The following is a 50,929-nucleotide window of genomic DNA, read 5'->3' on the forward strand; positions in this document are numbered from 1 at the left end:
CAAACAATCCAACCTCTGCTATAGCTACTCCTGAGTACTTTGATCGGGCTATTGCTTTCGCAAAGGAGCATGATCTGTTGCTGATTCATGACAATGCTTACAGTGAGATAGGATTTGATGGGTACAAGCCTATCAGCATTTTGGAGCGTCCGGGCGCGAAAGAGGTCGCCATAGAGTTCTTTAGTTGCTCTAAATCGTACAACATGACTGGCTGGAGAATCGCATTCGCTGCCGGCAACCCCTCGGCAATAAAGGCTCTAGGCACTGTCAAGAGCAATATAGACTCTGGCGCCTTCACCGCTGTACAAGATGCCGCGATCGAGGCCATGCTTGGACCACAAGATATCACGGATGAGCTTTCGGATGTCTACCAGAGACGCAGGGATATGGTCATGGATGCTCTCGCCGACGCAGGCCTTTCAGCCAGGATCCCGAAGGGTACAATTTACGTATGGGTAAAGGTTCCAAGTGGACACGACTCCGCTTCATTCGCGACCAAGGTTCTCGAAGAGGCTAACGTCATTGTTGCCCCGGGCAACGCCTATGGACCCAGCGGAGAGGGTTACGTCAGAATCTCACTAGCGACCCCAGATGACCGACTCGCCGAGGCACTGGACCGCATAAAAGCCACCCTGTGATGAGGAGCTGAATGGGCGGACGGATCAGACCTCCTGAGTGGGAGAGGGAAGATCGGCGCCAACGCGCCGTCTTAGTGGGCGTTGACTCTGGAGACCGCGAGTGGCCCGTTGAAGAGTCCCTCGGAGAGCTAACACGGCTCGCCGAAACCTTTCACTGTGATGTTGTTGCTCAGACCTTCCAGCGCGTCGACAGAATTCGTGTTCACACCCTTCTCGGCCCAGGCAAGATTGAAGAAGTTGTCCAACTCGCCAAGTCGTTTTCGGCAGATCTGGTGATAATCGATGGCGAACTCACACCGCGTCAAGATGCGGCCCTGGCCGACTCGTTCGGTGACGTTCGCGTGATGGACCGCACTGGCTTGATTCTGCAGATATTCGCCGAACATGCAGCGAGCAAGGAAGGTAAGTTGCAGGTAGAGCTCGCACAGCTCGAGTACCTTCTTCCGCGCCTTAGGGGAATGTGGGGACACCTTGTCAAAGAGCGTCTCGGAGGGGGAAAGGGTGCCATTTTCGGGGCAGGCGAATCCCAGCTGGAGACCGATCGACGTCTAGTCCGGAAGCGGATATCTGTTGTTAGATCACAGCTCAAGCGCGTGGCCTCTTCGCGAGCAACTCAACGAAGCCAGCGAAGGGCCAGTGGAGTTTTTCGTATAGCCTTGGTTGGCTACACTAATGCCGGCAAGTCAACGTTGATGAATGCTTTGACCGGGTCAGACGTCATCGCCTACGACATGCTGTTTGCAACACTGGATTCCACCACCCGAAGACTCGTCCTTCCAGACGGGAGAACCGTCACCCTTACTGACACAGTAGGCTTCATCAACAAATTGCCTCACGGACTGGTCGAGGCGTTCAAATCTACCTTGGACGAAGTCGGGGAGGCGGACTTACTGTTGCATGTTATCGATGCCTCACACTCCCAGGCGATTGCACAGGCTAATGCGGTTCGCGGAGTACTTGCGGATATCGGTGCGGACGATGTGCTTCAGATAGAGGTCCTGAACAAGATCGACCAAACTTCTGATGATCAGCTCGCTCGATTGACCGGACATTTCGATACACCTGTCTCCACATCGGGACTCACGGGGGTTGGGTTGGATGTTCTGGTAGACAGGATTATCCATGAAGCAGCCAGGGCCAGTCGTGTCTTGAACCTTGTCATTCCATATACGCGTGGCGACATAGTGATGCTTGCTTATGAGCAAGCTCATGTGATTGCCGAGAGCCACAACGAGATTGGCACTAACCTGACGGCTCGAGTCCCCAGCAAGCTTCTGGGTAAGTTCGAGGAGTTTACAGAAAATCAGCAGGGCTGAGGGCAAAAGTCTTCAAGAGTCATTTGATTTTGCGAAACAACCCGATGACTACACCGAGTATCGTCACATCTGTGGAATAGATCGGTTCGTGGTGTTGGTTCTCGGGCTGTAACCTAACAGCTCCCTCTTCCAGGAAGAAGCGCTTCACAGTTGACTCACCGTCAAGGAGGGCAACCACGATGTCTCCGTTAGAAGCGGTGCTCTGATGCCTGACAACTACATGATCACCGTGCAGGATCCCAGCCTCAGTCATGGAATCACCCTGGACCTTGAGCACAAATGCTGATTCAGATGCTAATTCAAGTGGCAGGCTGATGGTCGACTCTATGTTCTCAGCGGCCAGAATAGGTTGACCGGCCGCTACCTTCCCAAGAATAGGAACCGCCAAGACTTGGGTGTAATCGACACCGCGTTCGGTATCCCTGTAATCGAGAACCTCAAGGGCCCTAGGCTTTGATGGGTCACGCTTGATGTAACCCTTCTTCTCAAGTGCTACAAGGTGTGCGTGAACGGTAGACGGCGAGGAGAGACCCACTGCTTGACCAATGTCGCGCACACATGGGGGAAAACCCTTCCGGTGAACCTCGGACCTGATGAAATCGAGGATCTGCTGTTGCCTTCGCGTGAGGCTACGCGTGTAAGCCATGGACTCTCCCGATACGAAAGTATGTTCGATTGAGTTTAGCGCATTCTCGGTATTGCGGCAATCGGATCCCCGCAAGAATGTCAGACCCGAGGGCTATGGTAATAACAGTTTCGGGCAATCACGGAAGGCATTGTAATGAAATCGAGTTGTGAAATTACTAACCGAAGAAGTCATCGGACTGGGTCGACTGGCAGCACTGCCATCGATGTGATGCTTGCCTCGATCATGCTTCTGGTTGTTGTTGCCTCTGGTTATTTGAGTGTGACAAGGCACGATGTGGCTATGCCCCAGAATGCTAGGATAGTAGTCGTTGGATCCGGACAAAACTTGTGGTCATTAGCGGAGGAGAATCCGGTGCAGGGCCTTGATACTGCTCAGACAGTCGCCCTCATTCGACTAATGAATTCCAAGAACGATTCCGGGCTCAATCCGGGGGAGGCCGTAATCGTACCGACAGCATCCAATGGACACTGATTTTGCTTCACCGTAAAAGTATTGTTTCACCATTCACTTTTCCCACCACATGTTGTATGTTATAGTCTGCAAACGTCAACATCTAGGGGAAGCTATGCGGTGTCCGTTCTGCTCTAATGAAGAAACCAAAGTTGTCGACTCTCGTGTCTCAGAGTCTGGCGAGGCAATACGACGCAGGCGTGAGTGCCTCGGGTGCTCCTCAAGATTCACAACCTATGAGCGTCGCGAAGAGATGCCTCTCATGGTAGTCAAGAGGGACGGTTCCACTGAGCCTTTTGATCGTGGTAAGTTGCTTAGAGGATTGGTGGTCTCAACTGCAAAACGCAATGTGCCGATTGAGAGACTCGAGGCGTTGATCGCCGACATCGAGCAGGACCTGCACAATACGCTTCGCTACGAAATCTCCTCTGTCGAGCTGGGAGATATAGTTTTGCGATATCTGCAGGACTTCGACAAGGTCGCCTATATCCGATTTGCCTCTGTATACAAATCATTCCAGGATCTGGATGAGTTTTACACAGAGCTGCGTGTTATCGAATAGTCACATCTGTTCATTCCTCTAGGAGAGGGTTCCACTGACCGAGGTTCACATAAAGCGCTTGGACAGCGAGGTTCCGCTTCCAGAGTACGCATATCCAGGCGACGCAGGACTGGATCTCTCCTCCACGCATCGCGTCACCCTCATGCCGGGTGAGCGCCAGCTGATTTCGACCGGAATCTCAATAGCCTTGCCAATAGGCTATGCAGCATTTGTTCAGCCGCGGAGTGGCCTAGCCCTACGCTCAGGACTCGGGATAGTCAACTCTCCCGGCCTGATCGACTCTCAGTACCGAGGCGAGATCAAAGTCATTGCTATCAATTTTGACCAGCATGAACCTATTCACATCGAACGTGGTGACAGAATAGCCCAGCTGGTCATACAGCCCATAGCTTCGGTTCGGTTGGTCGAAGTTCTCGAACTTGACGCCACGGAAAGGGGAGAGGGAGGCTTTGGTAGTTCCAGCTGAACGCAACCCCAGGATACGGGTAGCTGCTCTTATGATCTGGCGAGATGAAATCGTTCTTGTTCGCCACATGAAAGACCATCTTGAGTATCACCTGCTTCCCGGAGGGGGAGTGGACTGGGGAGAGACTCTTCACCACGCACTGAAACGCGAAGTTCTTGAGGAAACTGGAATACTATGCAGCCCTCAGGATCTCTTATTTGTGCATGACAGTATAGATCCTGCGGGTCAGCGACATGTAGTGAACATATATTTTTCTGCCCATATCGATGACTTGCACTATGCAAAAACTTCCTTAGACCATCGAGTCGTTGGCATAGATTTCGTCAACCCTGACGATTTGACCCGCCTAGACCTTAGGCCCCCGATCGCACTTGACTTGATTGCATTCCTGCATGACGTCTCAGGTTTCAGGCCACGGTACACAGGTTCGGGCTACGCTTAGGGAAAGGAGCGACGAGTAGACCATAGAGGTGCGTATTTTCGTGAGTGGTTTCGACCGACTCTGAGGAGCAATCAAAGAGTGGGTACATACCGACAAAGGGAAGGGAACAATGGAGGCATTCTTTAGATTCAAAGAACGCAATACCGATCTACGAACGGAACTCATCGCTGGAGTGGTTACGTTCATGACGATGGCCTACATCATCTTTGTGAATCCTGGAATTCTATCCAGCATGTTTGGGGATGCAGCTGCGGAGTGGATTCCGGCACTGGCCACAGCAACCACCGTTGGCGCAGCGTTGATGTGCCTGGCAATGGGGCTGCTTACCAATCGACCCCTGGCGCTAGCCTCGGGCATGGGCTTGAATGCAATGGTAGCGTTCAGCGTTGTTCTAGGTGCTGGAGTTCCATGGCAGGTCGGAATGGCAGTCGTGTTCGTCCAAGGATTGATCATACTGTTGTTGGTTCTGACCGGCTTTCGCGAGGCGGTGATGAATGCCATCCCTCTGAATCTGAAGCGCGCCATCGGCGGCGGTATCGGCATATTCATAACCTTCATTGGACTCAAAAATGGCGGCATTGTCGTCTCAAAGGAGGCCACCTTGGTCTCCCTGGGGGACTTCACCCAGGAAGCGGTTTGGGTGACCCTCGTAGGGCTTGTAGCAATCTTCGCATTCATGGCGCTGCGCATAAAGGGCGACATTTTATGGGGCATCCTCGTTGCGGCAGCTGCTTCGTTGGCACTCGGAGTTACTCAGTTACCCACTCAGATCGTAGCAGCTCCTGACTTTTCAACATTTGGCGCACCCTTCATGGAGGTAGACGGCCAGATGGCGTTGCTGCACGTTTTCACACCAGCTGTCATGGTGTTCGTCTTTTCTATGATGCTAACTGACTTCTTCGACACTATGGGGACTGTGGTGGCGGTTGGCGAACAGGCCGGCTTCGTTGACGAAAAAGGACAGGTTCCAGAGATCCGGAACATTCTTGCCGTGGACTCCACCGCAGCAGTGGTAGGTGGCGCTGTCGGCGCCAGCTCTATCACCACATATATCGAGTCTGCGTCCGGCGTCGCCGAGGGCGGACGCACGGGCCTGACTGCCATCGTTGTAGGGTTACTTTTTGCTGTTGCTACCTTCTTCACACCCGTCATCGCAATGATTGGTGGGGCCGGCTCAGTAACGGCGGGTGCTCTGATAATCGTTGGATTCCTTATGATGAAGACGATTGCCGACATATCCTGGAGCGATTTCGAAGAAGCGTTTCCAGCCTTTATGACAATTGTTGGTATTCCGCTCACTTTCAACATCGCTTGGGGAATCGGGCTTGGATTCATCAGCTTCATAATCATCAAAGTTCTGCACAGGAAAGCCGTCGAAGTGCATCCGTTGATGTATTTGGCTGGAGTTGCCTTCGCTGTCGCCCTCGCTTTGTACTGAAGACATTCGATTTGGACAATAGCGGATAATATATCTTATGTAAAGTGAAGTACTTCCGCCTCTACTTGGGGAAGTACTTCACTTTGAAATCGCTAAGCGTTGATTCCCTGAGGTCATCCTCGGCCCCTTCCAGGAAGGTGAGAGCCTCTGCGTGAGAGTCAATGGGCTCAGTAAGACCTATGACCAAGTCATCGTGGATTCCCACCGCCTCGACAACATAACTATCGATCGATCCTAGTGTTTCGGCGACAGGACGCCTGTAAAGGACATCGTCTGCCCAGTCGAGGCTAGGTTCCTCCAACTCACTTAGCTTGACTATGCGCAGCCGGAAGAACTCTTTTGCGGGCCCGATTATCTTCTTCACAAAACTCCTTGGTCCTTAGTCGACTCTGACATACTCATCATTGCCCATGACATAACCTGTAACTCCGTCTGGATGTTCTACCTTATACCATTGACCATCCTTCTGAAGTATTCTCAGCTCGGTTCCGTCCGAAAGCACCTTGAGAGAACGTGTTCCCCTGTCGGGCCCTGCGCGTAGGTTGAGTCCATCCACAATAACGATCAATGTTTGGCTTTGCTGAGCTGAGTTGTCCGATTGGGCACCATTTGGTCCTGCTGGTTCAGTCGGTAAATCCGAAGACTCAGTCGTATCACGAAGGGTGCCCCCTCCCCTTTGGGCCTCACGGAAATCACCAATCCAGGTCAAAATGATTGCAGTCACAACAATCAATACAAGCACGCCAAAAACGGCCCTTAGTCTTCTGGGAAAACTCGGGTTGGATGAACTTCTCATATATACAGCCCCCCGCCGTATACGACTGACTCATCAACATCATAAGCAATACAGAGTTCAACAAGCAATGTATCTGCGATGAGGTATTGTTCGGCGATCGCCCTCAAGTCTATGCATGACAGGGCATCAAGTGTTTCGGCCGGAGACATATTACCCTCGTAAGGCAGAGTGTAAATAGCAATCAGATGCGCAGCATCAGCGAGTTCTTCTGCTGCCTTGTGTGTGATTGGATGCAGGCGGCGAATATCTAGTTCATCTCGAGTAATGAGCATTCTGGAACTGATTTCAGTGAGGGTTCTACGGTTCTCATCTGTGGAATGGGTTGCGAATAAAAGAAGTCCGGACTCGTTTGTAGAAGCCAGATGCTCTAGCACAGCCTCCATTGTCTTGCGGGAAGCTGTGATTCGCTCCCGGTAACCAATCAGGTGCATTGTCGAGCGCCGGATCCATCGTTTGGCCAATATTCTATAGAAGAAGTACGATGCCACTCCAAGCGCAGAGATCGCAAGTGCAGCTGCGATGCCGATCCAAAGATATGGCTCCGGAGTGTCAATCACCTAAATCATCCTTCGCTAAAACGTGTAATCGACCTAAACAATTTGCGTGCAATGCAATCGACGCAAGATCTACTTGACTCTTATCAGCGAGACGATCCGCTCATCACCTAGCTTACTTCGGCCGTTGAGAAAGTCGAGTTCAATGAGAAACGCGTAACCACACACTTCAGCACCCATCTGATGAACAAGAGCAGCTTTAGCTGCAGCGGTGCCACCAGTTGCAAGAACGTCATCAACGATCAACACTTTGTCGGACGTGGAAAGCGCATCCGTATGGACCTCCAGAGCGTCATTACCGTATTCAAGCTCATATTCATGTGAAGTTGTGTCCCATGGGAGCTTCCCGGGTTTCCGGGCAGGAACGAACCCGGCCCCTAGGCGGAAAGCAAGTGCCCCTCCAAAGATGAAACCTCTAGCCTCGGCACCTAGAACCTTTGTGATTCCTGCATTTTCATAGGAGGCGCCAAGAACTTCGATCGCCTGCGCAAATCCATCAGGACTAGCCAGGAGGGGCGTTATGTCCTTGAAAACAACTCCGCGTTCCGGAAAATCCGGAATATCCCTTATGAAATGATCAAGCAGCATGATTTCAATCCCTTCTAAATCAGTAGGTGGCTAACAGTGAATCATCTAGGCTCCAGACATCTGGAAGGTTCCTATACTTGCCGAGGTAATCCAAGCCGTACCCGACCAGGAATTTGTCGGGGACGTCGAAACCACAGTAGGCGATTTCCGTACGAACAATACGGCGTACACGTTTATCGAACATAGCGCATACTTTGATAGATGCTGGGTTCCGTGCCTGTAAGACCTTTAGAACATACCTTAGGGTTAGCCCAGTATCCACGACATCCTCGACAACCAGAACGTGCGCCCCCTCAATTGAGTCCTCTAGGTCCTTGGTGATTCTGACAACTCCAGAAGAGCCCGCTCCATAGGAAGATATGGCCATGAAATCAAGTGTAACAGGAGCATTAATGGCTCTAGTAAGGTCGGCTAGAAAGAAAAGGCCGCCCTTCAACACAGTGATCAGCCTGATCTCTTCTCCGTCGTAATCTGCAGTGATTTGACCAGCAATCTCCTGAACCCTGAACGCAATCTCATCAGACGAATACTGTCGAACGCCTTCTGGAATATGGGTTGCACTATCAGGTATCATGGTCCTCCGTTACAGAGAGCGCGTCAGGATCTATCAGGTATGTCCTCGGTTGAGGAATGCAGGCCATACTTGAGAAGCAAGTTCCGAAAGTCCCTTTGGTAGAAGATTATTACATTGATGTCAGGATAAAGTTCGCGAAGCCTTCTGACTTTGCGGTTCTTGCGTGTGACAAGCTTCTGATTCATTGTTGTGAGTTCGATGTATAGATCAAGGTCCGGAAGATAGAAATCGGGGGTGAAGGAAGAGATGGGGTTTCCCTTGCTGTCTTGCTCTAGAGTAAAGGTCGTAGGCTCGTACTCCCAGCGGATTTCATAGTAGTCCAGAATCTGTGCAGCGACCCTCTCGCTGGGGTGGGCGAATAATTGGTCATCTATTGATCCTATGGATTCGAGGTCCTCACGCCGCTGTTGATGTTTTCTTTCGGGGATCACATGACGTCCTCGAACACCCGACCCAAAGATCTCCGAACGAGATGCGAGGTCAGTTGCTCAGATAGGGCGACGAGTTCGTCGAGGGATTCGAGGAGCTTCTGTCTACTTTCCGGAGTGCGATGACGAAACGCCGGCAGGAGAATCTGAGAGAAGAACGTGGTTTCCCTTTCGGCAAAAGTCTCGTACATTCTCAAATGCCTAGGTTCGACCCCAAATCGTCTCATGTCCCAGCAAACATGTGCGATCTGAGTGTCGGCATTTGAAAGTTCTAAGCCGCGATCGGTAGTGATGAACTTTATGAGCTGGAAACTCTCCAATTCCTTCACAAAGGATATGGGCAACCCTAAAGCCGATGGAATGTCATCCAGAAGCGTGGTGACAGCGTCGTCAAGGGGCAGTGACGCAGCCTCGGCGATACCGGTAACCTGGCGCATCTCTGCCGGCACTTTGCCTTTGTCGTACTCTTGTAGCTTCTCTCGGATTATGGCGAGGGGCAGGAATAGGTCGCGCTGCATCTTCAAAATCATCTCGATCCGCGCTACGTCCGTAGAGGAGAATTTTCGATATCCGCCCGCAGTGCGCTCTGGAGTGATCAAGCCCTCCTCTTCAAGATACCTGATTTTGGAGATCGAGACGTCTGAGCTGAGTTGCCTTAACCTGTCGACGACTTCGCCGATAGTCATGTAATCACGCTGCATCCGCGCTACCTAGCCTTCTTCGCAACGAACACCAACTGGAAACGGCCCACTTGAATTACATCACCAGCGTCAAGAACAGCACTGGTGACTAAGATACCATCGACATAAATTCCATTGAGCGAGCCTTTGTCGACGATTTGCAGGACACACCCGGACTTTGTGATTTCGGCATGTGTCCGAGACACCGTGATGTCATTCAGGAATATGTGGGATCCCGGATCGCGCCCAATGGTCGTAAGGGGTTCGGTGAGAAGGAAGCGCTCTCCCACTCCCGGTCCCCTAGTGACAATCAGCTCAGGGGCGTTCAGGGGGTCGGCGTCACAGACCCCGGACTCTTTAGGATCGACCACAGCTGCGAAAGACTGGGTCGAGCCCGACAGGTCTGCTGAGCACTCGACGCATCGAGCGTGGCCGCCCGCGTCAATCGAACCACATGACGGACACTTTACCACGCGAACTCCATTCGATGGATGTCAGTCCTGGAAGCCGAACTCTTTCCTTTGAAATGAAACTGCTATTTGATCCTCTAATGCTTTCATAACCTCGGGGTTCTCGAGGACTTTCTCCAGACGCTCTGGACTCAAGCGATTCTTGACGTATGGATCTTGAAGAGCGTCAGTGAGCTTCCGGCCGTTACGCACTTCGCGAATCACGTAGTCTACAACCCGCTCCTCGATGGCGTCTGTGGCTAGGTCATCGAGAAACAACTTGACTTTATCAGCAATCGAACTCATTGATGTCTCCTAAGCGAGCAGATGCTCTAGTCGGTGGGATCGGCGGGGCTTGGCTGAGGGATCGGAATATTTGAAAGGCTTCTACTGTCGGCGGACAGTATGTCGATGAGTCTTTCGACATCTGATCCCGAGATTAAATCAGCGCCGGCTTCATGCTGTGATTTGAGCCGGTTCACCAACTCTGCCCGAAGTATGTCGATGCGACCGTGGAGTATTCTTCGTTGATACGAGACCTTCTCTTCTTCAAGGCGGATCTTACCTATCAGTTCGCGCAGTTCATCGTTCGTTTTGCTGCCGAGATCGAGTAGGGCCTCTTCAAACGGATCGTTTCTGTCGTGCTGGTCTTCCATCGTTGCCCCCGTTTTCGCACTTACCGGCTGGTATTCTGTGACCCATTGTAGCAGATATTCTGAACATTCAAGTCGTACCTGAGCTTGATGATTGAGGGATGAGTCAAGGAACCACGATGAATCGGCTAGCAATATCTTCAGCAATAGAATGCTCTTCATCGGACAACGATGAATGTTCGAAGCGCACACCCAGCGTATCAGTAAAGCCTTCAATAAGTGCCGAGCGGACAACTTGAGGAGAAGGCTCAGGTGAACATATGGACGATATCGTCACTGTTGAGGCGATCAGTTCCTCCGTTTGAGGTGGGTCGAGCCGGAGCAACTTGGCTTCGGTGGCTACATCCTTCGTCATGACCAGTGAGCCATGCTGCAGAACTGTGTCCTCCAGCCAGACCTGTGCACTTCCCGATAACTTCTTCACATCCACGGAAAGATCAGCGGGGGTAAGGCTGCCATAGCAGGCCGAAGAGCTCAGGTGACGGCTCCTCTGTCTCCTTTTCGACTGAGATGCATCTATGCCTATTGACTGGAAAGTGCTTACGAGTGCTCGCAGAATCCACGCATAAGAAGTGGCTACCCCACGTGGAATGCCGTCTCCGATTCCTGCAGTAAGTGAATATGTAACCTCGTCGAAGTGCAGCACCCCCCTACCCCCAGTTGGGCGTCTGACTACTGGAACCCTAAAAGCGACCGCAGCATCGAAGTTGACCTCCTCCGCTGCCTGGAAGCGGCCTAGCGAAAGCGTGGGTTCGCACCAACCGTATATCCTTAGGGTAGGCATTGCGTTGCCGGCTGCATGAGATATCTGGATCGCCTTGTCAACCGACATATTCCTCAATCCCGTGCTGGGTGGATCAAGGATCAGTCGCCAAGTAGGAGTGTGCATAGGTTACGAAGAGCTGTTCTTCGCTGTCCAGCGAAGATCGGGGTCCCGTGCGGCCCGGGCTTCGTCGAGTCGGCGAACCGCAGTGGTGTGTGGTGCGGCTTTGAGTGCATCAGGGTTAGCTTCGGCCTCGTCGGCAATAGCGAGCATTGCGGAGACGAATCGATCAAGCGCTGACAAAGGTTCTGTCTCGGTGGGTTCTATCATGAGGGCTTCTTCAACCAGCAAAGGAAAGTAGACGGTCGGGGGGTGTATCCCATAGTCGAGAAGCCGCTTGCCGATGTCGAGCGCTTTGACTCCGTTGGCCCTCTTTTGAGGCGAGGCCGATAGAACGAATTCGTGCATGCATGTACGGTTATAAGGGAGGTCGTAAGCCGCTCTTAATCGAGACATCAAGTAATTGGCTGAAAGGACTGCTTGTTCGCTGATCGCTCGCAGCCCGTCTCCTCCAGAAGAGAGGATGTAGGCATAGGCTCTGATGAGAACACCGACGTTTCCATAAAACGATCGGACCCTACCAATGGACGCAGATGGCCGATGGATTCTGTACCCGTCGTCTCCATGCAAAATAACGGGACCAGGAAGGAAGGGCGCTAACTCCTCGCTGACGCAGACTGGTCCGGCACCTGGGCCACCGCCGCCGTGAGGAGTGGAAAAAGTCTTATGCAAGTTCACATGGAGAGAGTCGAATCCCATATCACCCGGCCTGGAGATACCCATGATGGCGTTAAGGTTGGCGCCATCACAGTACGAAAAAGCTCCACAAGCCCTCACGGCACGGGTGATTTCCTCAATGTTCAGGTCGAAAAGTCCGAGAGTATTCGGGTTTGTGAGCATGACTGCGGCGACGTCTTCGCCTAGGGCGGCGTAAAGAGCATCGAGGTCGACACCGCCCGATGAATCGCTGGGTATCGTCTGAGCCTCATATCCACAGAGACTGACGGTTGCGGGGTTGGTGCCATGTGCAGTATCAGGGATCAGTACCTTTCGCCTTGGATTACCTTTGCGCGAGTGGAATTCACGTATACACAGAAGGGCCGTATGTTCACCATGGGCGCCTGCGGATGGCTGAAGTGAGACGCCCGGAAGTCCAGTGATTTCACTCAGAGCGGACTGAAGTCCATGAAGTAGCTCGAGAATCCCCTGGACAGTACTCTCCGGCTGATACGGGTGCAGACCTGCGAAACCCGGCAACCGGCAAACATCTTCATTGAGTCGCGGATTATATTTCATAGTGCAGCTGCCGAGAGGATACATGCCAGTGTCCACCCCAAAGTTCACCGCAGCAAGTCTCGAGTAGTGGCGCATGATGTCGAGCTCGCTCACATTGGGCAGATTCGGCGGACACTCGCGGTGAAGTCCCGGGAACATGGCGTCGATGGGGCCTTCCGAAGGCGAAGCAGAGTCAGCACTGGGGCAGGACCATTCAGGGTCGCCCAACTCGAAAATCAGCGGTCGACGAGTTGTGTCTGCTTGTCTTTCTTCCTCAATCACAGTGTTTCAATCTCCCTCGCAAATGCGATCATCTCGGCTGCGGTACGCTTTTCAGTGACAGCGAATATTACGACATCCGAAAGATCCAATCCGGAGGCTGGACCAACGCCTTCAAAGTCGGCGATCCTGGCTGCAGAGACACCGGCGATGTAGCCTCGGTCGATCATCTTGAGTTGCATCTCAGAAACATTTCCCCCGGAGTACCGCAGTGCAAACTCATAACCGAACGGCGCATCCCAAAGAGGTGTGAACTTGCCGGTTTCGAGAAGCAACCGGTACAAGAAACGTGCATTATCTACGCAGGCCTTCGCTACCTGAGCAAGGCCGTTGCCGCCAACGGCTGACAGATAAACCGCTGCAGCCAATGCGTTCAGTGAATGGTTGCTGCAGATATTGCTGGTCGCCTTCTCCCGACGAATATGTTGCTCTCTCGTCGACAGAGTGAGCGTATACGCCTCTCTTCCATCGACATCTACCGTTCGGCCGACGATGCGTCCTGGCATCTGCCGCAGGAATCGGCCCCGGCATGCGAAGAACCCGAAACCCGGACCCCCGAACGACATCGGGCTACCAATGGACTGACCATCCCCGACGACCACATCAACACCAAAGTCAGACGGGGGTCTCAAGATGCCCAGAAGGACAGGATTGACTGCAGCCACAGAGACCGCACCGATTCCGTGTGCAAAGGTCGTCATAGCGGCGATATCATCGATCACTCCGAAGAAGCTGGGGCTCTGCGTGACTACCGCAGCGACATCAACGAATAGGCTGGGGTCCAGGGAGTTTTCGATATGAGCGGCACTAATGCGACCCGTAGAAGTGTCTTCGGGCAGCTCGATAAGAGAAAACTTTCCGCTCTTAGAGTAGGTCCTGATGGTTGATACCCATTCAGGGTGCATGTCGCCGACACACAGCACAGATTGCCTGGCGGTCACTCGGGTCGCCATGAATATCGCTTCAACGAGAGCAGTCGGCCCGTCGTACATACTCGCATTTGCCACGTCCATGCCAGTCAATTCACAAATCATGGATTGATATTCGTATAGTGCCTGCAATGTTCCTTGACTGACTTCCGGCTGGTAAGGCGTGTATGCGGTGAAAAACTCGGGGCGTCGTATCACGTGGTCAACGACGCTGGGAATGTAGTGATCGTAACAACCGGCACCAGCGAAACTGATTAACCTGCCAGCCGGGATATTGGATTCAGCAAGCGCTGAGAGGCGCGCTGAGACCTGCATCTCACTTTGTGCACTCGGTAGATCCAGCGGTCGCAAAAAGCGGACGCTCTTAGGGATATCCTCGAACAGGTCCTCGATCGAGTCACATCCGATCTGTTCGAGCATCTTCCTGCGTTGGCTAGCGGTAATCGAAATATATCGCATAGCTGAGGTTCTCACGCCTCGCCGACGTGAACCGAGTACCGATCGGCGGGCATCAGTGATTCCATCTCCTCAGGATCGCTCATCTGGATCTTGACTATCCAACCCTCACCGTAAGGTTCCGAGTTAATGATCTCAGGTGTGTCTGGGAGAGTCGAGTTTACCTGGACAACCTGACCCGTGACAGGTGCATACAGCTCTGAGACCGACTTCACAGATTCAACCTCACCGTAGACTTGCCCGGCCGATATAGTGCTACCGACTTCGGGCAGTTCGACATAGACTATCTCCCCTAGCTGTCTCTGGGCGAAGTCGGTGATGCCGATGGTGGCAAGCCCGCCTTCTCCAATCTTCACCCATTCATGCTCAGGATGGTAGCTTCGATCATCCGGATTCATCGTTCTCCTTTCGGCAATTATTCTGTCTTAAAGAAGTGTCGTGCACGAATGGTGGATCCACAACGATCAGCGGAGCGTGCTTCCGTCTGACCTGCAGATCAAGCTTCTGCTCCGCGACGGCGTACTCGATGGGAATGTAGCCAGATGCGATCCCGATAGAAAGCGATGGGGAGAATGTCCCACTGGCTACACGCCCAATTTCAATACCCTTCACCGAGATGCTCATTCCCTGCCTTGGTATCCCTTCGGTGGACGTGAAGAAAGCAAGCACTCGTTCAATGCCTTGTTCGCGAATCCGCCGAATTGCCTCGCTACCAACAAAATCATGCTTCTTATCTGGACAAACCCATCCGAGACGGGCGGATATCGGATCCACTCCCCTATCCATGTCTGAACCATAAAGATGATAACCCATTTCAAGTCTGAGGGTGTCGCGAGACCCGAGGCCACAAGGGGTGATTTCTGAGAACGAAAGCAGGTATCGCCAGATAGCCACTGTATTGGACTCATGTGTGAATATCTCGACTCCGTCTTCGCCGGTGTATCCGGTTCGAGAGAGGAGGACTGGCATGTTACCGACGGTGGACGGCGCAATGCTGAATCGCGCAGGAAAAGTGGTGTCTTTGGGCGTCATATGCTCAAGTAGCCTCATGGCGAGCGGACCCTGCAGAGCTATCAAACCAGTGCGATCGGTCTCATCGATGATATCAAGATCGATGCCGTGCTTGCGCGCGCCCTCTCCGGCGGACTCATTTAGGCTCCACCTGTCGCGGATCGTGTTCGCCCAATCGAAGACGATGTACCGATTCACCGCATTGGCCACAAGGAGATATTCGTTATCGCCAGTCCGATACACGATGACGTCATCGATGATTCCCGCATCGTGGTCGCATATCAATGTGTACTGAGCTATTCCGGGCACTGAGAGACGAGACAGATCGTTCGTCATAAGGTACTGCAGGAAATCGAAAGCGCTTGCTCCGCACACCCGAAGCTGTGCCATGTGACAAAGATCGAAGATACCGCAGCCCTCCCGAACAGCCGAATGCTCCTGCCGTATACCCATGTACTGCATCGGCATCAGATAGCCGGCGAACTCGGTCATCTGCGCACCAAGTGCGATGTGTTCATCGTAGAGCGGTGTTTTTGAAACCTGTGTGGCCAAGGGAACTTGCCCTTCCTGTGGACGGAAGAAGCGCTGAATGGCGATCCAAACTCTTTCGAACACTCCTGGCTTTTCTACCGAAACCTGTGAAACAAGCGTGGTCTGATAGATTAATCTATCATCTTGTACCAACCTTAGCGTACCAAGGCGATCGCCAGCAGCCACGGGAGCCTCGATGTGGGCAACTAGCTCAACCTCAGCCGTGACCTGACCGTCTGGCGCGAATATGTAGTCCGAAAAAGCGGAGTTCGAAACGGCAGGAATAGTGAGGTCGAGATAGTCGGTGACTCGCACTGAGCCGAATTCCTGGCCACGGTCCACGAATCTCTGGTATGTGAGATTTTCAAATCCCCAATCCATGGCCTGCTGGGCGATCACAAACCTTGCCCTCTCGCTAGGAGTCCCAAGAATGACCGCAAAAAGCTCGAGTCCGTCCCGGCTAGCCGAAGAGATTAACGAAAAGCCTGCGCGCGAGGTCCAGCCAGTCTTCAAGCCTGTTGCCCCAAGGTATTCGCCTACGAGCAGGCTTGTATTCTCTTCAGGCGGCCTCGGGCCAGAGCCATCCGGATCAAAGAATTCCAATGCTGATATCCTTCTGATCTCATCGCTCTGCATCGCATACCGAGCGAGTATTGCTAGGTCGCGTGCGGTGGAGTAGTGCCCGGCCTGATCTATGCCATGAGGATTCGCAAAGCGAGTATCTGACATACCTAGCCGAAGAGCCCGATCGTTCATGATTGCAACGAACTCCTCCGGGGAGCCTGCGACGTGTCGTGCCAGAGCGTTAGCAACCTCATTTCCGGAAACCAACAGGAGGGCTTCGAGGCACTCCCTGACGGTCATGATTTCGCCAGGGCGGAGGTTGGCATTCGATCCCCCCGTTGCGATATCGGCTGCTGATATCATCACGGAGTCGTCGAGATTTGCACGATCGAGGACTACGATTGCCGTCATTATCTTGGTAATGCTAGCAATGGATCGACTCTCATCCGCGCCCTTTGACCACAATTCGTGCCCATTTTCTGAGACGAGCAGCAGTGCTTCGTGTGGAGTGTCAATCGAAGGACCGCGCGAGCTAGAAGTTGCCGAAAGTGGGTCATCGGAGTTGACTGCATAGGCTGAAGCCGGAGATAGGGCTATTACAATCGAAAGGATAAACACTAGCGAGTTATTCATTATGTCGGATATACTTATGCCATGGGTACTGATTTTGATCACGGGTCGATCCATTTCGACGAGGGAAACTCATGACGCACTCGGTCAGCGAACAGTGAACCACACAGGGCACGAAACATCCAAGTGTAATTCCGACGCAACGGATTGCCAGGGCGGATTCTCGCTGTTTGAGCTCATGGCGGTCCTAGCCATCCTCGCGGTGTTGCTGACTATCGCGGTGGCGTCGTTCGCGCATGCAACCTCTAGCACACACCGAATGACCTGCCTTGCCAACCAGCGTACCCTCAACGCTGCGGTGCAGGCTTTTCGTGCGGACAACGATGGGGTCAACATTCAGACAATCCTGGACCTTGAGCCCTACATCAACAACCTGACCTCGGCGACTCAATGTCCAGCGGACCCACAAGTGTCGCTCGAACTGGATCCCGCCTCTCAGCAGATCACTTGCCCCAACCACCAGTAAGCACTTACTATTCGTGATGCGACTCCCACTATAGGAACGAGGATTGATGAGGCAAGGACGCTTCGAATTCTGGTTGATCTGCGTCGGGGCCATCGTGGTAGTTGCAAGCGTCGCCATCGTCGGCGGTGAGATTCTCGTTGAAGAACTCATCGCTCAAGTCATGCTCTATGCAGTATTCGTTGCTGCAGTATTTGGAGGAACATCATCTGGCCTGGTAGCCGCGCTCGCCTTCTCCATTGTCTACATTGCCATCCAGGTAGGGTTCAGAGCCGATGAAGTCGTGTTCAGCTGGGATCTCGTTCAGATGATTCTTGTTCGAGTCATCGCTTTCTCCGCGATCGGAGTGATTGTCGGAGAGATGACGACACGTATACGCAAGAGATTCGACCAATCCAAGGAGCTCGAAGGAATCGATCCAGTGAGCCGGGGCTACAACCAGCGACTTGTAGCGTCCGCATTAGAGATGGCTATTGCTGAGTCTCAGCGGTACGCCGTTCCTTTTTCGGTGACACTCATTCGTCTGACCCTGAATCCAAACAAATCGCCCAAGGCAGGGCACCAGGAAAACATCATTAGGCGTATTTCTGAATCCGTCCGCACATCAACCAGGGTGTTGGATCGATTCGGTCGCACAGACGATGGCATCCTTGTACTGATATCACCCAATACTTCCTTGAATCAGATTGAGGTTCTCAAGGCGCGACTCGAAGAGAATATCCAGAAATCTTTTGGGGAGCAGCTCGACGAGCTGTCAATCACGAGCCTTTCGGCTCCTGAGAAGATTCAGGAAATTATCGAGTATCACCAGAGGCTGCAACGCGATCCGAAAACCTAACCGCAACGATCGAATGTGACTCAAGGAGTAGTAGGCGTTGAGGGTAGCGACACTGGCAGCCTGGTTCCAACCCTAACGATCTCCTCTTTGGGGCGATAGACCGAGCGGAAAGAGTCGGTTCTGACCGTCACCCCATCCCTCTTGACGAATCTCTGGACTACCACTGAGCCCCCGTTGGCGCCCGCCTGCTCGACTCTTCTGGAGCCAAGAGGCAGAGTGGGGTCTGGTGTTTCTCGGGTGGGGAAAGGCTTGACGTCACGCCAAGGGCTTGTCTCGCTGGTGACCACAAAACCCGGATCGGTTCCATACAGATTGACGGTCACGGAGGATGCAGTGTACGACGTATCAACAAGGACCCAGTTCGGGGTGTCATTCTTAAAGCTGAGGTCGGGTCCGCCCCAAGCGATTGCCGCATCTCTCCCTGGGGGATATGCGGATATGAAAAGCGAGTGATTTCGACGCTCGAGGATGGGCAACCCGGACTCGAATATGGTATTGAACATGGTCGTCCCAAACTGACAGATGCCGCCGCCCAGGGTTGGAACCAGTTGCCCATTGATGATGGCAGGAGCGGCCTGGAAGCCTCTTTCTGCGGTACGCCTGCCCGCCCTCTGATTCAAGGAGAAGGTTTCACCCGGCGCGAGTAGTACGCCATCAACCTTGTCAGCGATGAGATGGATATTATTGACGCGTGGACGGTTCGAACGGTCGAAACGGGTGGTATAGGTAGCGAATCGTGTGGTGATGCCCATGTCTTTGGCTTCTTGAGTAGTGATCTCGGGTTCGATTCTGGTCATCCTGAGCTCAACCTGTCGACTCTGGCCATCAGTCAGAACTCTGGTCATCTCTTTTGCTAGCGACTCGAAATCCGGACCGGTGCCATCCTCCCCTGGAATAATCCGGACATTGTCACCTTGAACATCAAAGGATGCGTTTTTCGCCGGCCTACCAGCGGCAGACACAACAGGGCCTATCGTACTGGATGCAGCGATGGGGTCGACATAAGCGACCAAAATAGCGGATCGAGCGGGAGCAGTAGCTGTTGATTCCTCGGCTCGGAACGCAATGACCTGCCCCAGGATTTCTGGCTTCAAGGTCCAACGTGAGTCCTCAAAAGTCAGTACAACATCACTGGCCAGCATTGATTGCGCAACCGAAAGTGCCTGCTTCGCCTGGGCGTCTTCGATGCTTGGGTTGGCAGTTGCTGTGGGCAGTTCCACCGGTTTCGCGTCAGTAACACTAGATAGAAGGATGGCCTCAAGCAGAACATCCTGGGCAAGTGCGACTCCTGGTGATGATGTGCGCAAGGAGGCAGACGGCCCATCGATGGTGATGGCGGCATCGACCGCAGGTATCTCCACTGCGCTTCTAATGGCCGAAATGACCGGAGCGGCGGCGGATGCGTCATAAGAAAGTGGAGCTGTAATTGCGGCACCCGACACCCAGCTGTCAATCCTTTCTACAGCGCGGTCGAGCACATTGCCTGCTCTGCCGACCCTGTATGCCGAATCAACGGCATCATCGACATCAAGAGTGGCCCCGATGGCTTGACCGGATGTCTCCCACTCCCCTTCCGGGTGGACGATGCGGATGCTTCTCTCAAATCGCTTTGTTGCGGTCTCAGCGAGTTTAATCGCAGCCTCATCACGGGGAAGGCCGCCGATCTCGATCCCATAAACGGTGACTCCGGGATGGATCTTTTCAAAACTGAGTGCGAGGTCTATTGCACTAAAGATGAGTACAAACGCAAAGCTGGTCGCGATAACAGCAGCCAACACTCTCTGCCAAATGGGAAGCGTCATGAACTTATTGAACACGTTCATCGATAATCATCCTGGGGGGATCGGAGGGTTCGACTGAGTGAGTCCTTCCCTCGAAAGGTTGCACATGTTTATATTCAAATACTAGCCTCGACCATCTGCGTCCACTTGTCGGTCAAGGTCTTGAGTCTGTCTATTGTATCAGCTTCTGCAAAAATTGAAATATGCGGCTCTGATGAGTGAGGCAGGACCAGTATCCATCCGTCATCGTATTCGACTTGAATCCCCTCAGTGATGTCAGCAGTCGGGACTCCTGTTTCCTCCGTGAGGGAACGCATGACCTTGCCCTTGCTAGTCGACGGGCAGAATATGTCGGTCTGCTCGGCGAAGTATGGCGGGAGTTGTGCGACTATCTCGTCAAGGGTGCGTTCATCCTTGGCTAGCAGCGCACAGATTCCAACTAGGCTTGCGACGCCATCGTAGCCCGCAAGGAAGCTGGGGAAGATGTAACCGCCGGTACGACCCCCTGCGAATGAGACACTGTTATTGGCAGCTAGTTGGGCGAGGGACCTGCGAGAGCGACCGGGTCGGATCACGGAGTGCCCAGTGATTGCCGCAATCTTCTCAGCTACACGTGAGACTGTGGATGGTACTGCGACTGGAAGTCCAGACTCGTCGTACTTACACCACAGGTCGACCAAGGCAAACAACGATGTCGCCCCGTCCAAAGTTTTTCCGCTGGGTGTCAGTAGAGTCAGGCGCTCGCCTGAGGTATCGAAGGCGACACCCAGATCAGCCCCCAAGAACTGGACCAGTCTGGATAGTTCGCCGAACTCTTCGCTCTGGTCAGTGCCGATGAAGGTCCTCTCCGCATCAAGGAAGGGATTGATGCTGACCAGATCAATTCCTGAGTGGACGAATACTTGGGGCAGTACGAAAGAAGCTACCCCGCCGGCCAGATCGGCCACAACCTTGAAAGATGTGTCATCGGTGTTAATCGAGTGAGCGAAGGTCTCTAGGGCGCTCGAATAGTATTCGATCGTCCTGGGAGGGAAAGTCACGTCGCCAACATCGGAGAAGAAAGTGCGACGGAACTCACCTCTATGGTAGAGTCGCTCGATCTTCTTCTCCTCCCACGCTGCGATATCCAACCCGAGACGATCGAATATGTGAATCTCAATAGCCTGAACATCTGTCGCCGACTGACAGACATGGACTCCTCCGAGGCAACGAGTGTCTCGGGTGGTCAGACGATTCATCGCCGGAGAACAGACGCGCAGGTCCCGCACATGGCATCCTGCCGAATTCAAACCGGCAATCATGGCCCTCTTGATCATTCGAGATGAACGCGAAGAATCACGACTGACCATGACATGTGAGCCCTTGGGAAGGAGCGATCCGTAGGCTTGCGCAATGCGCAGAGCCATTTCGGGGGACAAATCCACTCCGACGATTCCTGATATCCCGCGCTCGCCGAACAGGGTTCTGGCACCAGTAGCCTCCCAGATGATCGAGCTACTGGCCACAGCACCTGGCTCGACGGTCTTGTATGGGTAGACCTGAACGTCAGTGTTGATGTGAGCCCTGTGGCCAACGGTCACTTCATCGCCGAGAACGGCCCCACTGGCTACCGATGCCCCTCCACGAATATCGACACCTCTGCACAAGACGGATCCCTGAACGTCAGAGTTCCTGCCAATGAAAGTATCGCTCCAAATTACCGAATGGGTGACCTTAGCATCTGTCCCAATGACGCAGTTGTCACCCAAGACGGTGAAGTCACCAATGACGGCGCCTGATCGAATAGTAACGTTCTTTCCGACTACGACATGCTCGCCAAGTACGGCGTCGGCATCGATGCGGGCGCCTTCTCCTATCCACAACCCGTCACGGACGGAAATCCCCGGGATATAGAGATTAGCCTTACCCGACATGAGGTCCCGATGTGCCTGGACGTAGCTTTCCAAGCTACCAACATCGCACCAATAGCCCTTTGAGTGGAATCCATAGAGGCCGTAGCCCTTCTCCATGAGAAGCGGAAACAGCTGGCTGGAAAAGTCGAAGGCCTCACCCTGAGGAATGAAGTCAAAGACCTCAGGTTCCATGACATAGATGCCTGTGTTGATGGTGTCCGAGAATACCTGCCCCCAGGTTGGCTTCTCCAGGAAGCGTTCGATCCTTCCGTCGGCGTCGGTGATCACCACTCCAAAATCCAGAGGATCCGGCACGCTTTTAAGCGCTATGGTCACGGTCGCCCGCTTTTTGCGATGGAACTCGATAACTGATGTAAGGTCGATGTCGGTAAGAGCATCGCCGGAAATCACCAAGAAGGTGCCATCTCTTAGCAGATGCTCGGCGTTCTTTACAGAGCCCGCGGTTCCAAGAGGGGTTTCTTCGACTGCATAACTGAGGTTCATGCCCCACTCCTCGCCATTGCCGAAGTAGTCTTCGATGAAGCGAGGCATGAATGCCAGCGTTGCGACAGCGTCGGTAATGTCATGGTGCTTGAGCAGGCCGATTATGTGCTCCATGATCGGTTGATTGACGATCGGGACCATCGGTTTTGGCCGCAAACTAGTAAGTGGTCGTAATCTCGAGCCTTCTCCGCCTGCCATGACAACGGCTTTCAATTGCCCCACCTCCGTCGTTCCCCTGCGGTAAGTGCATCACCCGGACTAACTGGTATGTCCCCTTACGAGTCGCTTCGCAAGCACTGTGTAATGAATGGCTGTTGAGGCCGACATGACTGCCCCTATGTATACGATTATAAGCCCTAAAAGCAGCTGGTCGTCGGAGATTGTGACATATGGCCAATTGAGGATCATCAGCGAGAGACCGACGAACAGTACTGCTGTGGTTGCCTTGCCGACGAGCGTGACGGGCATCCTGAGCTGATGTCTCTCGAGTCTCCAGGCACCGTATAGAAGATAGACATCCCTCAAGACTAGCAGGGCGAGTATGGGAAGAGGCAGGCGGTCAACCATATAGAGCCCAATGACACCTGATGCAATCAGTAACCTGTCAACCAACGGATCTATGGCCTTGCCGATTGCAGTGACCGTGCTTGTTCTCCGCGCAATCTGGCCGTCGATCCAGTCAGTAGCGGCTGCTGAAGCATACAGGGCGAAAGCAAGGATGTCCGAACCATCGTCGCGGATCAGAACCGTGAACGAGAATGGAACCAACATCAACCGAAGGATGGTTATGACGTTAGCAACGGTCCAAACATCACTCTCACTGTTGGTTGCCTCGCGTTCCACCGCGGTCGGCTTCTTGGTCACTGCACTCCTCGGTTGTACCGATCGCTAGTTGCGACCTTGTCCGATCGCCGAATAAGAACATGGTCGGGCTGACAGGATTTGAACCTGCGACCCCTTGACCCCCAGTCAAGTGCGCTACCAAGCTGCGCCACAGCCCGATCTTGGTCTTCAGACGGCAGATATGAATACTAGTGTTCCCAGCTAGAAGTATCAAGAAGAAAAATCGACTAACCCCCGTCTTGCAGGCTAGTTCCAATCATGCGGATGGATTCGGTCCGCCCGTGACTCCACCCCGATACACAAGGACATGAACATCCTCGATGATGATAAGTCCGTCGGAGAGCATCTCACCGTACACTTCGGCTAAGGCTGTGATCTTGTCGGCGGTGTCGACCACTTGGAGCAACACCGGCAAATCCACCGACATCCTGATACCGTGCTTCACATGCTGGCGACTGGTTGCGCCAAACCCCGCTAATCCGCGCAATACGGTCGCGCCGGAACATCCCGCGACACGCGCCTGCTCAACCATCGCCTGGGCAAGGGGTCTTCCGTCGTACATGTCAGCCTCTCCAAGATAGACTGAGAGTTTCTTTGCGGGCCCCGAGAGTTCTGTCATGATTGCTCCTTTGTTTCGGCTGTAGGTGCGAGTCTGTCAGAGACCAAGTCGAGCAGCCGTCTCGCAATCGACTTTTTGGACTGGGTGTCTAGCTGTTCGATTCCGAGTGGACCGACAAAGCTCACGCGGTTGTGAAGAGTCGCGAATCCAATCGATGGGTCCGAGACATCGTTTGCAACAACAAGATCTAGGTTCTTCGCCTTCAGCTTGGCCTTAGCATTCGAGATCACGTCGTTGGTCTCTGCAGCAAAACCAATCACAAGGCGATGACCTTTCACCTTAGCAAGGTCAGCCAAGATGTCAGGGTTCGGTGCGAGTGGGATGTTGGCGAGTTCATCAGTCTTCTTGAGCTTGACTGCCGATAGAGTAGCTGGCCGATGATCCGAAACGGCTGCGGTTGCAATCACGACATCGCAATCTTCGAATGCAGCAATCGCCGCAGCATGCATCTCACGGGCGGTCATGACTCCGACGAAGTCGACACCGAAGGGTACTGGCAGCGAAGTTGGCCCCGAGATCAGTGTGACCCGGGCTCCTCGGCGGGAAGCTTCTTCAGCGATCGCGTAGCCCGTAAGGCCGCTGCTGTGGTTCGAGATGAAGCGCACGGGGTCGATTGGCTCGCGAGTGGGGCCGGCGGTGATTAGGATGTGGGCCCCGGCAAGGCTACGGGTACGATGCGCCTCAACCAAGACGGATTCAATGATATCCTCGACATCTGCGAGGCGTCCCTGGCCGCTATCACCGCATGCCAGTTCGCCACACGCGGGATCGACCACGATGACACCGCGCTGCCGAAGGGCGCTGACGTTGGCCTGGGTCACTTCGGAGTTCCACATCGCTGTGTTCATCGCGGGGGCCACGATGATAGGGGCCTGGGTCGCCAGAGCGGTGGTGGTGAGCATGTCATCCGCACGACCCGATGCAAGTTTGGCCATCACATTCGCCGTGCACGGCGCGATCAGGAACACATCGGTTTCCTGAGCCAAGGCGATGTGATGTACCGGCGCCGAGGGCGAGTCCTCCCACATCGTGGTGATGACAGGATTGCCGGTGAGCGCACGAAACGTTGCCGGGCCAACGAAGCGGGTGGCTGCCTCGGTCATGACGGTCTTCACTGAGAAACCGTGTGCAACAAGACTTCTTGCGATGTAACAGGCCTTGTAGGCCGCTATACAGCCGGTGACGCCGATGAGGATATTTCGCCTGGGAACCTGAGCAAGATCGCTCGTGGCGGGGTTGTGGTCAACTGATTCGTGCATCTTCTGTCCATCTATGGGGGATAAGAAGTCTACGGTCGAATATGATGATAGCATCGAACGTGGCGATCGAAACCGCTAGCTATCGAGGAGATGATGTAGTTGCCTCTCAGAGCTTCCGAAGAATTCGAAGTACGTATCAGGATCGGAGGCCCGGCCGGTTTCGGCATCAAGGCTGCCGGTCAGACACTTGCGAAACTTTTTGCACGATCAGGCCTCGAGACATTCGATCTGACTGAGTACCCCTCGTTGATAAAGGGCGGTCACAACACTTACCACCTCAGGGTGAGCACCGAGCAGATTCACTCACATGTGCTCGACACAGACATTTTGGTTGCCCTCGATCAGGAGACGGTCGCCCTGCATATCGCCGAATTGGGCACCGGCGGAGCCATCATGTACGACCCTGATGACTTCGATCCCCTAACGCTTGGGATCGTCGATCTGCGACCGAACGATCGATGCCTGGTTCCCGTGCCTTTGAAGAGCATAGTTCGCGAAGCAGGCGGTCCGGCGATCATGCGCAATACAGCTTCTCTGGGCGCAGTTCTCGGATATATCGGCTTTCCCTTCGAGCCGCTGCAAGAATCGCTCACGTCGCAATTCGCCCGTAAGGGCCCAGCGATAGTCGAGCAGAATGTCGCAATCGCAAAGGCCGGCTACGATCACGCCCGCGCGAACGAGTGCGGCTTTCCCTACCGCCTGCAGCCGCTCCCCGAGAACGGCAAGCGCCTACTTGTCGACGGCAACGAAGCGGTCTTCCTCGGCGCCATGGCGGCTGGTGTCGGGTTCTACAGCGCCTATCCGATGACCCCCGCCTCGAGCCTGCTTCATCTGATGGCTGCCCACGGGGAGAAGGAAGGCGTGGTCGTCAAACACGCCGAGGACGAGATCGCCGCGATCAACATGGTGATCGGTGCCGCTTTCGGCGGGACAAGGGCGATGTGTGCGACCTCTGGCGGTGGCTTCTCGCTGATGGTCGAAGCGCTCGGATTCGCTGGGGTGAGCGAAACCGCATGCGTCGTAGGCGTTTTCACGCGTCCTGGACCCGCTACGGGGATGCCGACCTGGACCGAGCAGTCCGACCTGCGCTTCGTCTTGCACGCATCCCAGGGGGAGTTTCCGCGGGTGGTGCTCGCCCCCGGGGATCATCAGGACGCCTTCGACCTGACCTGGCGTGCTTTCAACCTAGCTGACTTGCTCCAGACGCCTGTGATCATCCTTGGCGACACCTATCTCTCCGATAACCGCAGAACGGTAACGCGCTTCGACGGCTCGGAAGTGAGCATCGATCGAGGATCGCTTGTAACCGAAGGAGACCTCACGGAACACCCCGAGGCCCTCGATGCCGAAGGCAGATACGCTCGCTACAAGGACTCTCCTTCCGGAGTCAGCTTGCGTGCGCTTCCCGGGGTCATCGGCGCGGAGCAGATTGTGAACTCCTACGAGCACGACGAGCGCGGCTTCGGCTCGCTCGGCGAGGATGCGCACACTCGTGTCGTCCAAAACGAGAAGCGCATGCGCAAGATGGAGCTGGCGCGCGATCTCGTTCCCCCACCGGTGCGATTAGGGCCGGAACAAGCCGATCTCTCGATAATTCTCTTCGGCTCGACGAAGATGCCGACCTTGGAGGCGATGGGCATCCTGCAAGACGAAGGTATCGTGATCAACATCCTGCAATGCGTCACGCTTTGGCCCTTCCCCGCCGAGGAGGTCCGTGCGTTCCTCGATTCGGCGGGCCGGACCGCAGTCATCGAAGGCAACATGACAGGTCAGCTACGCGGCCTCATCAGGGAGCATTGCCTGATCGACGTCGATGAGACACTCAACCGCTACGATGGACGGCCTTTCAGCCCCGATCAGATCGCCCGTTGGGTCAAGGAGGTCATCCAGTAACATGCCGACTCCAAAGGATTTCATGACCTCAGTGAAACAGACCTGGTGCCCGGGATGCGGCAACTATGGGATGTCAGAAGCACTCAGGAGAGCACTGGCCGAGCTCGGCTGGGAGAAGCACGAGTTCAGTGTGGTGTGGGGTATCGGCTGTCACGGCAACGGCGCTGACTTCCTCGACGTGGCTGGAATGCATGCACTTCATGGGCGTTCACTGCCCCCTGCCGCCGGACTGGCGTTGACCCGCCCCGACCTTGAAGTGATCGTCGAGATGGGTGACGGCGATGGCTATGGACTCGGGCTCGGACACTTCGTCCACGCCGCCAGGAGGAACGTGCGCCTGACATGCATCACACATAACAACCAGATCTACGGCCTGACGACCGGGCAAGCCTCTCCCACCACCGACAGGCTCATGCAGACGGTCTCTACGCCGCAAGGTGTACTAGAGCAACCGGTCAATCCGATCGGCCTGGCACTTGCCGAAGGGGCCACCTTCATCGCCCGAGGTTTCGCGGGCGACATCGCGCATCTCACCCAGCTCTATATCGCAGCGCTTACCCACAAGGGATTCGCACTGGTCGATGTCTTCCAGCCTTGCGTGACCTGGAACAAGCTAAATACATTCCAGTGGTTCAAGGAGCGCGTATGGCGCCTGGAGGATCGGGGTTGGGACACCTCTGACCGCACGGCCGCCTTCGACTTGTCGCTTAGCACATTCCACGCACTCACCTGCACGCCCGATGAGTGCACAGTGCCCATCGGCATCTACTACCAGCAGGAAGGCGTTCCGTCCTACGGTGACGAGCTGGCCGCAGCGTCAGTGCCCGGCTACAAGCGTGCAGAGTCACCGCGCGACATCAACGGCATCCTGGATGCAATGGAATGAGCTTGCTCAGTGAAGAGGGGCCGGTTAGCCGATAAGGCCAAGGGTCTTCCCGGCGCACTCGAAAGCTGCAAGTGCAGTGTCAATGTCGTCGTCGGTGTGCGTCGCCATCAGGCAGGTCCGCAGCCTGTCCATCCCGCGTGGAACGGCTGGGTGCACGATCGGACACACGAAGACTCCGCTGTCGAACAGCAGGCGCGTCAAGTCCATCGTGAGCCCTTCCTCGCCGACGAGAACGGGCACCACGCAAGTGGTTGAATCCATGGTGTTCCAGCCCTGCGCTTTGAGTCCTGCTGTGAAGCGCTCGGTGACCCTGTGTAGCGCAGAGACCCTCTCAGGCTCATCCTCAATCACGTCGAGAGCAGCCATCGCTGCAGCAACCTGCGCTGGTGGCAACGCCGCAGAGAAGATGAATGGCCTGGACATGTGCCTCTGGTAGTCGACGATCTCCTTGGATGCAGCCAGATATCCGCCCACAGACGGGATCGACTTGGAGAGCGTTCCCATCTTCAAGTCGATGACACCCGGCATACCGAAGTGCTCCTCAACTCCATGCCCTGTCGCTCCGAGCGATCCAATCGAATGAGCCTCGTCCACCATCAGCCTCGCACCATATCGGCGGCAAAGCTCTACGGTGCGTGGCAGATCCATGATGTCGCCGTCCATCGAGAAGACCGAGTCGGCGACCACGAGAACGGTCTGGTACTGCCCCTGCGCCTCTGAGAGCAGGCGCTCAAGATGCGTCATGTCGTTGTGCCTGTACGTCTTCCACTTGGCACCAGAGAGCAGCGCTCCGTCGACAATCGAGGCGTGGTCGAGTTTGTCCATCAACACTAGGTCACCAGGACCAGTAAGCCCAGTGATGATCGCAAGGTTGGTGACGTAGCCACTCGAGTAAACGCATGCATCTTCTCGGCCGCTGAAAGCCGCGATCCGGGCCTCCAGTTGTTCGTGGAGATCCATCGTCCCTGTGAGGAGTCGAACTCCTCCTGCGCCCGTGCCATACGTTTCGATGGCGCGCTTGGCGGCCTCATCGATCCTGGGATGTCCGATCAGACCCAGGTAGCTGTATGAGGCGAGCATGATGTATTCGGAGCCGTCCGAAGTGCGGACTCGATTGTTTGTGGCCCCCGAGATGGCTTTGAGGTAGAAGTACCGATCGGCATCTATGAGTGAATCGCGTCTTTCGATCAAAGCCCCAACGCGTGCAGCGATCCCGTCGTTGAGTGTGTCTGTGCGTTCCATCGTTTCCAGATGCATCCACTGCCCCCTATCGAGAGTCGGTATCGGGCGCCCGATATCATGATGTGTACACTTCTGTGCACATGATACCAGAAGCAGATGTCCTCTACCGAGAAACGCTAGCGGTCAGTCGTCGACAAGCCCCATGCCGTGCAGTTCATCGCGGGCTTCTCGGCCCATCAGGGAGCGGGCTGCGTCCTCCAGGGAACCCTGTGCATGGAGTACTTCCCGAACCTGGATCGTAATGGGAAGCTCGATGCCGTGCTGTCTGGCAAGTTCGTCAACGGTGATACAGCTGACTGCACCCTCGGCGACCATCTTGGTCTTTGCTTCCCAGCTCGCGACGTCGCCTCCCTTGGCGACGTGCTCACCCAGCGAACGGTTGCGACTGTGCTTCGATGTGCATGTGGCGATGAGGTCGCCGACTCCTGCAAGGCCCATGTAGGTCAGCGGATTCGCACCCATTGTGGCACCTAAGCGTGCCATTTCGGCGAGTCCGCGTGTCATGAGGGTCGCCTTGGTGTTGTCGCCATACCCTAGGCCATCGGACATCCCTGCAGCGATCGCGATGACATTCTTGGATGCGGCACAAAGCTCGACGCCGACGACATCGGGGTTCGTATAAACACGGAAGGTGCGTGTCATGAAGAGCTCCTGGAAGAACCTACCGACAACCTCGTCGTGGGAGGCGACGACAGTAGCGGTTGGGATTCCTCGGCTGACTTCCTCGGCGTGGTTGGGGCCGGAGAGTGCTGCAAGACGCTCAGGGTTGCCGAGCACATCGGCTAGCACCTGGGTCATAAGCATTGATGTGCCGCTCTCGACCCCCTTCGACAGCACGATAACCGGAATATCGGCCGCCACATATGCGCTCATGGCTTGCGCCATCGCTCTGACTGCGATGCTAGGGGTGGCGATGACAATCGCATCGACCCCGGAAACCGCCGCCTTGATGTCGCTACTCGCTGAAACAGATGCCGAAAGCGTTATGTCCTTGAGGTAGACCGGGTTCCTGCTCGAAGTGTTGATCGACTCGGCTATCTCGGGTTCTCTGACCCACATCGACACCTCGATGCCTTTGTTGCCGAGAAGCCAGCTGACCGCTGTACCCCAAGAGCCGCCACCCACTACAGCTATACTCATGATCCGCTCCTGTGCTCGTCGCTCATCGAGGGCGCGCCCGCCGTTGATAAGCTATCTGAAACTGCTTTGGCAGGAATGTCCACCACTACCTTCTTGTCAGTGATCCTGCTCTCCTGCCCTTTGGCGATCCTGACTATGTTGACCCGGTGTCGCCAGATCACGAGGACCGCAACTAGGACCGCCATTGCGACGATTGCAGGGCGATCGCTGTAAATCGCGACAGTCAGCACCGGATAAACGATTGCCGCAGCTATGGATCCAAGCGAGACCATCTTGAAGATGGCGACGACGGCCACCAAGGTCAGAAACGTGCCAAGCCACGCTGCGGGCGTTAGGACTAAGATGGCTCCGGCTGCCGTGGCGACTCCCTTCCCTCCCCGAAAACCGATGTATGGTGAGTACGAGTGGCCCATGACTGCGGCGATCATGGCACCGATGTATAGAATATCCTGCATCGGCTCTCCCGCTGCAGCGGGATGTATCACCGAAGCGAAGAGAACACAGACGGCACCTTTCGCAGCATCGAGAAGGAATACCGCAAGCCCAGCCTTCCAGCCGAGTACTCGCATGACGTTTGTAGCGCCTAGATTTCCGGAGCCGTGGTTGCGCACGTCGGTCGCAAAGAACCATTTTCCGATGAGCAAGGCGAAAGGGATGGCTCCTACGAAGTACGAGAGTGTCGCAACGACTGAAGCGAGCAGTATCGTCTCCACGCCCGATCAGCCCTTCGGCTTGAACTTTACCGAAATCGGCGTTCCGGTGAAGTCGAACGTCGACCGCAGGCGGTTCTCGACGTACCTCCGAAACGAGTCGTCGACAAGCTTGGGGTTGTTTGCGAAGAACGTGAATCCGGGCGGAGAGGTCCGCGTCTGCGTGACGTAGTGCATACGCAAGGTCGCAGATCCTTTGCTCACGGTGTGTCCGAAATCACGCATCTCGGTGAGCAGTCTGTTAAGCGCATTCGTTGTGATCTCCCTGGTGTAGGAGTCCCACACACGATCAATGGTGTGATAGATCTTGTGGACCTTTGCGCCAGTGAGGGCACTGATCCTCAGGACCGGGGCGAAACTGACGAACCCGAGTTTGTCTTCGATCTGCCATTTGATCTCATCGCGCTCTTCCTGATCGTCGATGAGATCCCATTTGTTGAGCAGGACTACCATTGCTGTACCTCGCTCTTTGGCGAATCGGGCAATCCGCTGGTCGCCATCTGTGACTCCGATCGTCGAATCGACGACGAGAAGCACTACCTGCGCCCTGTCAATGGCGCGCATTGCTCTAACGAAGCCGTAGAACTCGACATCTTCGTCGATCTGGGACTTTCGGCGAATGCCTGCAGTGTCGACCAGGCGGTAACGCTGGTCACCATATTCGACCATGACATCGAGTGCATCCCGCGTAGTGCCAGCGACATCGCTAACGATGGCGCGCTCAACGCCCGCCATACGGTTGAGTAGCGAAGACTTGCCCGCATTGGGCCGTCCGATGATAGCTACATCGATAGCATCAAGGTCTACGTGAGGTGCAGGCTCGGGTAGCTGTTCGACAAGCTCGTCGAGTAGGTCTCCCGTCCCGTGGCCATGGGTGGCTGAGACCGGCCATGGCTGACCCATCCCTAGGTTCCAGAACTCGTGAATCTCGAGAGTCTTATTGGGCGTGTCCATCTTGTTCACTGCGAGGAAGATCGGCTTGTCTACTCGGCGAAGCAGCTTGGATATGGCTTCATCATCAGCGGTTACACCGGCCTTCCCGTCGACAAGGACGATGATGACGTCGGCTTCCTCGGCGGCTATGATAGCCTGCGCGCGGATCGACTCCGAGAAGGGATCGTCCTTTGCGGTCTCGATACCACCGGTGTCGATGAGCATGAACTCACGGCCGTTCCAGTCGGCCCTGTGGTAGGAGCGGTCGCGCGTCACGCCCGATGAAGGGTGCACGATCGCGGTATCGGATTGAACTATGCGATTGACGAATGTCGACTTGCCAACGTTCGGTCGGCCGACAACAGCAACGATAGGTAGTGTCATCGAGGGTTCACCAGTACTTCTTGAGATATAGCCGGTCAGGATCGAACTATCAGGATATCACGGGTGCAGGCCGCTCAAAAGACCGGCGGCGTCGGCGGTCACGATGCGAAGTCGGGCTGGTGGCGCGGCGGAGAGATCTTCGGCGGTCAAATCGTCTAGCGTCAGGCCGTCGGAGTTGAAGATGATATCCGGAACCAGGTAGAGGTCGGCTGGCGAATCCGACTGCGAATCGTCGCGGATAGCTTCTTCGATATCGCGCCCGGCAAGCAGACCCGTGACGCCGACGTTTCCTCCGAAGAAGCAGTTCTCCACCTCGAGGACGCGGACTCGGGAGTGGGAATCGATAGTTGAGAGCGCTTCTCGCACCACACCGGCCGCAAGGGTCCCAGTGACAAGGGTGATCCGCACCTCGGGTGCGAAGGCTCTCAATGCCTCACCCAGGGCTTTGTTGGATGCCGCGATGTCGTCGAGGAAGTATCTAGCGATGCCGATGCCGTTCTCGTACTGCGGGAATCCGTCGTAACGGGTGGCGTCTGGCAGGGGCTGGCCGGCGTTGATGTAGAACTCATCGGCGAGGTAGATCCAATCGATACCTATCTCCGAGCGCATCCTAACTTGCCAGGGTCGCACCTGCTCGATAACGGAGAGGGCCGCCGAGGGATCCTCCCACGATGATCCGAAGCGGGACTGATGGCTGGTGTAGCCTAAGGGGACTATCCCAACCGAGAGGATGTTGTTGCGTTCCGCGAGCCATGTAAGGGTTTCTTCGAGGACGCCGTCGTCGTTGACCTGTGGCGTGAGCACGATTTGTATATGGGCCTCGATACCAGCCTCCGTGAGCGTGAGCAGGCTCACGATCGCGTTGTCCAGCGCGCATCCGATCAGCCGGGAGCGGACCTTCTGGTTGACGGCGTGAAGGGAAATGTAGAGGGGCGAGAGCCTTTGTTCGATGATCCGGGAGAGATCGGACTCGCTAAGATTGGTCAGCGAAATGAAGTTGCCGTCCAGAAACGAGAGGCGGAAGTCATCATCGCGCACGTAAAGCGTCTTGCGCAGGCCTGGCGGTAGCTGAGCCACAAAGCAGAACTCACACTTGTTGCGGCAACTGCGGATCCCGTCGAAGAGCCGGTCCTCGAAGTGGATTCCCCAACCAACGCCGAAATCCCGGGTCAACTCAATGGTGCGAGCGGTCCCTTCGGCGGTCAGGATAGAAAGCGTGATGTGGTCGTCGGCGGAGTACCACTGCCAGTCGATGACGTCGGCTATGGGGTTTTCGTCTACGGCAACTACCGTGTCTCCAGCGACGATCCCCTGCCGGTGTGCTGGGGATCCGGGCTCAACGAACTTGATCACATCGATGTTCCGATCGCCTCGATCGCTGCGATGACCTCGCGCATCTGCTTGTCGGGCGTCGAGGCACCGGCGGTGACGCCAACTATCGTGGCTCCGGTGAACCAGGATTCGTCGACCTCGTCTGCGGTCTCAACCTGCCAGGTTCGAGGATTCACGGCTTTACTGACCTCGGTGAGGCGGGCTGTGTTGCCGGAGTTGTACCCCCCGACCACGATCACCACATCGACGTCTGCTGCGAGCTTCTCGGCGGAACGCTGGCGCTTGGCGGTGGCGGAGCAGATCGTGTTGAAGACACGGATCTCGCGCGAACGGGGCACGAGTGCGTCGACGACTGCGGTAAGGCTCTTGTGGGATTGGGTGGTTTGGACGACCACGCCGACCTTGCCTGCGGGAATGTGTGACGGCAGTTCGGCTTCGCTCTGGAGCACGAGGGCTTCTCCGCCTGCGTGGGCCATGATGCCTTCGACCTCGGGATGATCGGCCTCGCCGACGATGACGACGTGGTAGCCTTCATCACGCAGCACACTTGCGGCCTGATGCACCTTGCTCACGTGCGGACAGGTCGCGTCGATGACAGTGAGCCCCTTGGCCCGGGCGGAGTCGATTATTGCAGGGTCGACACCGTGCGAGCGGATGATTAGCACGCCCTCGCCGACCTCATCGAGCGACTCCGCTGCGACTATTCCCGCCTCGCGCAACTCGCTCACGGCCTGAGGGTTGTGGATCAGCGGACCGAGTGTGTGGACTGCAGTGCTTGCGCAGGCGGCCTCCTCGGCGAGTTTGAGTGCGCGCTCGACTCCATAGCAGACCCCGGCGTGCCGAGCGACCCGGACCTTCATCTCGCACTCCCCTCTTCAAGCTTGCCTTCGCGCACCTTGGCGACTTGGGATTCGATGCCTTTCATGACCGCCGAGGTGATCATCGCCATCTGTTCCTTCCGCGAGCCTTCGGTGAAATCCGCGGGTTCGATGGGCGGGCCGAAAGCGATGGTGATCTGCGGAAAGCGGATCGTGCGCACTCCGCGCGGGCGGATCTTCTCGGTGCCAACGATGGCGACCGGGACGATAGGAACGCCAGCGCGAAGAGCGATGAAGGCCACTCCCTGCTGTGCGTCGGCGGTTCCAGCGAGGTTTCGAGTGCCTTCGGGGAAGATACCGACCGTGTCGCCACGCTTGAGCAGCGTCTCTGCGATCTGAATCGCCTTACGGTCGGATTTGTCGCGGTCGACGGGGAACGCCCACAGCCTGGAAAGCCCCCAAGCGAGAACGGGATTCTTCCATAGAGTCGACTTAGCCATGAAGTGCACCGGACGCGATGCAGAAGCCCAGAGGATCATGGGGTCCGCATAAGAGATGTGGTTCCCCGCGAAGATGACCGGCCCCTCGGGAACGTTGTGAGTGCCGAACAGCTTGGTCTTGAAGAGACGGCGGAATGGCGCGGCGAGGTACTTGCGAGCAAACACTGCGAGGGTGAAATCGTCCGTGGGCATGAGGGGGTCTGGTGCGCTCATGATCGACTCCGGACCAGATCGACCACGCGATCGATCACCTGATCGATCGTGAGATCCGAGGTGTCGATGATCTCTGCGTCGGCGGCTGCTGCCAGTGGGCCCACTGCGCGGGTGCGGTCGGCCTCGTCTCGGCGGTCGATCATCTCGCCCACGGCCGAGGCCTCGATCTTCTCGCCAGTGTGAGCCAGGTCCCGGTGCCTGCGGGCTGCGCGGACTTCGGGTGAGGCAGTCAGGAAGACCTTCACCCCTGCGTCCGGAAAGACCACTGTGCCCACATCGCGACCTTCGGCAACGAGCGAGATCCGCGCACCGATCTCCTGCTGCCGAGAAACCATCGCTTCGCGCACCTGCGGGAGGCGCGCTACCATCGAGACCGCCTGATCGACCATGGGGGTGCGAATGTCGGCGGTAACGTCAACGCCGTCAAGCAGCACCTGCGGGGGTTGGGCCGATTGCCGGGTACCAGAAGCGGAATCGAGGACTCGAAGATCGATCTTGGCCGAGCGAGCGATCTCGCCAACAAGCGCGTCATCAGCGAGATCGACCTGTGCCCTCAGCGCCTTCAGCGCGACACTGCGATACATAGCACCAGTGTCGAGATGATGGATGCCGAGGCGCTCGGCCACAGCTTTGGCGACAGTGGACTTGCCTGAGCCGGCGGGTCCATCGATGGCGACTATCACTGCAATCCCTTCGGTCGAAATCGGGAGATATCGGCTGCTCTCACCATGCACCCAGCGAACGCATGTCATCGGCGAAATCAGGGTACGAGACGTCAACGGCCTCGAAGCGATCGATCGTGACCTGGGACGAAGCCGCGAGTCCCGCGACAGCCCACGCCATCGCGAGGCGATGGTCTCCTAGAGAGTCGAGATGAGCGCCTGCGAAGATCGCCGAGGAGCCCTGGGCCGCACTCCCCGCACCAACAACCTCGAGGACATCACCGGTGACTGTGACCTCGGCGCCGAGTTTCGAGAGCCCGTCGCGTACGGCTTCAAGGCGATCGGTCTCCTTGACCCGAAGCTCCCCCACACCCTCGAAGCGTGTGACGCCTGAGGCGCGGGCGGCCAGCACGGCGAGGACCGGAATCTCGTCGACGAGCGAGGGTACCTCGGTAGCGAAAACCGTCGTAGCCTGCAGCGAATCGGTGTACTCGGCGGCGATCTCGCCGATGGGCTCTGCGGTGTCCGGGTCGCCCGTGGGAGTGATCGTGATGCGGGCGCCCATGCGCTCGAGGACCCGCAGGAAGCCCGTGCGTGTGGGGTTGAGTCCGACATCGGAAAGCCGGATGCTGCTACCGGGGACCAGCATCGCTGCCACGACCGGAAACGCCGCGGAGGAAGGGTCAGCGGGCACGACGACGTCAGCCGCGGTAAGCCGCCCGGGGCCTTCGACCGAAGCCTCGAAGGTCGCTGTGTCGCGATCCACCGCGATGCCGAACGCCGCAAGCAGCCGCTCGGTGTGATCGCGGCTGGGCGCGGGCTCGCTGACGGCGGTGCGCCCGGAGGCGCGGAGTCCTGCGAGGAGCACGGCGCTCTTGACCTGCGCGCTTGCCACAGGACTCGCGTAGCGGATCGGCGCCAGAGTGCCGCCCTCGACGGTGACGGGTAGTCTGCCTTCACGGGTTGTGAATCGCGCCCCCATCGAGGTGAGCGGATCGGTCACCCGCAGCATCGGCCTTGCCGAGAGGGACTCATCCCCCACAAGCGTCACCGATAGCGGCCAGCCAGCGAGTACGCCCATCAGCAGCCGCGCAGTAGTCCCGCTATTCCCGCAGTCGATCGTCGCGCTCGAGGGTCGCGGACCGTCATCTCCCCAGCCGGTGATCCGCATAGCGAGGCCGTCCTCGGCTGGCGGCAGCATCTCGACCTTGGCGCCCAAAGAGGCGACGGCCCCGATAGTCGCACGCACGTCGGCGCTATCGAGCACGCCGGTCAGGCGCGATGTCCCGGAAGCCATCGCCGCGAACAGCACCGCTCTGTGCGAAAGCGACTTGTCGCTCGGGACCCTGAGGTGCCCACGCAGCGGCTCACCATTTCCGTTGACTGCAAATCGCATCAAGTCCTCACTTCCCCGACTCGATCGGTCGGGCGGTCGGGGCGTATCCTTCGGCGGACAAGTCAGCGATCAGGCGCTCGAGGTCGCCCTCATCGGTGATCACCAGCACAAGCAGCGCCGAATCCTCGGAGAGGTGGTCGATCTCTATCGCCTCGATGTTGCAACCCGCGCGCCACACCGCCGAGGTCACCTCGAAGATCACACCTGGGCGATCGGCCATCGGGATGATGATCTCTGTGAGCTTTACGGACGCTGGGACCCACTGGGTAGGCAGCGCACGCCTGATATCGGCGGCTTGCGCGAGCCACTGCATGATCCCCTCGCTGTCCTGTCGGGCGAGTTTGTCCGCGAAGTCGCCCAAGACGCTTCGCAGCTCCTCGATGGCCTCGGTGATGGCCTCGCGGTTGTCCAGGCAGATGCCCGTCCACAGCTCTGGGCTGCCTGCGGCGATGCGGGTGGTGTCCTTGAAGCCGCCAGCGGCCAGACGAAGCATGTCGTCGCCCTGGCCGGCATGGCCTTTCGCCAGGTTCACCAACGCCGAGGCGGTCACATGCGGCACATGCGAGATGATGGCCACGGCCTCGTCGTGCTCCTTCGCGTCGACCGAGATGACCCGCGCACCCAGGCGTGTCAGGAAGGCATGCAGCTTGCGATACGCCTCAGGACTTGTCTCCCGGGTCGGCGTCAGCACATAGTAGGCACCCTTGAAAAGATCGCTCCGAGCACCTTTGACGCCGGATACCTCTGACCCCGCCATCGGGTGCCCACCCACGAACCCCGCAGGAAACGCCAGGTGCTTCTCGGCAGCGGAAAGGACGGGGCGCTTTGTGGACGCAACGTCGGTGACGGTGCCCTCGAAACCGGATGCGCCGAGGAAAGCGAACCACTCGTCAGCGCACGATGCCGGCGTTGCAAGGATCACGAGGTCGCAAGCGCCCTGCGCCAGTCCGCCGGCGCCGAGCCACTCGCGCACCCGGGCGTCACACGGGGTCACGCCGTCGTCGAGATAGCCGGCGGCGATCGCATGAGCCAGCGCTTCGGAATCCCTATCGATCCCAAAGATCGTGATCGCCGGGTCTACGCTCTTGGCAGTCGCAGCCAACGACCCGCCGATCAGGCCCACTCCAATGATGCATATCCTTTGGAACTCCATCAGCCTCGATCCTCTAATCATCCGTAAAGTCTGGCATATGCTCGCTCGAAAGCCGTGATAGCGAACGCAGTCTCCTCAGGGTCGCCCACCGTCACACGCAGTGCGGGACTGGCGCCGAAATCCCGCACGATGACCCCTTCGGCGAGTAAGGCTTCGAACAAGCGCTGCGGCTCGTCGGTCTTCACGTACACGAAATTCGCATGGCTCGCGGCGTACTCCAGTCCGATCTGGTCGAATGCCTCACACATCCGATCCCGCGACTCGATGTTCTCGGCGCGCCGCCGCTCGATCTCATCGTGCTCCGGAATCGAGTAGTAGGCAGCGGCCTGAGCCAGCGCGCTCGTGTTGAAGGGCTCGCGCAGGCGTTCGATCGCATGTCTGATCGGCTCGGGAACCACACCGTAACCGATCCTCAGGCTTGCCAGCGAGTAGATCTTCGAGAACGTGCGCATCACGCAAAGCGCAGGCGCCGAATCGAAGTACCGCAGCGCATCGGGATAGTGCTCATCGGCAACGAACTCGAAGTACGCCTCATCGACGACGAGCAACACATGCTCGGGTAACCTGCCGAGGAACCGCTCGAAGGCGATGCGGTGGTAGATGGTGCCGGTCGGGTTGTTGGGATTGCACAGGAACACAAGGCGGGTGCGCTCCGTGATCGCATCGGCCATCGCCTCGAGGTCGTGGGTGTCGTCGGCCTTCAGCGGGATGGGAACAGCCGTCGCGCCGAACATCTGCGTGACAATCGGGTACACCACGAAGCTTGGCCAGGCGAACACGCACTCATCGCCGGGCCTGAGTACGGCTTGGGCGATGAGCCGAATGAGCTCGTTGGAACCGGCTCCGACCACGACGTTGTCCCGGGGGACATCCAGCCATCGCGAGATGCGGCCTCTAAGGGCTCTGGCCGAACCATCCGGGTATCGGTTGGCATGCAGCGCCATGGCCTCGATCGCGCGAACCGCCTCAAGCACGGGCCCGGCCGAGAACTCGTTGCTCGACAGCTTCACGATACGCGCAGCGCCGGTCTTCTCCTTGACCTCCGATGCACGCAGTCCCGGCGTGTAAGGAGTCAGCGCATCCAACTCGCTGCGTATCAGTCTGCCGAAATCCACCGTTACCCTCCGATCCTCATCATCCGGCCCCGTCACCAAGCAAGCCAGATTGCAGCGAAGACCAGAGCGATAACCTCAGTGATAAGCACGCTCGCCCACATGACGTCACCCGTCACGCCCTTGAACTTCTCGGCGAGTTGATGCGGGATACTCAGGGCGACGAAGGCAGCGAACGCAAGCCAGATAAGCCCGGTGCGGTCGTAGAAGTGGAACATTCCAGCGGCGACAAGCACCAGCGCAGAAGCAGCGATGATGATTGTGAGTGGCTTAGGCTGGCCGATCATCCCTGCGTGGAGGCCGTCAGGTGTCGCGGAGCTGCCAAACCATGCGCCGAAAGTCGCCGATAGCCTCCCAAGCACGGGCACTGCGATCAGAAGCCAGATCTCATTGTCGCTGCCCAGGACAACGGTGGTCGCAGCGATGTAGAGGAAGGTGGCGAGCGCAACAGCGGCGGCCCCTACGTATGTGATCGACTCGGTCTCGAGTAACGCCAAACGCTCGCGCGGGGTCTTCCCCTTGAACACAGCGTGCATCAGACGGGCGAAGCTCTCGAAGTGCACCAAGCGGGAGAGAAGTCCCTGGATGCCCACGACGAGCATGGCAAAGAGCACCGCCGCCCGCGCGATGATCTCCCCCTGCCCTCCGTCGGCGTTGAGCGCAGCCACGACAGCAAGCGGTAGGACCGTGACGGCGCCCAGCGCCAGTCCGACCCAGGGGAACCACCCTGTGGCGCCAGATCGATCCACCGGATCACGAGTATCCGGCGCAACAGTCAACAGAGCCAAAGCTCTTCGCGCATCCTTGATCATGGCAGTGCTGACTCCTTCTCGGCATCCATCAGCTCACGCAAACCCTGGACCTCCGTCTCGGTGAGGTGGCGCCATGCGCCCTCCTGCAGCCCGTCGACCCTGAGCGGCCCGAAGGCGGCCCGGTGGAGTCCAGCGACCCCATTGCCAACGCGAGTGAACATCCGGCGGACCTGTCTCTTGCGACCTTCGGTGATCACAAGCTCGACCCGTGGGATGCCAGTATAGCCGGAAACGCGCCTGGCGGTCGCTGGCAATGTGAGCGTGTCATCGAGCATCACACCTGCCGAAAGGGCCTCAAGCTGCTCGTCGGTGACCGGTCGGTCGGGCTCGACGAGGTAGACCTTGCTCACGTGGAAACTTGGATGCAGCAGCCTGTAGCCCATGGCACCATCGGTGGTGAACAGCAACAGTCCTGTGGTATCCATGTCCAGCCGCCCCACCGGAAAGAGTCCCGGGATGTCATCGGGAACAAGCTCAGCCACGGTTGGCCTGCCGAAGGGATCCCCCATCGAGGTGATGTACCCGACTGGCTTATTCAGCATCAGGTATACGGGTTCACCGCCAGGATCGATGAGTCGGTCGTCAACAGTAACGACATCCGCCGAAGGATCGACCTTGGTACCCAGACAGGTGACCACGACCCCGTTGACCTTGACTCGACCTGCAGTCATCAGGTTCTCGCTACCCCTACGTGAGGCTACGCCGCTGCGCGCAAGGAACTTCTGCAAACGCATCGACACCATCAGGGCTGTCCGTCGACGTCCGTAAGGATCGAGCCGTCGAGTGCCCCTAGGCGTTCCCGCAGCGCATTCTCGGTGGCGGGATCCGGTGCGAACTCCTCCAGCGGAGGCAACTGCGAGAGGTCTTTCAACCCGAAATGCTCGAGAAAGGCCGGGGTGGTGCCGTAGAGGATCGCGTTACCGTGGTCCTTGTCGCGACCCATCTCGGTAACGAGGCCCTTCTCGATCAAGGACCCTATGACGCCATCGGAGTTGACGCCTCGGACAGCGCTGATCCGCGCTCTTGTGGCCGGCTGGTGATAGGCGATGACCGCAAGTGCCTCCAGAGCGGCTTGGGTGACGCGCCGGGTGTCCCAACTGAGCACGAACTTCTCGACATACTCATGGAATGCAGGGTGGGTGCACATCCGCCAGCCGCCAGCGACCTCTCGAAGCTGGAAACCGCGCTCTGAGTCGGCGTACTCTAAAGCCAGCGCCTGGATACATGCCAGAGCCTCGGCATCAGTGATCTCTAGAACTTTGGCGATCTTGGCAGCGGTGACCGGCTCGTTGCTTACGAAAAGCAGTGACTCGATCGCGCCTGTGAGCTGGCGGGTATCGTCGGTGGTCATTCTTCCTCCTCGATATCGATCGGGGTCATTGCTGCGTCAGCGTCCAGGAGCTGGATGAGGATGTCGCCGAACACCTCATCCTGTTGCACGGAAGCTATCCCCCGCTTGTAGAACTCAAGGACCGCCAGCAGGGTGACTACGACGACCTCGGGTGAACCGTTCGATTCCTCAACGAGCTGCTGGAACCTCAAGCGTTTCGTGTCGATCAGCCGTTTGGCGAGGGCTCGGCAGCGTGACTCCAGGGACAAAGGCATGCTCGCAACGTGATCCGCGGCGAGGATGAAGGCTTCTCGGCGATATACGAGTTCAGCACAGGTCACCGCGAGGTTATGAAGCGTGACCTCCGCCAGGAAATCGGGCAGTAGTCGCGAGAATGGCTCCTCCAGCGGAGCGTGGCGCCTGTGGGTGCGCATCTCGGATTCATGTCGCGCCATGAGCTCCAGCGCCACATTCTTGAATTGCATGTACTTGAGCAAGCGTGTGACCAGCAGATTCTTGGCTTCCTCTGGCGACAGGTCGTCATATTCGTCGCCGACGAGCATCGGAGCATCCTTCGGGAGAAGCGAGGCGACCTTGATCTCGAGCAGAGTGGCGGCCACCAGCAGGAAGTCACTGGCGACATCGAGGTCGAGCTCCTTCATCCGCTCAACGTGTTCCAGATACTGATCCGTGATCGCAACGACCGAGATCGAGTTGATGTCCAGCCGCTGGCGGGAAACCAGGTGCAGCAGCAAATCGAAGGGTCCTTCGAAGCCAGATGTCCGTACTTTATACGTCACAATCCGCGTCGCTTCCGAACTCAGCCATCGATCGACAGATGCCGGCGACAGGTGGCGAGCACTTCCTCAGCGACGGGTATGACTTTCTTGGCACCGGCACGAAGGACCTCCTCGGCATAACCCGGCGTCGAAGCGATCTTGGCACGCCTGGCCTGGAAATCGGCTAGATACTCTGTGAGGTCATTGGCGAACTCGTTCTTGTGGGCCACGCATCCACAGGTAGCGTTGCGGCAGCAATCCTCCCAGGATTCGATCCGGCTGGGATCGCCGATCAACTTGTGGACCTGGTGCAGCGGACAGAGTTCGGGGTCCCCGGGGTCGGTTTTGAGCTTGCGGGCAGGGTCGGTCATCATCGACTTGACCTTGGTGCGGATTTCATCGGGCGTATCGGAGATGAAGATCGCGTTCTGGTAGGACTTGGACATCTTGCGGCCGTCGAGCCCAGGGACCCTCGCTCCGTGCTTTGCGATCACAGCCTGAGGCTCGCGGAGGTATTCGCCGTATGTCGAGTTGAAACGCCTGACGATCTCGCGCGTCAGCTCAAGGTGAGGTAGTTGGTCCTCACCGACCGGCACCACGTCGGATAGAACTAGGGCGATGTCTGCAGCCTGCAGTAGCGGGTAGAGGAAGAATCCCGCGTTACCCAGGTCCTTGTCGGTGACTTGCGCGCGCTGCTCTTTGTAGCTGGGCACCCTTTCGAGCCAACCCATCGGGGTAACCATCGAGAAGTACATCGCGAGCTCAGCGACCTGAGGAACGTCGGACTGGCGATAGATCGTGCACTTGTCGGGATCGAGTCCCGCAGCACACCAGTCGATCACCATCTCTTCTGTGAAGAGGCGGATCTGCGAGGGATCGGCCCAATCGCTTGTGAGCGCATGCCAATCAGCCACGAAGTAGAATGCGTCGTACTCATGCTGGATCTCCAACATGTTTTGCAGGTTCCCGAACCAGTGTCCGAGGTGCATCCGTCCCGTCGGCCTGTATCCTGTGAGTGCTCGCTTCTTCATCTAGTCGTCGAATCTCCTTGTTGTCTTGTTCTGCCGAGGATCCTCAGCCTGTCGTTGAATGTATATGATGTCGCGGGCGTCAGCCGATGCCAGCAAACAGGCTGATCAAGGGCGAGACGGTAAGATCGAAATACCAGCTTAGCGGATTGAATCCTAGCACCGAAGGTAGCAGCCAAACGGCAGCGATCAAGATGACGAAGCCATACTGCTCAAGCTGGTCGTAGATGCGCATACCGCGGTTGCTCAAAAACAGGGGCCAGACCCTCGAACCGTCGAGGGGCGGAAACGGTATCAGGTTGAAGAACATCAAGACCAGGTTGATCACTGCGAATCTTAGCAGTATGTATCCAACGATTGCGGTGACAATACTCTCAGGAAAGACTCCGGTCGCACGAAAAGCTAGGCCGGCCACTAGAGCAAGTAACAGGTTCGTCGAGGGGCCTGCGATGGCCGTCAAGAACATGCCCATTCGTTGGTTCTTGAACGCCGCGGTGTTTATCGGCACAGGTTTGGCGTAACCGAAAGCCATCTGTCCGCCGCTTCCTACTAGCAGGATCAAAGGGAGCAGGAAAGTTCCAAAAGGGTCGACATGACGTACTGGGTTCAGGGAAAGTCTTCCGAGGTTCTTGGCTGTGCTGTCGCCGAGCAGATACGCGACGTATCCGTGAGCCACCTCGTGCAAGACGATGGCTGGTATGATCAGTGCCACACCGATCGCAATATTCAAGATCGTATCTACCGTCATTCAAGCTCCCTAGCCGCGGCGGTGCCGCGATGGCGTTTTGCGATCAGACGCTCCAGGTTAGCCAACTCCTGATCCCGGCCGGCAACGTGCCCATCGAGGCGCATGTCGAATGCCTCGGCAAGTATAGCCGAGTATTGCGGGCCTGGGGAAAGCCCAAGTGCGGTGAGGTCATCTCCTGTGATAGACGGTTTGATCCGGGCAAGATCGATCAGATAGTGCTCGATGCGCTCGCGCACCCGGACATCCCCTGCTCCCCACAATACGACCAACGCTGGGTCCGGGACGCTCTTCAGTAGTCTGAACAGTCGACTATTCCGCATCTTCCGCCCATCGCGCAGCTTGAGGAGCAGCTCGGGGGTTCTCTCGGCAGCCACTAAGGCGCCTTCGGAATACTCCCTGCCGAAACGCATGTGCTTGAGCCACCGTTCAGCGGGTTGTCTCCCAGCGGCTGCCACCATAGCTGCGATGAGCACCAGACGCCTGCGTGGGGTTCGGGAGAACAACGGAGCTATGCGGTCATAAGCGTCGCTGGACGACCTGATCGATTCGATGACCATTTGAGGCTTCGCACCGGGGCGTATCACGGTCTGCAGCACGCCGATGTCTGCGAGACGCCCAAAGATGGACGCCGGATCCTCCTCGTCGATGATGTCGAGCAGCTCCTCGCGTATCCTGGCACCAGAGACTTCATCGAGCAGCTGCATTGCGATGGCTCGGCGAGCCAGGTCTTCACTCATCGGATCGAGGCGGAAGTCGTACCGCTCCTCGAATCGGGCGGCACGCATGACTCGTGTTGGATCCTCGATGAACGAGAGGGTATGTAAGACCCTGAGGCTCTTGCGCTCCAGGTCCTTCAATCCACCGAACGGGTCTGCGATCTGGCCGAACGAGTCCGGGTTCACACACACAGCCATCGCGTTGATCGAGAAATCCCGCCTGAACAGGTCTTGCCGAAGCGAAGACCTCTCAACTGTCGGAAGCGCGCCTGGACGGGCATAATATTCGGTCCTGGCGCTTGTTATGTCGATGTGCAGGCTCTTGGAAACAACCAAGATCGCGGTTCCAAAGCGCCTGTGGATTTTCACGCGCCCACCCAAGCGGTGCGCAGCAGCTTGCGCGAAAGCGATCGCATCTCCTTCTACAACCACATCGATATCAAGATTGCGAGTCCCGAGAAGCATGTCCCTGACGAAACCACCGACCACGTAGGCCCTGATGCCGTTCTCGTCGGCGAGTTCTCCGATGCGCTTGGTGAAATCAGCGACCTCAGTTGGGAGCAACAAGTTGAAGGACTCGAAGAACCTCTCCATCGACTTCTCTCGGATTCCGGGGGATTTCCTGTCAAGATACTGTTCGCCGTGCAACCCTCTCAACAGATCCTTCCGTGTAACGATGCCGATGAGCTCGTCGTCAAGAACCACCGGCACCCTACCGATTCCCGCGGTGGCCAGGTAGCGTTGCAGGATTAGAATCGGTGCGTCCGGCGGGACGGTGATGACATCGCGAGCCATGAAGCCCTTCACTGGTGCGTGGTCCAGCGCGTGGCGATGGGCCTTGTCGAAATCCTTTCGGGTGACCAGCCCCACCAGCTTGTTGTTCTGAACCACCGGCAAGCCACCATGACCCCAGGTCGACATCATCGAACCGGCCGTGGCCATCGAATCTTGCGGACTGATGACGCGGACCGGCGCTGTCATGATGTCGGAGGCCACTATCGGGGGCTTCACCTCGGCTGCCAAGGCTTCTTCGACCAGCTTCAAGACCGCTTCCTTCGGCGATTTACGCAGTGCTGCCGAGGCAGCTTGAGGATGACCACCCCCGCCTAAGCGAGACATGACGGCGCCTACATCGAGCTCTGGGATACGCGAACGAGCAACAAGCTGGATGCGCTCCCCCATCTCGATGATAGCGATGACGGCTCGATGCCCGAGATCTTCGATTATGTGATGCGTCAGTATGCTGGCACTGTCTACGTAGCCGTCGGCGGTAGCCCATCCGACGAATATGCGTTGGCCGTTGATATGCAAGAGTTGCGATGATGCAAGCAACTCGTCAAGGAGAACTCTCTGTCGATCATCGAGGCTTCGGGCCAAGAACTGGTCGACTACCTCAAGATCGGCACCCGCTTCCATCATGAAAGTGACGGCTTGTGAGTCGAACGGCGTGGCGCCCGGATACGTGAGCGAACCGGTGTCCTCATGGATGCCAAGGAGCATCAGGCTCGACTCAAGGGGCGTAAGACTCACGCCACGTGTATGCAGCTCGTGCACGAGGATCGAGGTGGTCGCGCCCACATCCATCGAGCGATCCTCGGCAGCGGCGATGTCATCCTCGGATGCGGGATGATGGTCGTAGACGATGACCTCGACGCCTGGACGCCGAGCAACCTCACCCAGCTCACCGATCCTATCGGGATCGCGGGTGTCCACCATGTAGAGGCGCGTGACCGCCGAGAGATCCAGACTTTTGAGGTCCACGATCTTCAAGAAGTCCTGGTGGAGGTTGTGGAAGGCCCGAACATTGGGATTCTGCGTGCCGAGGAACACGCCAACGGTGCCCGGAAAAAGCTTGGTGACCGCAACCATGGCGGCATAGGAGTCGAAATCGGGGTTGGCGTGCCCGGTGACGATCTGCACAATGCTCCCTCCAGTGACGCGATCGAGTGTTCAGCCAAGCACTTCTTGCAGGAACGATGTCCCGGGCAAAGTGTTCGTCACCTGATGATAGTCGAGTATCGTCTTCCCGACATCACTGAAGCTCGACCTTGTCCCTAGGGATGCGCCTAGATCGAGGCCTTTGGCATGTGCGAGCAAGGGGACGTACTCGCGTGTGTGATCGGTTGATTCCGTGGTCGGGTCACACCCGTGGTCAGCGGTGATGATCAAGAGATCGTTGGCGCGCAATGCCCCGATGACCTGCGCAAGGCCAAAATCGAACCGCTCGAGAGCATTGGCGAAGCCGTGAGCATCCCTGCGGTGTCCGAAGTGCATGTCGAAATCAACAAGATTCACGAAGATGAATCCCCTCCTGCCCTCTTCGATGAGTGCAGTGGTCTTAGCTAGAGCGTCGGAGTTGTCTGTCGCAGGGATCGACTCGGCGATTCCTTGGTAGCTGAACATCTCGGCGATCTTCCCGATCCCCGTGCAGTGGATACCACTCTCGGCCAACGCATCAAGCGCTGTGGGACCCGATGGCGGAAGCGAGAGATCCTTTCGGCCGGACGTTCGGAAGTACGAACCTGAGGAATCTGGACCCGCAAACGGCCTGGCGATCACGCGTGCGACCGCATGGGGGCCGACGCAAACACGGTCTCTGACGAGGGCACACAGCTCATATAGTGCGCGCGGGTCGAGGACCCTCTCATGCGCAGCGATCTGAAAGACCGAATCCGCACTGGTATAGACGATCGGAGCGCCTGTGGACACGTGTTCGTCTCCGAGCTCCTCGATGATTTGTGTTCCACTTGCCGGCTTTCCACCTAGCCATTGAAGCCCTGTCTCCCGAGTGAAGGATTCGAGGAGGTCCGAAGGGAATCCCTCGGGATACGTTGGGAATGGCGAGCTCGATACCAGGCCCATCATCTCCCAGTGCCCGGTGATGGTGTCCTTCCCCACGCTTGCCTCGGCGCATCTACCCCAGGATGCGGTTGGATCTTGGACCGAGTCGACCCCGTCGATCCTGGCGATGTTACCCAAACCCATTCGCGTCAGGTTGGGTAGGTGAAGGCCTCCGACCGACCTGGCCACATTCACCAGAGTATTTGCGCCTTCATCCCCATAGAGATGCGCATCGGGCAGAGGGCCGATCCCCACGCCGTCGATCACGAGCACAACAGTGAGTCCACTACCAGGCCCCACGTGTCAGAACACCGCCCTATCGATCTCATCGAGAGAGGTGATGCCGTCTCTGACCTTCTGAAGGGCGTTCTGGCGCATCGGGACCATCCCGGACTCAATTGCGAGCTCTCGCAGCCTTTCGGCGGGTGCCCGATCAAGGAATGCAGCGATGATCGCATCGTCGATCTCCATCAACTCGAAGACCCCAATCCGCCCCTTGAATCCGGAGTTTCCACAGTGATCACATCCCTCTGGGCCCCATACAGTGAGATCCCCAAACTCATCAGGAGAAAATCCAGCCGCAAGAAGTCTTGTCTCTGGGACCTTCAACGGGATCTTGCACTCCTGGCAGAGTGCGCGGACCAAACGCTGTGCGATGGCACCGAGTACCGCGGACGAGGTGATGTATTGCGGGACCCCCATGTCAGTCAGGCGTGTCAATGCCGACGGAGCGTCATTGGTGTGAATCGACGAGAACACCAAGTGCCCGGTCAGTGCAGAGCGAATCGCGATCTCGGCAGTCTCCGGGTCGCGAACCTCACCAACCATGACGACGTCGGGGTCGGACCTGAGAACGGTACGCAAACCTGATGCGAACGAAAGCCCAATCCTAGTGTTGACCGCCATCTGGGTGATTCCACTCATCTGATATTCGACTGGATCCTCGATGGTGATGACCTTACGAGTGATATCAGCAATCTCATGGAGACACGCATATAAAGTGGTTGACTTTCCGGAGCCCGTCGGGCCTGAAACAAGAATGGCGCCATACGGGCGGTGGATGAGGCGCACCAGGGAGTCCATCATGCTCTCAGTAAGCCCAAGTTGCTGTACGGAATGGAAGGCAAGCTCCGAGTTGAGTAGGCGCAATGTCAGTGCCTCACCATTGGGCGTGGGAAGGCTTGCGACTCTGATGTCTACGGAACGGTCGTCCACTTTGACCGATATCCTGCCGTCTTGAGGAAGACGCCTCTCAGCGATGTCCATTTCAGCCATGATCTTGATGCGACTCGTGACTCCAGGACGTACGCCGGGAGGAAGCTCCATCACCTTTCGCATCACACCATCCACGCGGTACCGGATCGTGAGCGACCTGAGCTCTGGCTCGAAGTGGATGTCGCTGGCTCCTTCTCGGACGGCCTCCATTATGACTTGATTGACTAGCCGGACAACAGGCACATCATCAGCGGCCTGAAGTTCAATCTCTTCATCAACCTGCTTGGTGCTTTGAACGATGTCCTGAAGGGCATCGGCAGAGACAATGAACTTATCAATCGCATGCCTTACCTGGGAGGCGCTGGCAACTACCGCCCTGACACGATACCCCGTCCTCATTTCGACGTCATCAATCGACTCGATATCGAGGGGGTTGGCCATTGCAAGTATAAGGACCTCTTCGTCGAAGCCGATGGGGATTACCTGTCGCCTCTTAGCCATACGCTCGGGAATCAGCTGACTTGCGGTGCGATCAATGGGATACGTCAACAACGAGACGTACTCGAGATCCTTTTGTCGCGCTAGGGCGTCAGCAATCATGTCCTCGGTTAGAACGAGGGTCCTAACTAGGACTTCGCCTAGTCGGCCGCCTCCCCTGGCCTGCAACGCGAGTGCTTCGGCCAACTGATCGCGTGTGATCACCCCGCTGTCAATCAACAACTCTCCGAGACGATCTCCCTTGAAGTTCAAATCGGCCTCCTGATTTATTTGATCGACCTACGAGTCGATCACACAAGAATGATTACGATGGAACCGTATGTCAAAGCCTGTTGCGACCAAGGCTAAGTATCCACTCACATAAAATGATGATGGCGATCACCGCCACCATGTCCGCGTCGAACACTCCACCAAACGGTGTGATGACAACCGGCAATCCAAGTTCCGGCGTGAGGAGCACCCCCAGATTCGCGATCCAGGCGCCGACTGCGTGGGCCTCCAAAACCCCAAAAAAACGGACAATGGTGGAGGCAGTGAGAAGCACGGCGAGAATCAGGAATGCGTTCATACTCAGTGTGATCAAGGATCGAGGGAGACTTTTCACTGTGGGGATCTCCGATCTCTGACGAAGTCGCTGTGCGAACAGAAGAATATTACATGAGCGGATGTTGGTTCAATCCGGAAATCAATTCGCGAAGTCGAGTCAGCGGATAGCATCCGAAATAGATCGGGCTATCATCTTACGGGCAACCACATCTGCTGGTATCGGATAATCTTCGCATATTTTTGCACGGACCTCTTGAACTCGATCGTTCCGACAATCAGGCAATGCGAGTAGCTCACGACGAAGTTGTTCGACCAGCGCCTTATCCGGGCTATCGCAAAAACAATCGCATGCGTCGCTCGGGTCGCTTGGCCGCCTCTCGGAAATCCGAAGATATTTTATGACCTGAGTGAGCTGTTCGTCTGAGATGATCATGTTTCACTTATCGGCCGATAACGTGACCCTCTTTAGGCGAATTCAAGCACTCGGGGAGATGATTTTCAAAGACGTATCGCCGCTCGCACTGCCCGATGAAAGTGGCGCTTAATTGGGGGAGCCCCAAGGCCGGCACCTTGAGGCTCAGGGGTAAGGGGTTGCGCTCTCGCGCAACACATCGTGAATATTATCTCAAGCTCTTCAAGAACGCAAGTCACTATGGGTCAGT

51 protein-coding genes and 1 tRNA gene (1 of these 52 running past the window's edge) are annotated in these 50,929 nt (G+C 56.7%); 10 read left to right on the top strand and 42 right to left on the bottom strand.

Going from position 1 to position 50,929, the window contains the following annotated elements:
• Positions 1–638: the 3' portion of an LL-diaminopimelate aminotransferase gene (locus M1617_04735; GenBank protein MCL5887595.1), read on the top strand. It extends 520 nt beyond the left edge of the window; only the last 638 of its 1,158 coding nucleotides appear in the window; the start codon falls outside the window, past its left edge; its stop codon occupies positions 636–638.
• A gap of 11 nt (positions 639–649) precedes the next feature.
• Positions 650–1,954: a GTPase HflX gene (gene hflX / locus M1617_04740; protein MCL5887596.1), complete on the top strand. Its 1,305-nt coding sequence runs from the start codon at positions 650–652 to the stop codon at positions 1,952–1,954.
• 19 nt (positions 1,955–1,973) lie between these two features.
• Here hflX and lexA read toward each other — a convergent pair whose 3' ends face one another.
• Entirely contained in the window at positions 1,974–2,600 is a 627-nt protein-coding gene (gene lexA / locus M1617_04745) for a transcriptional repressor LexA (protein MCL5887597.1), read from the bottom strand.
• Between the two features lie 568 nt (positions 2,601–3,168).
• Between lexA and nrdR the strand changes: the two genes are divergently transcribed.
• From nrdR to M1617_04765, 4 genes are all read left to right on the top strand, one after another.
• The gene (gene nrdR / locus M1617_04750; protein ID MCL5887598.1) at positions 3,169–3,615 is read left to right on the top strand and encodes a transcriptional regulator NrdR; all 447 of its coding nucleotides are present in this window, start codon (positions 3,169–3,171) and stop codon (positions 3,613–3,615) included.
• 58 nt (positions 3,616–3,673) lie between these two features.
• Positions 3,674–4,081 carry a dUTP diphosphatase gene (gene dut / locus M1617_04755; GenBank protein ID MCL5887599.1) on the top strand — a complete coding sequence of 136 codons (408 nt, stop codon included), beginning with the start codon at positions 3,674–3,676 and terminating at the stop codon, positions 4,079–4,081.
• The gene (locus tag M1617_04760; protein ID MCL5887600.1) at positions 4,065–4,523 is read left to right on the top strand and encodes an NUDIX hydrolase; all 459 of its coding nucleotides are present in this window, start codon (positions 4,065–4,067) and stop codon (positions 4,521–4,523) included. Before dut ends, M1617_04760 begins: the two co-directional genes overlap by 17 nt.
• A 109-nt stretch (positions 4,524–4,632) precedes the next feature.
• A complete protein-coding gene (locus M1617_04765) occupies positions 4,633–5,961 on the top strand; it encodes an NCS2 family permease (protein MCL5887601.1) in 1,329 nt (442 codons plus the stop codon).
• Between the two features lie 61 nt (positions 5,962–6,022).
• On the opposite strand, the gene M1617_04770 is transcribed toward M1617_04765, so the two are convergent.
• The 14 genes from M1617_04770 to gcvT all read right to left on the bottom strand — a co-directional run bounded on the left by M1617_04770 (position 6,023) and on the right by gcvT (position 17,184).
• The gene (locus M1617_04770; protein MCL5887602.1) at positions 6,023–6,325 is read right to left on the bottom strand and encodes a hypothetical protein; all 303 of its coding nucleotides are present in this window, start codon (positions 6,323–6,325) and stop codon (positions 6,023–6,025) included.
• Positions 6,326–6,753: 428 nt separating this feature from the next.
• A complete protein-coding gene (locus M1617_04775) occupies positions 6,754–7,314 on the bottom strand; it encodes a hypothetical protein (GenBank protein MCL5887603.1) in 561 nt (186 codons plus the stop codon).
• 69 nt (positions 7,315–7,383) lie between these two features.
• Complete coding sequence (locus M1617_04780; GenBank protein MCL5887604.1) at positions 7,384–7,899, bottom strand: adenine phosphoribosyltransferase; 516 nt, start codon at positions 7,897–7,899, stop codon at positions 7,384–7,386.
• A 19-nt stretch (positions 7,900–7,918) separates the two neighbouring features.
• Positions 7,919–8,473 carry a hypoxanthine phosphoribosyltransferase gene (gene hpt, locus M1617_04785; protein MCL5887605.1) on the bottom strand — a complete coding sequence of 185 codons (555 nt, stop codon included), beginning with the start codon at positions 8,471–8,473 and terminating at the stop codon, positions 7,919–7,921.
• A gap of 23 nt (positions 8,474–8,496) precedes the next feature.
• Positions 8,497–8,904: a hypothetical protein gene (locus M1617_04790; protein MCL5887606.1), complete on the bottom strand. Its 408-nt coding sequence runs from the start codon at positions 8,902–8,904 to the stop codon at positions 8,497–8,499.
• The gene (locus M1617_04795) at positions 8,901–9,602 is read right to left on the bottom strand and encodes a MerR family transcriptional regulator (protein MCL5887607.1); all 702 of its coding nucleotides are present in this window, start codon (positions 9,600–9,602) and stop codon (positions 8,901–8,903) included. The genes M1617_04790 and M1617_04795 overlap by 4 nt, the downstream gene beginning before the upstream one ends.
• Before the next feature lie 5 nt (positions 9,603–9,607).
• Positions 9,608–10,054 (bottom strand): FHA domain-containing protein, encoded by a 447-nt coding sequence (locus M1617_04800; GenBank protein MCL5887608.1) that lies wholly within the window; start codon positions 10,052–10,054, stop codon positions 9,608–9,610.
• Between the two features lie 21 nt (positions 10,055–10,075).
• Positions 10,076–10,336: a hypothetical protein gene (locus M1617_04805; GenBank protein ID MCL5887609.1), complete on the bottom strand. Its 261-nt coding sequence runs from the start codon at positions 10,334–10,336 to the stop codon at positions 10,076–10,078.
• Positions 10,337–10,362: 26 nt separating this feature from the next.
• Positions 10,363–10,686, bottom strand: a complete 324-nt coding sequence (locus M1617_04810; GenBank protein MCL5887610.1) for a hypothetical protein — start codon at positions 10,684–10,686, stop codon at positions 10,363–10,365.
• 103 nt (positions 10,687–10,789) lie between these two features.
• Positions 10,790–11,467 carry a lipoate--protein ligase family protein gene (locus M1617_04815; protein MCL5887611.1) on the bottom strand — a complete coding sequence of 226 codons (678 nt, stop codon included), beginning with the start codon at positions 11,465–11,467 and terminating at the stop codon, positions 10,790–10,792.
• A gap of 108 nt (positions 11,468–11,575) precedes the next feature.
• Positions 11,576–13,063 (bottom strand): aminomethyl-transferring glycine dehydrogenase subunit GcvPB, encoded by a 1,488-nt coding sequence (gene gcvPB / locus M1617_04820; GenBank protein ID MCL5887612.1) that lies wholly within the window; start codon positions 13,061–13,063, stop codon positions 11,576–11,578.
• On the bottom strand, positions 13,060–14,448 hold the full coding sequence (gene gcvPA / locus M1617_04825) for an aminomethyl-transferring glycine dehydrogenase subunit GcvPA (protein ID MCL5887613.1): 1,389 nt from the start codon (positions 14,446–14,448) through the stop codon (positions 13,060–13,062). Before gcvPA ends, gcvPB begins: the two co-directional genes overlap by 4 nt.
• Positions 14,449–14,459: 11 nt before the next feature.
• A complete protein-coding gene (gene gcvH / locus M1617_04830) occupies positions 14,460–14,843 on the bottom strand; it encodes a glycine cleavage system protein GcvH (protein MCL5887614.1) in 384 nt (127 codons plus the stop codon).
• Positions 14,830–17,184, bottom strand: a complete 2,355-nt coding sequence (gene gcvT / locus M1617_04835) for a glycine cleavage system aminomethyltransferase GcvT (GenBank protein ID MCL5887615.1) — start codon at positions 17,182–17,184, stop codon at positions 14,830–14,832. Before gcvT ends, gcvH begins: the two co-directional genes overlap by 14 nt.
• A 1-nt stretch (position 17,185) precedes the next feature.
• Here gcvT and M1617_04840 point away from each other — a divergent pair, with 1 nt between their 5' ends.
• Together M1617_04840 and M1617_04845 are read left to right on the top strand one after the other, a co-directional pair.
• Complete coding sequence (locus M1617_04840) at positions 17,186–17,647, top strand: prepilin-type N-terminal cleavage/methylation domain-containing protein (GenBank protein ID MCL5887616.1); 462 nt, start codon at positions 17,186–17,188, stop codon at positions 17,645–17,647.
• Between the two features lie 46 nt (positions 17,648–17,693).
• The gene (locus tag M1617_04845) at positions 17,694–18,482 is read left to right on the top strand and encodes a hypothetical protein (protein ID MCL5887617.1); all 789 of its coding nucleotides are present in this window, start codon (positions 17,694–17,696) and stop codon (positions 18,480–18,482) included.
• Positions 18,483–18,502: 20 nt separating this feature from the next.
• Here the strand turns inward: M1617_04845 and M1617_04850 are convergent, their stop codons facing one another.
• The 6 genes from M1617_04850 to coaBC all read right to left on the bottom strand — a co-directional run bounded on the left by M1617_04850 (position 18,503) and on the right by coaBC (position 25,380).
• Positions 18,503–20,305, bottom strand: a complete 1,803-nt coding sequence (locus M1617_04850) for a VanW family protein (protein ID MCL5887618.1) — start codon at positions 20,303–20,305, stop codon at positions 18,503–18,505.
• Between the two features lie 74 nt (positions 20,306–20,379).
• The gene (locus tag M1617_04855; protein MCL5887619.1) at positions 20,380–22,857 is read right to left on the bottom strand and encodes a sugar phosphate nucleotidyltransferase; all 2,478 of its coding nucleotides are present in this window, start codon (positions 22,855–22,857) and stop codon (positions 20,380–20,382) included.
• Positions 22,858–22,917: 60 nt separating this feature from the next.
• Positions 22,918–23,523 carry a CDP-alcohol phosphatidyltransferase family protein gene (locus tag M1617_04860; GenBank protein ID MCL5887620.1) on the bottom strand — a complete coding sequence of 202 codons (606 nt, stop codon included), beginning with the start codon at positions 23,521–23,523 and terminating at the stop codon, positions 22,918–22,920.
• Positions 23,524–23,583: 60 nt separating this feature from the next.
• Positions 23,584–23,660, bottom strand: a tRNA-Pro gene (locus tag M1617_04865).
• A 98-nt stretch (positions 23,661–23,758) separates the two neighbouring features.
• Complete coding sequence (locus M1617_04870; protein ID MCL5887621.1) at positions 23,759–24,121, bottom strand: DUF190 domain-containing protein; 363 nt, start codon at positions 24,119–24,121, stop codon at positions 23,759–23,761.
• On the bottom strand, positions 24,118–25,380 hold the full coding sequence (gene coaBC / locus M1617_04875; protein ID MCL5887622.1) for a bifunctional phosphopantothenoylcysteine decarboxylase/phosphopantothenate--cysteine ligase CoaBC: 1,263 nt from the start codon (positions 25,378–25,380) through the stop codon (positions 24,118–24,120). The genes M1617_04870 and coaBC overlap by 4 nt, the downstream gene beginning before the upstream one ends.
• 99 nt (positions 25,381–25,479) lie before the next feature.
• Between coaBC and M1617_04880 the strand changes: the two genes are divergently transcribed.
• Both M1617_04880 and M1617_04885 read left to right on the top strand, forming a co-directional pair.
• On the top strand, positions 25,480–27,273 hold the full coding sequence (locus tag M1617_04880; GenBank protein ID MCL5887623.1) for a 2-oxoacid:acceptor oxidoreductase subunit alpha: 1,794 nt from the start codon (positions 25,480–25,482) through the stop codon (positions 27,271–27,273).
• A gap of 1 nt (position 27,274) precedes the next feature.
• Complete coding sequence (locus tag M1617_04885; protein MCL5887624.1) at positions 27,275–28,159, top strand: thiamine pyrophosphate-dependent enzyme; 885 nt, start codon at positions 27,275–27,277, stop codon at positions 28,157–28,159.
• A gap of 24 nt (positions 28,160–28,183) precedes the next feature.
• Here M1617_04885 and M1617_04890 read toward each other — a convergent pair whose 3' ends face one another.
• From M1617_04890 to M1617_04990, 21 genes are all read right to left on the bottom strand, one after another.
• Positions 28,184–29,401 carry a pyridoxal phosphate-dependent aminotransferase family protein gene (locus M1617_04890; protein MCL5887625.1) on the bottom strand — a complete coding sequence of 406 codons (1,218 nt, stop codon included), beginning with the start codon at positions 29,399–29,401 and terminating at the stop codon, positions 28,184–28,186.
• Between the two features lie 123 nt (positions 29,402–29,524).
• Positions 29,525–30,541: an NAD(P)-dependent glycerol-3-phosphate dehydrogenase gene (locus M1617_04895; protein MCL5887626.1), complete on the bottom strand. Its 1,017-nt coding sequence runs from the start codon at positions 30,539–30,541 to the stop codon at positions 29,525–29,527.
• Positions 30,538–31,254, bottom strand: a complete 717-nt coding sequence (gene plsY / locus M1617_04900; GenBank protein ID MCL5887627.1) for a glycerol-3-phosphate 1-O-acyltransferase PlsY — start codon at positions 31,252–31,254, stop codon at positions 30,538–30,540. The genes M1617_04895 and plsY overlap by 4 nt, the downstream gene beginning before the upstream one ends.
• A gap of 6 nt (positions 31,255–31,260) precedes the next feature.
• Entirely contained in the window at positions 31,261–32,568 is a 1,308-nt protein-coding gene (gene der / locus M1617_04905) for a ribosome biogenesis GTPase Der (protein MCL5887628.1), read from the bottom strand.
• A 57-nt stretch (positions 32,569–32,625) separates the two neighbouring features.
• Complete coding sequence (locus M1617_04910; GenBank protein ID MCL5887629.1) at positions 32,626–33,921, bottom strand: DUF512 domain-containing protein; 1,296 nt, start codon at positions 33,919–33,921, stop codon at positions 32,626–32,628.
• The gene (locus M1617_04915) at positions 33,918–34,760 is read right to left on the bottom strand and encodes a 4-hydroxy-3-methylbut-2-enyl diphosphate reductase (protein ID MCL5887630.1); all 843 of its coding nucleotides are present in this window, start codon (positions 34,758–34,760) and stop codon (positions 33,918–33,920) included. Before M1617_04915 ends, M1617_04910 begins: the two co-directional genes overlap by 4 nt.
• Complete coding sequence (locus M1617_04920; GenBank protein MCL5887631.1) at positions 34,757–35,431, bottom strand: 1-acyl-sn-glycerol-3-phosphate acyltransferase; 675 nt, start codon at positions 35,429–35,431, stop codon at positions 34,757–34,759. The genes M1617_04915 and M1617_04920 overlap by 4 nt, the downstream gene beginning before the upstream one ends.
• The gene (gene cmk / locus M1617_04925; GenBank protein MCL5887632.1) at positions 35,428–36,114 is read right to left on the bottom strand and encodes a (d)CMP kinase; all 687 of its coding nucleotides are present in this window, start codon (positions 36,112–36,114) and stop codon (positions 35,428–35,430) included. Before cmk ends, M1617_04920 begins: the two co-directional genes overlap by 4 nt.
• 40 nt (positions 36,115–36,154) lie before the next feature.
• Positions 36,155–37,489, bottom strand: coding sequence for a 3-phosphoshikimate 1-carboxyvinyltransferase (gene aroA / locus M1617_04930; protein MCL5887633.1), 1,335 nt, complete (start codon positions 37,487–37,489; stop codon positions 36,155–36,157).
• A gap of 7 nt (positions 37,490–37,496) precedes the next feature.
• The gene (locus M1617_04935; protein MCL5887634.1) at positions 37,497–38,642 is read right to left on the bottom strand and encodes a prephenate dehydrogenase/arogenate dehydrogenase family protein; all 1,146 of its coding nucleotides are present in this window, start codon (positions 38,640–38,642) and stop codon (positions 37,497–37,499) included.
• A 17-nt stretch (positions 38,643–38,659) separates the two neighbouring features.
• Positions 38,660–39,757 carry a histidinol-phosphate transaminase gene (gene hisC / locus M1617_04940; GenBank protein ID MCL5887635.1) on the bottom strand — a complete coding sequence of 366 codons (1,098 nt, stop codon included), beginning with the start codon at positions 39,755–39,757 and terminating at the stop codon, positions 38,660–38,662.
• Positions 39,758–39,789: 32 nt separating this feature from the next.
• Entirely contained in the window at positions 39,790–40,566 is a 777-nt protein-coding gene (locus M1617_04945) for an adenosylcobinamide-GDP ribazoletransferase (protein MCL5887636.1), read from the bottom strand.
• Positions 40,563–41,300 carry an rRNA pseudouridine synthase gene (locus M1617_04950; GenBank protein MCL5887637.1) on the bottom strand — a complete coding sequence of 246 codons (738 nt, stop codon included), beginning with the start codon at positions 41,298–41,300 and terminating at the stop codon, positions 40,563–40,565. Before M1617_04950 ends, M1617_04945 begins: the two co-directional genes overlap by 4 nt.
• An 8-nt stretch (positions 41,301–41,308) precedes the next feature.
• Positions 41,309–41,917, bottom strand: coding sequence for an SMC-Scp complex subunit ScpB (scpB, locus tag M1617_04955; protein MCL5887638.1), 609 nt, complete (start codon positions 41,915–41,917; stop codon positions 41,309–41,311).
• Positions 41,914–42,696, bottom strand: coding sequence for a segregation/condensation protein A (locus M1617_04960; GenBank protein MCL5887639.1), 783 nt, complete (start codon positions 42,694–42,696; stop codon positions 41,914–41,916). Before M1617_04960 ends, scpB begins: the two co-directional genes overlap by 4 nt.
• A gap of 20 nt (positions 42,697–42,716) precedes the next feature.
• Entirely contained in the window at positions 42,717–43,706 is a 990-nt protein-coding gene (gene trpS, locus M1617_04965; GenBank protein ID MCL5887640.1) for a tryptophan--tRNA ligase, read from the bottom strand.
• 79 nt (positions 43,707–43,785) lie between these two features.
• Positions 43,786–44,451, bottom strand: coding sequence for a site-2 protease family protein (locus tag M1617_04970; GenBank protein MCL5887641.1), 666 nt, complete (start codon positions 44,449–44,451; stop codon positions 43,786–43,788).
• On the bottom strand, positions 44,448–47,087 hold the full coding sequence (locus M1617_04975) for a CBS domain-containing protein (protein MCL5887642.1): 2,640 nt from the start codon (positions 47,085–47,087) through the stop codon (positions 44,448–44,450). The genes M1617_04970 and M1617_04975 overlap by 4 nt, the downstream gene beginning before the upstream one ends.
• A gap of 30 nt (positions 47,088–47,117) precedes the next feature.
• Entirely contained in the window at positions 47,118–48,308 is a 1,191-nt protein-coding gene (locus M1617_04980) for a phosphopentomutase (GenBank protein ID MCL5887643.1), read from the bottom strand.
• Positions 48,309–48,311: 3 nt separating this feature from the next.
• Entirely contained in the window at positions 48,312–49,973 is a 1,662-nt protein-coding gene (gene tadA, locus M1617_04985) for a Flp pilus assembly complex ATPase component TadA (GenBank protein MCL5887644.1), read from the bottom strand.
• A 70-nt stretch (positions 49,974–50,043) separates the two neighbouring features.
• Positions 50,044–50,289 (bottom strand): hypothetical protein, encoded by a 246-nt coding sequence (locus M1617_04990; protein ID MCL5887645.1) that lies wholly within the window; start codon positions 50,287–50,289, stop codon positions 50,044–50,046.
• Positions 50,290–50,929 lie beyond the last annotated feature (640 nt).

The sequence above is a fragment of the Actinomycetota bacterium genome (assembly GCA_023488435.1).
Taxonomy (GTDB): Bacteria; Actinomycetota; Coriobacteriia; order Anaerosomatales; family UBA912; genus UBA912.

Bases quoted from the DNA above. Each gene is read 5' to 3' on its own strand.
- trpS (MCL5887640.1), bottom strand. From the start codon at position 43,706: ATGAAGAAGCGAGCACTCACAGGATACAGGCCGACGGGACGGATGCAC.
- lexA (MCL5887597.1), bottom strand. From the start codon at position 2,600: ATGGCTTACACGCGTAGCCTCACGCGAAGGCAACAGCAGATCCTCGAT.
- M1617_04815 (MCL5887611.1), bottom strand. From the start codon at position 11,467: ATGCCTACCCTAAGGATATACGGTTGGTGCGAACCCACGCTTTCGCTA.
- M1617_04870 (MCL5887621.1), bottom strand. From the start codon at position 24,121: ATGACAGAACTCTCGGGGCCCGCAAAGAAACTCTCAGTCTATCTTGGA.
- hflX (MCL5887596.1), top strand. From the start codon at position 650: ATGGGCGGACGGATCAGACCTCCTGAGTGGGAGAGGGAAGATCGGCGC.
- M1617_04915 (MCL5887630.1), bottom strand. From the start codon at position 34,760: ATGAAGGTCCGGGTCGCTCGGCACGCCGGGGTCTGCTATGGAGTCGAG.
- M1617_04765 (MCL5887601.1), top strand. From the start codon at position 4,633: ATGGAGGCATTCTTTAGATTCAAAGAACGCAATACCGATCTACGAACG.
- M1617_04920 (MCL5887631.1), bottom strand. From the start codon at position 35,431: ATGAGCGCACCAGACCCCCTCATGCCCACGGACGATTTCACCCTCGCA.
- M1617_04990 (MCL5887645.1), bottom strand. From the start codon at position 50,289: ATGAACGCATTCCTGATTCTCGCCGTGCTTCTCACTGCCTCCACCATT.
- M1617_04810 (MCL5887610.1), bottom strand. From the start codon at position 10,686: ATGGAAGACCAGCACGACAGAAACGATCCGTTTGAAGAGGCCCTACTC.
- M1617_04945 (MCL5887636.1), bottom strand. From the start codon at position 40,566: ATGATCAAGGATGCGCGAAGAGCTTTGGCTCTGTTGACTGTTGCGCCG.
- hpt (MCL5887605.1), bottom strand. From the start codon at position 8,473: ATGATACCTGATAGTGCAACCCATATTCCAGAAGGCGTTCGACAGTAT.
- M1617_04840 (MCL5887616.1), top strand. From the start codon at position 17,186: ATGTCGGATATACTTATGCCATGGGTACTGATTTTGATCACGGGTCGA.
- M1617_04890 (MCL5887625.1), bottom strand. From the start codon at position 29,401: ATGGAACGCACAGACACACTCAACGACGGGATCGCTGCACGCGTTGGG.
- aroA (MCL5887633.1), bottom strand. From the start codon at position 37,489: ATGCGATTTGCAGTCAACGGAAATGGTGAGCCGCTGCGTGGGCACCTC.
- gcvH (MCL5887614.1), bottom strand. From the start codon at position 14,843: ATGAATCCGGATGATCGAAGCTACCATCCTGAGCATGAATGGGTGAAG.
- M1617_04950 (MCL5887637.1), bottom strand. From the start codon at position 41,300: ATGCGTTTGCAGAAGTTCCTTGCGCGCAGCGGCGTAGCCTCACGTAGG.
- coaBC (MCL5887622.1), bottom strand. From the start codon at position 25,380: ATGCACGAATCAGTTGACCACAACCCCGCCACGAGCGATCTTGCTCAG.
- M1617_04845 (MCL5887617.1), top strand. From the start codon at position 17,694: ATGAGGCAAGGACGCTTCGAATTCTGGTTGATCTGCGTCGGGGCCATC.
- gcvPA (MCL5887613.1), bottom strand. From the start codon at position 14,448: ATGCGATATATTTCGATTACCGCTAGCCAACGCAGGAAGATGCTCGAA.
- gcvT (MCL5887615.1), bottom strand. From the start codon at position 17,184: ATGAATAACTCGCTAGTGTTTATCCTTTCGATTGTAATAGCCCTATCT.
- M1617_04850 (MCL5887618.1), bottom strand. From the start codon at position 20,305: ATGAACGTGTTCAATAAGTTCATGACGCTTCCCATTTGGCAGAGAGTG.
- scpB (MCL5887638.1), bottom strand. From the start codon at position 41,917: ATGACCACCGACGATACCCGCCAGCTCACAGGCGCGATCGAGTCACTG.
- M1617_04780 (MCL5887604.1), bottom strand. From the start codon at position 7,899: ATGCTGCTTGATCATTTCATAAGGGATATTCCGGATTTTCCGGAACGC.
- nrdR (MCL5887598.1), top strand. From the start codon at position 3,169: ATGCGGTGTCCGTTCTGCTCTAATGAAGAAACCAAAGTTGTCGACTCT.
- M1617_04885 (MCL5887624.1), top strand. From the start codon at position 27,275: ATGCCGACTCCAAAGGATTTCATGACCTCAGTGAAACAGACCTGGTGC.
- der (MCL5887628.1), bottom strand. From the start codon at position 32,568: ATGACACTACCTATCGTTGCTGTTGTCGGCCGACCGAACGTTGGCAAG.
- M1617_04805 (MCL5887609.1), bottom strand. From the start codon at position 10,336: ATGAGTTCGATTGCTGATAAAGTCAAGTTGTTTCTCGATGACCTAGCC.
- M1617_04855 (MCL5887619.1), bottom strand. From the start codon at position 22,857: ATGGCAGGCGGAGAAGGCTCGAGATTACGACCACTTACTAGTTTGCGG.
- M1617_04795 (MCL5887607.1), bottom strand. From the start codon at position 9,602: ATGCAGCGTGATTACATGACTATCGGCGAAGTCGTCGACAGGTTAAGG.
- M1617_04970 (MCL5887641.1), bottom strand. From the start codon at position 44,451: ATGACGGTAGATACGATCTTGAATATTGCGATCGGTGTGGCACTGATC.
- M1617_04895 (MCL5887626.1), bottom strand. From the start codon at position 30,541: ATGAGTATAGCTGTAGTGGGTGGCGGCTCTTGGGGTACAGCGGTCAGC.
- M1617_04935 (MCL5887634.1), bottom strand. From the start codon at position 38,642: ATGGAGTTCCAAAGGATATGCATCATTGGAGTGGGCCTGATCGGCGGG.